The 56,942-nt window shown below is 71.2% G+C and carries 53 protein-coding genes, 2 tRNA genes and 1 riboswitch (2 of these 56 cut by a window edge); of the genes, 42 read left to right on the forward strand and 13 right to left on the reverse strand.

Annotated features, from left to right (window positions below; all coding sequences use genetic code 11):
- Both P3T35_RS08825 and P3T35_RS08830 read right to left on the reverse strand, forming a co-directional pair.
- A protein-coding gene (locus tag P3T35_RS08825) for a CGNR zinc finger domain-containing protein (RefSeq protein WP_101383757.1) crosses the window boundary here: on the reverse strand, positions 1-61 show its start. It extends 527 nt beyond the left edge of the window; only the first 61 of its 588 coding nucleotides appear in the window; the start codon lies at positions 59-61; the stop codon falls past the left edge of the window.
- Positions 62-421: 360 nt separating this feature from the next.
- On the reverse strand, positions 422-835 hold the full coding sequence (locus P3T35_RS08830; protein ID WP_030056266.1) for an SsgA family sporulation/cell division regulator: 414 nt from the start codon (positions 833-835) through the stop codon (positions 422-424).
- A gap of 371 nt (positions 836-1,206) precedes the next feature.
- On the opposite strand from P3T35_RS08830, the gene P3T35_RS08835 reads away from it, so the two are divergent.
- Positions 1,207-1,278: transfer RNA gene (locus P3T35_RS08835), tRNA-Val, on the forward strand.
- 234 nt (positions 1,279-1,512) lie between these two features.
- Positions 1,513-1,584 (forward strand) — tRNA-Val (locus tag P3T35_RS08840).
- Between the two features lie 89 nt (positions 1,585-1,673).
- On the opposite strand, the gene P3T35_RS08845 is transcribed toward P3T35_RS08840, so the two are convergent.
- Positions 1,674-2,393, reverse strand: a complete 720-nt coding sequence (locus P3T35_RS08845) for a 3'-5' exonuclease (protein ID WP_101385476.1) — start codon at positions 2,391-2,393, stop codon at positions 1,674-1,676.
- A gap of 291 nt (positions 2,394-2,684) precedes the next feature.
- Here P3T35_RS08845 and thrS point away from each other — a divergent pair, with 291 nt between their 5' ends.
- The gene (thrS, locus tag P3T35_RS08850; protein WP_101383758.1) at positions 2,685-4,664 is read left to right on the forward strand and encodes a threonine--tRNA ligase; all 1,980 of its coding nucleotides are present in this window, start codon (positions 2,685-2,687) and stop codon (positions 4,662-4,664) included.
- 94 nt (positions 4,665-4,758) lie between these two features.
- Positions 4,759-5,322, forward strand: coding sequence for an HIT domain-containing protein (locus tag P3T35_RS08855; protein WP_101383759.1), 564 nt, complete (start codon positions 4,759-4,761; stop codon positions 5,320-5,322).
- 63 nt (positions 5,323-5,385) lie between these two features.
- Here the strand turns inward: P3T35_RS08855 and P3T35_RS08860 are convergent, their stop codons facing one another.
- Positions 5,386-7,032 (reverse strand): hypothetical protein, encoded by a 1,647-nt coding sequence (locus P3T35_RS08860; RefSeq protein WP_101383760.1) that lies wholly within the window; start codon positions 7,030-7,032, stop codon positions 5,386-5,388.
- Between the two features lie 159 nt (positions 7,033-7,191).
- Here P3T35_RS08860 and P3T35_RS08865 point away from each other — a divergent pair, with 159 nt between their 5' ends.
- The 4 genes from P3T35_RS08865 to P3T35_RS08880 all read left to right on the forward strand — a co-directional run bounded on the left by P3T35_RS08865 (position 7,192) and on the right by P3T35_RS08880 (position 10,539).
- The gene (locus tag P3T35_RS08865; RefSeq protein WP_101383761.1) at positions 7,192-7,584 is read left to right on the forward strand and encodes a DUF393 domain-containing protein; all 393 of its coding nucleotides are present in this window, start codon (positions 7,192-7,194) and stop codon (positions 7,582-7,584) included.
- Positions 7,585-7,753: 169 nt separating this feature from the next.
- A complete protein-coding gene (gene pgsA / locus P3T35_RS08870) occupies positions 7,754-8,401 on the forward strand; it encodes a phosphatidylinositol phosphate synthase (protein WP_101385477.1) in 648 nt (215 codons plus the stop codon).
- A gap of 39 nt (positions 8,402-8,440) precedes the next feature.
- Entirely contained in the window at positions 8,441-9,379 is a 939-nt protein-coding gene (locus P3T35_RS08875) for a phosphatidylinositol mannoside acyltransferase (protein WP_101385478.1), read from the forward strand.
- On the forward strand, positions 9,376-10,539 hold the full coding sequence (locus P3T35_RS08880; RefSeq protein WP_101383762.1) for a glycosyltransferase family 4 protein: 1,164 nt from the start codon (positions 9,376-9,378) through the stop codon (positions 10,537-10,539). The genes P3T35_RS08875 and P3T35_RS08880 overlap by 4 nt, the downstream gene beginning before the upstream one ends.
- Positions 10,540-10,609: 70 nt before the next feature.
- On the opposite strand, the gene P3T35_RS08885 is transcribed toward P3T35_RS08880, so the two are convergent.
- Positions 10,610-11,530 carry a hypothetical protein gene (locus P3T35_RS08885; RefSeq protein ID WP_101383763.1) on the reverse strand — a complete coding sequence of 307 codons (921 nt, stop codon included), beginning with the start codon at positions 11,528-11,530 and terminating at the stop codon, positions 10,610-10,612.
- Positions 11,531-11,662: 132 nt separating this feature from the next.
- On the opposite strand from P3T35_RS08885, the gene P3T35_RS08890 reads away from it, so the two are divergent.
- The 12 genes from P3T35_RS08890 to P3T35_RS08945 all read left to right on the forward strand — a co-directional run bounded on the left by P3T35_RS08890 (position 11,663) and on the right by P3T35_RS08945 (position 24,051).
- Positions 11,663-12,208, forward strand: coding sequence for a hypothetical protein (locus P3T35_RS08890; protein ID WP_101385479.1), 546 nt, complete (start codon positions 11,663-11,665; stop codon positions 12,206-12,208).
- A gap of 130 nt (positions 12,209-12,338) precedes the next feature.
- Positions 12,339-13,253 carry a pyridoxal 5'-phosphate synthase lyase subunit PdxS gene (gene pdxS, locus P3T35_RS08895; protein ID WP_101383764.1) on the forward strand — a complete coding sequence of 305 codons (915 nt, stop codon included), beginning with the start codon at positions 12,339-12,341 and terminating at the stop codon, positions 13,251-13,253.
- A gap of 95 nt (positions 13,254-13,348) precedes the next feature.
- Positions 13,349-13,975 (forward strand): pyridoxal 5'-phosphate synthase glutaminase subunit PdxT, encoded by a 627-nt coding sequence (gene pdxT, locus P3T35_RS08900; protein ID WP_101383765.1) that lies wholly within the window; start codon positions 13,349-13,351, stop codon positions 13,973-13,975.
- A gap of 79 nt (positions 13,976-14,054) precedes the next feature.
- Positions 14,055-14,819: a YebC/PmpR family DNA-binding transcriptional regulator gene (locus P3T35_RS08905; RefSeq protein ID WP_101383766.1), complete on the forward strand. Its 765-nt coding sequence runs from the start codon at positions 14,055-14,057 to the stop codon at positions 14,817-14,819.
- 118 nt (positions 14,820-14,937) lie between these two features.
- The gene (gene ruvC, locus P3T35_RS08910) at positions 14,938-15,486 is read left to right on the forward strand and encodes a crossover junction endodeoxyribonuclease RuvC (RefSeq protein ID WP_101383767.1); all 549 of its coding nucleotides are present in this window, start codon (positions 14,938-14,940) and stop codon (positions 15,484-15,486) included.
- Entirely contained in the window at positions 15,483-16,097 is a 615-nt protein-coding gene (gene ruvA, locus P3T35_RS08915) for a Holliday junction branch migration protein RuvA (protein WP_101383768.1), read from the forward strand. The genes ruvC and ruvA overlap by 4 nt, the downstream gene beginning before the upstream one ends.
- 49 nt (positions 16,098-16,146) lie before the next feature.
- The gene (gene ruvB, locus P3T35_RS08920; protein ID WP_101383769.1) at positions 16,147-17,250 is read left to right on the forward strand and encodes a Holliday junction branch migration DNA helicase RuvB; all 1,104 of its coding nucleotides are present in this window, start codon (positions 16,147-16,149) and stop codon (positions 17,248-17,250) included.
- A 161-nt stretch (positions 17,251-17,411) separates the two neighbouring features.
- On the forward strand, positions 17,412-17,831 hold the full coding sequence (gene yajC, locus P3T35_RS08925; RefSeq protein WP_101383770.1) for a preprotein translocase subunit YajC: 420 nt from the start codon (positions 17,412-17,414) through the stop codon (positions 17,829-17,831).
- A 219-nt stretch (positions 17,832-18,050) separates the two neighbouring features.
- Positions 18,051-19,763, forward strand: coding sequence for a protein translocase subunit SecD (secD, locus tag P3T35_RS08930; RefSeq protein WP_101385480.1), 1,713 nt, complete (start codon positions 18,051-18,053; stop codon positions 19,761-19,763).
- Between the two features lie 4 nt (positions 19,764-19,767).
- Complete coding sequence (gene secF, locus P3T35_RS08935; protein WP_101383771.1) at positions 19,768-20,895, forward strand: protein translocase subunit SecF; 1,128 nt, start codon at positions 19,768-19,770, stop codon at positions 20,893-20,895.
- A 19-nt stretch (positions 20,896-20,914) separates the two neighbouring features.
- Entirely contained in the window at positions 20,915-21,463 is a 549-nt protein-coding gene (locus P3T35_RS08940; RefSeq protein ID WP_101383772.1) for an adenine phosphoribosyltransferase, read from the forward strand.
- Positions 21,464-21,597: 134 nt separating this feature from the next.
- Positions 21,598-24,051, forward strand: coding sequence for a bifunctional (p)ppGpp synthetase/guanosine-3',5'-bis(diphosphate) 3'-pyrophosphohydrolase (locus P3T35_RS08945; RefSeq protein WP_280704921.1), 2,454 nt, complete (start codon positions 21,598-21,600; stop codon positions 24,049-24,051).
- 82 nt (positions 24,052-24,133) lie between these two features.
- Here P3T35_RS08945 and P3T35_RS08950 read toward each other — a convergent pair whose 3' ends face one another.
- Complete coding sequence (locus P3T35_RS08950; RefSeq protein WP_101383773.1) at positions 24,134-25,363, reverse strand: DUF349 domain-containing protein; 1,230 nt, start codon at positions 25,361-25,363, stop codon at positions 24,134-24,136.
- A gap of 225 nt (positions 25,364-25,588) precedes the next feature.
- Positions 25,589-26,365, reverse strand: a complete 777-nt coding sequence (locus P3T35_RS08955) for a peptidylprolyl isomerase (protein ID WP_101383774.1) — start codon at positions 26,363-26,365, stop codon at positions 25,589-25,591.
- A 296-nt stretch (positions 26,366-26,661) separates the two neighbouring features.
- Between P3T35_RS08955 and P3T35_RS08960 the strand changes: the two genes are divergently transcribed.
- From P3T35_RS08960 to rpsD, 7 genes are all read left to right on the forward strand, one after another.
- Positions 26,662-27,369 carry an MBL fold metallo-hydrolase gene (locus tag P3T35_RS08960; protein WP_101383775.1) on the forward strand — a complete coding sequence of 236 codons (708 nt, stop codon included), beginning with the start codon at positions 26,662-26,664 and terminating at the stop codon, positions 27,367-27,369.
- Between the two features lie 11 nt (positions 27,370-27,380).
- Positions 27,381-28,643 (forward strand): histidine--tRNA ligase, encoded by a 1,263-nt coding sequence (gene hisS, locus P3T35_RS08965; RefSeq protein ID WP_101383776.1) that lies wholly within the window; start codon positions 27,381-27,383, stop codon positions 28,641-28,643.
- The gene (aspS, locus tag P3T35_RS08970; RefSeq protein ID WP_101383777.1) at positions 28,640-30,430 is read left to right on the forward strand and encodes an aspartate--tRNA ligase; all 1,791 of its coding nucleotides are present in this window, start codon (positions 28,640-28,642) and stop codon (positions 30,428-30,430) included. Before hisS ends, aspS begins: the two co-directional genes overlap by 4 nt.
- Positions 30,431-30,583: 153 nt before the next feature.
- Positions 30,584-31,150, forward strand: a complete 567-nt coding sequence (locus P3T35_RS08975; protein ID WP_101383778.1) for a Uma2 family endonuclease — start codon at positions 30,584-30,586, stop codon at positions 31,148-31,150.
- 78 nt (positions 31,151-31,228) lie between these two features.
- Positions 31,229-32,044: a polyphosphate kinase 2 gene (gene ppk2 / locus P3T35_RS08980; protein ID WP_101383779.1), complete on the forward strand. Its 816-nt coding sequence runs from the start codon at positions 31,229-31,231 to the stop codon at positions 32,042-32,044.
- A 43-nt stretch (positions 32,045-32,087) separates the two neighbouring features.
- Positions 32,088-33,437 (forward strand): replication-associated recombination protein A, encoded by a 1,350-nt coding sequence (locus P3T35_RS08985; RefSeq protein WP_101383780.1) that lies wholly within the window; start codon positions 32,088-32,090, stop codon positions 33,435-33,437.
- 311 nt (positions 33,438-33,748) lie between these two features.
- Positions 33,749-34,363 carry a 30S ribosomal protein S4 gene (gene rpsD, locus P3T35_RS08990; protein ID WP_101383781.1) on the forward strand — a complete coding sequence of 205 codons (615 nt, stop codon included), beginning with the start codon at positions 33,749-33,751 and terminating at the stop codon, positions 34,361-34,363.
- 150 nt (positions 34,364-34,513) lie between these two features.
- On the opposite strand, the gene P3T35_RS08995 is transcribed toward rpsD, so the two are convergent.
- Positions 34,514-36,673 (reverse strand): regulator, encoded by a 2,160-nt coding sequence (locus P3T35_RS08995; protein ID WP_180356742.1) that lies wholly within the window; start codon positions 36,671-36,673, stop codon positions 34,514-34,516.
- A 198-nt stretch (positions 36,674-36,871) separates the two neighbouring features.
- Here P3T35_RS08995 and P3T35_RS09000 point away from each other — a divergent pair, with 198 nt between their 5' ends.
- The 6 genes from P3T35_RS09000 to P3T35_RS09025 all read left to right on the forward strand — a co-directional run bounded on the left by P3T35_RS09000 (position 36,872) and on the right by P3T35_RS09025 (position 44,132).
- Positions 36,872-37,348: a DUF948 domain-containing protein gene (locus P3T35_RS09000; protein WP_101383782.1), complete on the forward strand. Its 477-nt coding sequence runs from the start codon at positions 36,872-36,874 to the stop codon at positions 37,346-37,348.
- A gap of 6 nt (positions 37,349-37,354) precedes the next feature.
- Positions 37,355-37,765: a DUF6167 family protein gene (locus P3T35_RS09005; protein ID WP_180356743.1), complete on the forward strand. Its 411-nt coding sequence runs from the start codon at positions 37,355-37,357 to the stop codon at positions 37,763-37,765.
- Between the two features lie 15 nt (positions 37,766-37,780).
- On the forward strand, positions 37,781-40,450 hold the full coding sequence (gene alaS, locus P3T35_RS09010; protein WP_101383784.1) for an alanine--tRNA ligase: 2,670 nt from the start codon (positions 37,781-37,783) through the stop codon (positions 40,448-40,450).
- Positions 40,450-40,929: a Holliday junction resolvase RuvX gene (gene ruvX / locus P3T35_RS09015; protein ID WP_101383785.1), complete on the forward strand. Its 480-nt coding sequence runs from the start codon at positions 40,450-40,452 to the stop codon at positions 40,927-40,929. The genes alaS and ruvX overlap by 1 nt, the downstream gene beginning before the upstream one ends.
- A gap of 355 nt (positions 40,930-41,284) precedes the next feature.
- Complete coding sequence (mltG, locus tag P3T35_RS09020) at positions 41,285-43,273, forward strand: endolytic transglycosylase MltG (RefSeq protein ID WP_101383786.1); 1,989 nt, start codon at positions 41,285-41,287, stop codon at positions 43,271-43,273.
- A gap of 28 nt (positions 43,274-43,301) precedes the next feature.
- Positions 43,302-44,132: a shikimate dehydrogenase gene (locus P3T35_RS09025; RefSeq protein ID WP_101383787.1), complete on the forward strand. Its 831-nt coding sequence runs from the start codon at positions 43,302-43,304 to the stop codon at positions 44,130-44,132.
- 11 nt (positions 44,133-44,143) lie between these two features.
- On the opposite strand, the gene P3T35_RS09030 is transcribed toward P3T35_RS09025, so the two are convergent.
- Positions 44,144-44,395, reverse strand: coding sequence for a hypothetical protein (locus P3T35_RS09030; RefSeq protein WP_101383788.1), 252 nt, complete (start codon positions 44,393-44,395; stop codon positions 44,144-44,146).
- A gap of 17 nt (positions 44,396-44,412) precedes the next feature.
- Positions 44,413-44,477: riboswitch (guanidine-III (ykkC-III) riboswitch) on the reverse strand.
- Positions 44,478-44,732: 255 nt separating this feature from the next.
- On the opposite strand from P3T35_RS09030, the gene aroC reads away from it, so the two are divergent.
- From aroC to P3T35_RS09060, 6 genes are all read left to right on the forward strand, one after another.
- A complete protein-coding gene (aroC, locus tag P3T35_RS09035; protein WP_101383789.1) occupies positions 44,733-45,917 on the forward strand; it encodes a chorismate synthase in 1,185 nt (394 codons plus the stop codon).
- Positions 45,914-46,426: a shikimate kinase gene (locus P3T35_RS09040; protein ID WP_101383790.1), complete on the forward strand. Its 513-nt coding sequence runs from the start codon at positions 45,914-45,916 to the stop codon at positions 46,424-46,426. Before aroC ends, P3T35_RS09040 begins: the two co-directional genes overlap by 4 nt.
- 2 nt (positions 46,427-46,428) lie before the next feature.
- A complete protein-coding gene (aroB, locus tag P3T35_RS09045; protein WP_101383791.1) occupies positions 46,429-47,517 on the forward strand; it encodes a 3-dehydroquinate synthase in 1,089 nt (362 codons plus the stop codon).
- Entirely contained in the window at positions 47,514-47,969 is a 456-nt protein-coding gene (gene aroQ, locus P3T35_RS09050; RefSeq protein ID WP_101383792.1) for a type II 3-dehydroquinate dehydratase, read from the forward strand. Before aroB ends, aroQ begins: the two co-directional genes overlap by 4 nt.
- A gap of 726 nt (positions 47,970-48,695) precedes the next feature.
- Positions 48,696-49,598 carry an AAA family ATPase gene (locus tag P3T35_RS09055; RefSeq protein ID WP_101383793.1) on the forward strand — a complete coding sequence of 301 codons (903 nt, stop codon included), beginning with the start codon at positions 48,696-48,698 and terminating at the stop codon, positions 49,596-49,598.
- Positions 49,599-49,632: 34 nt separating this feature from the next.
- A complete protein-coding gene (locus P3T35_RS09060; RefSeq protein ID WP_101383794.1) occupies positions 49,633-50,439 on the forward strand; it encodes a zinc finger domain-containing protein in 807 nt (268 codons plus the stop codon).
- 130 nt (positions 50,440-50,569) lie between these two features.
- On the opposite strand, the gene P3T35_RS09065 is transcribed toward P3T35_RS09060, so the two are convergent.
- The 3 genes from P3T35_RS09065 to P3T35_RS09075 all read right to left on the reverse strand — a co-directional run bounded on the left by P3T35_RS09065 (position 50,570) and on the right by P3T35_RS09075 (position 53,530).
- Positions 50,570-51,991 (reverse strand): sugar porter family MFS transporter, encoded by a 1,422-nt coding sequence (locus tag P3T35_RS09065; RefSeq protein ID WP_101383795.1) that lies wholly within the window; start codon positions 51,989-51,991, stop codon positions 50,570-50,572.
- A gap of 331 nt (positions 51,992-52,322) precedes the next feature.
- Complete coding sequence (locus P3T35_RS09070; RefSeq protein ID WP_180356745.1) at positions 52,323-52,484, reverse strand: hypothetical protein; 162 nt, start codon at positions 52,482-52,484, stop codon at positions 52,323-52,325.
- Positions 52,485-52,630: 146 nt separating this feature from the next.
- Complete coding sequence (locus P3T35_RS09075; protein ID WP_101383797.1) at positions 52,631-53,530, reverse strand: LysR family transcriptional regulator ArgP; 900 nt, start codon at positions 53,528-53,530, stop codon at positions 52,631-52,633.
- A 67-nt stretch (positions 53,531-53,597) separates the two neighbouring features.
- Here P3T35_RS09075 and P3T35_RS09080 point away from each other — a divergent pair, with 67 nt between their 5' ends.
- Complete coding sequence (locus P3T35_RS09080) at positions 53,598-54,209, forward strand: LysE/ArgO family amino acid transporter (RefSeq protein WP_101383798.1); 612 nt, start codon at positions 53,598-53,600, stop codon at positions 54,207-54,209.
- A 98-nt stretch (positions 54,210-54,307) separates the two neighbouring features.
- Positions 54,308-55,654 carry a radical SAM protein gene (locus tag P3T35_RS09085; RefSeq protein ID WP_101383799.1) on the forward strand — a complete coding sequence of 449 codons (1,347 nt, stop codon included), beginning with the start codon at positions 54,308-54,310 and terminating at the stop codon, positions 55,652-55,654.
- Positions 55,655-55,690: 36 nt separating this feature from the next.
- On the opposite strand, the gene P3T35_RS09090 is transcribed toward P3T35_RS09085, so the two are convergent.
- Positions 55,691-56,149 (reverse strand): Lrp/AsnC family transcriptional regulator, encoded by a 459-nt coding sequence (locus P3T35_RS09090; protein ID WP_101383800.1) that lies wholly within the window; start codon positions 56,147-56,149, stop codon positions 55,691-55,693.
- A gap of 167 nt (positions 56,150-56,316) precedes the next feature.
- On the opposite strand from P3T35_RS09090, the gene P3T35_RS09095 reads away from it, so the two are divergent.
- Positions 56,317-56,942: the 5' portion of an AzlC family ABC transporter permease gene (locus tag P3T35_RS09095; RefSeq protein ID WP_280705160.1), read on the forward strand. Its footprint extends 19 nt past the window's final position; only the first 626 of its 645 coding nucleotides appear in the window; it begins with the start codon at positions 56,317-56,319; the stop codon falls past the right edge of the window.

Here is a 56,942-nt window from a genome sequence, read left to right on the forward strand (position 1 = left end):
CGGTGTTCAGCAACTCGACGAGGATGCCGAGGGCGCACTCGGTGTCATGGGTGATCAGCACGTGGGAACTCCTCGCGTGCACCGGGGGGCGGTCGGACCCGCCCACTGGGGGTACCGCCCGGCCGAAGACTGGGGGGCGGTCATCACCGCGGAACAATACCGGGCTGCGCCCCGCAGACGCCGGAAGGCGCCCGGAGCCGCCGCCACCGCTGCGCCACAGTGGGCGGGCGGGGCGTGGCACCGGGCGCCGGTTGCCTGGTGAGGCCGGTGGAGCGATTGGCTCAGCGCACACCGCGGTCGGTACGTGCGGGTGTGGTGCACGCACGGGCTGCGTCGGTGTGCGCGGTCGAGTCGATGGCCGTGCCCCCGAGTAGGACGGCCATCGACTGGTATCGAGCGGGCCCAGGGATGCCCTCGGGCGTCAGCTCTCAGCGAGGATGTGCGACAGCTCCCGGTCCAGATCGAAGTGGCGATGTTCGGTGCCGGGCGGCACGGCGGCGTCGGTGCGCTTGAGGAACGATTCAAGCGCCCGGGCGGGTGCTTCCAGCAGGGCTTCTCCCTCGGGAGAGCTCAGCGCGATGCAGACGACCCCTTGCCCGTGGCTACGGGACGGCCACACCCGGACGTCTCCGGTCCCGGTGGGTCGGTGCAGCCCCTCCGCGAGGAGGTCGCGGGCGAACACCCACTCCACGGTCTCGTCGGCACCGGTGTGGAAGGTGGCGTGCACGGCATAGGGGTCGGCGGTGTCGTAGCGCAGGCCCGCGGGGACGGGCAGTGAGGACTCGCTCGACACGATGAGGCGCAGGTGCAGCTCGCAGCTGACCGTGGTGTTCATAAGCGCCATGGCCTTTCGCTCAGTGTGCGCTCGGGGAATCGCACGTCGGCGAACGGACCATCCCACCTCCGGCGGCGATGTAAACCCGTCTGTCCCGATTCGGGGCCCGCCCGTAACTCGTCCGGCGCATTGTCCAAAGCCCCGGAACGGCCGGACAAAGCCGGGAACGGCCGGGCAATGCCTCCGGAACGGCGGACCGGGCCGATATCGGGGGTGACGCATCGTGTTGCCGGACGCTCCGGGGCAGTGATCGACGATCATGGCCGGGCGGTGAGCTGTGCAGGTCGGGCTGGTGGCGGGTCGCCCGGGAGGAGGAGCGGAGAGCTGGTTCGGAGCACCCCTCGGGATGCGGTAATGTTTTCTCTGCACCCGGGCGATTAGCTCAGCGGGAGAGCACTTCGTTCACACCGAAGGGGTCACTGGTTCGATCCCAGTATCGCCCACCGGATTGCACAGCAAGGCGTAGGACCCTGGTATTTCGACCAGGGTCCTACGCTTTTTCCGGTTCCGCACAAGGGCACTTTTGAGAGGTGCCGTCCGCATCACCGGCTCCGGTTCGAACTGAGTAGCCGTCACCGGGCCGCGCCGACAAGGATGCTGTCGGGGCGTCGGGCCGCCCAAGATCAACCGGTTTGCGGGAGGCCTCGGGGAAGGTGCTATTGTTCTTCTCGTTGCCCGGGCGATTAGCTCAGCGGGAGAGCACTTCGTTCACACCGAAGGGGTCACTGGTTCGATCCCAGTATCGCCCACCGGACAACATCGGGCCCAACTGCCAAAGCAGTTGGGCCCGATGTGTTTGATGACGGCCGGTCAGCCGGCCGGACTCAGGCGGCCGGACTCAGGCGGCCGGGCGCAGCGGCCAGGAGCGGTCCACCTGCTCATGGGCGCCGGACCGGTCGAACCAGTCCTGCAGCCCGCGGGCCTGCGCCGCGTGCCAGACGGTCTGCCGCAGGTGCAGCTCGGCGGGGGAGAACCGGCCGAGCGCGGTGCGGTGCCGCTCGCCCAGCGCCCGGACCAGTTGCAGGGCGGCCCAGGCGTCCGCGCCCGCGTCATGCGCGCCCTCCAGCACCACCCCGTAGTGCGCGCACAGGTCGGTGAGGGTGCGGCGGCCCCGGCGGTAGCGGTCGACGTGCTTGTCCAGCACCCGCGGGTCGACCACCAGCAGCTCGGCGCCGGCCAGTCGCGCGGCCAGCGTGCTCTGCTGGTGGCGCCGCAACTCCCGGTCGAGCAGCGTCAGATCGTAGGGCGCGTTCATCACCACCAGCGGCACACCGGCCCGGGCCTGGGCGGCCAGCGCGCCCGCTATCTCCGCTATCACCTGCTGCGGCGGGCGCCCGTGCGCCCGCACCTGATCGTCGGTGATGCCGTGCACCGCCCGGGCGCCGTCGGGGATCGGGACTCCCGGATCGGCCAGCCAGGTCAGCCGCTCGACCGGGGCGCCGGGCGCGGACTGCAGCAGCAGGGCGGCGGAGACGATCCGGTCCCGCTCCACGTCCACGCCGGTGGTCTCGGTGTCGAAGGAGGCGAGCGGACCTTCGTACCACTCTGAGTTCTGCATGATGACCACCCCTCACATCCCCTGGGAGTAGCCCCGGATGCTCCCGCGTGCACCGCTGACGGTCCGTCGGTTCGCGGTGCGGGTTCCCAGCAGGTGATACCCCGGGGCAGTACCGGCTCAATCCCGCGTTGACCAGCCTGTTCGGGAAGTCGACCCCGGTGCCCGGCCCGCGTCGGGCAGCCCGGCGGGGGACCGTGGGGCAGGGTGCACGGTGGGACCGGTCGGATCGGTACCATCGGGGGCAAGCAGCAGCAGCTGCGGCCATCAGATCCAGCACGTCAGGAGAGACCGGTGACGGACGTCCGGGTAATCATCAACCGCGAACCCGATCGGGAAGAGCGCGTGGTGACCACGGGCACTACCGCCGCCGAGCTGTTCGCCGACAACCGCAGCGTGATCGCCGCCCGGGTGGCCGGGGCCCTCAAGGACCTCAGCTACCAGCTCCAGGACGGCGACGAGGTCGAGCCGGTCGAGATCGCCAGCCCGGACGGCCTGAACATCCTGCGCCACTCGACCGCCCATGTGATGGCCCAGGCCGTGCAGGAGATCTTCCCGGAGGCCAAGCTCGGCATCGGTCCGCCGATCAAGGACGGCTTCTACTACGACTTCGACGTCGAGAAGCCGTTCCACCCCGATGACCTGAAGGCCATCGAGAAGCGGATGCAGGAGATCATCAAGAAGGGCCAGAAGTTCTCCCGCCGCGTCGTCACCGACGAGGCGGCCCGCGAGGAGCTGGCCAAGGAGCCGTACAAGCTGGAGCTGATCGGCCTCAAGGGCTCCGCGGCCACCGCCGGCGAGGGTGCCGACGTCGAGGTGGGCAGCGGCGAGCTGACCATCTACGACAACCTGGACGCCAAGACCGGCGACACCTGCTGGGGCGACCTCTGCCGCGGCCCGCACCTGCCCAGCACCCGGATGATCCCGGCGTTCAAGATCATGCGCTCGGCGGGCGCCTATTGGCGCGGCAGCGAGAAGAACCCGATGCTGCAGCGCATCTACGGCACCGCCTGGCCGACCAAGGACGAGCTGAAGGCCCACCTGGAGTTCCTGGAGGAGGCCGCCAAGCGCGACCACCGCAAGCTGGGCACCGAGCTCGACCTCTTCTCCATCCCCGAGGAGATCGGCTCCGGTCTGGCCGTCTTCCACCCCAAGGGCGGCGTGATGCGCCGGGCCATGGAGGACTACTCGCGCAAGCGGCACGAGGAGGCGGGCTACGAGTTCGTCTACACCCCGCACGCGACCAAGGGCACCCTGTTCGAGCTCTCCGGTCACCTGGACTGGTACGCCGACGGCATGTACCCGCCCATGCAGCTCGACGGCGAGAACGACTACTACCTCAAGCCGATGAACTGCCCGATGCACAACCTGATCTTCCGCTCGCGCGGTCGGTCGTACCGCGAACTGCCGCTGCGGCTCTTCGAGTTCGGCACGGTCTACCGGTACGAGAAGTCGGGTGTGGTGCACGGCCTGACCCGTGCCCGCGGCTTCACCCAGGACGACGCGCACATCTACTGCACCAAGGAGCAGATGGCCGGCGAGCTGGACTCGCTGCTCACCTTCGTGCTGGACCTGCTGCGCGACTACGGCCTGACCGACTTCTACCTGGAGCTCTCCACCAAGGACCCGGAGAAGTTCATCGGCAGCGACGAGGAGTGGGAAGAGGCCACCGAGACGCTGCGCAAGGCGGCCGAGAAGCAGAACCTCGAGCTCGTGCTGGACGAGGCCGGTGCCGCGTTCTACGGCCCGAAGATCTCGGTGCAGGCGCGGGACGCGATCGGCCGCACCTGGCAGATGTCCACCATCCAGGTCGACTTCCAGCTGCCGCAGCGCTTCGACCTGGAGTTCCAGGGCGCGGACGGCAACCGCCAGCGTCCGGTGATGATCCACCGCGCGCTGTTCGGCTCGATCGAGCGGTTCTTCGCCGTGCTGCTGGAGCACTACGCGGGTGCGATGCCGCCGTGGCTGGCCCCGGTCACCGTGGTCGGCATCCCGATCACCGACGAGCACGTGCCGTACCTCCAGGAGGTCGCGGCGGAGCTGAAGAAGCACGGCATCCGGGTCGAGGTGGACGCCTCGGACGACCGGATGCAGAAGAAGATCAGGAACGCCCAGAAGGCCAAGGTCCCGTTCATGCTGATCGCGGGCAACGACGACGTCGAGGCCGGCGCGGTGAGCTTCCGCTACCGCAACGGTGAGCAGAAGAACGGCGTGCCGACGGCCGAGGCCGTCGCGGAGATCGTGGACGCGGTGCAGCGCCGGATCCAGGTCTGAACGGTCCAGTACCGAGTCGAGTACTGAGGTGCGGGGCCGGGCTTCCTTTCCGGGAGTCCGGCCCATGCCTGTCTGTCCGGTGCTCCGGACGAATATGCTGATCAGCATGACGAGTGAGCCGGTACTGCAGCAGGGAGTCGGGGAGCCGGACGGCTTCCGGCGTTTGTGGACCCCCCATCGGATGGCGTACATCCAGGGCGAGAACAAGCCGACCGGGCCCGCCCCGGACGACGGCTGCCCGTTCTGCACGATCCCCTCGCTGAGCGACGAGGACGGGCTGATCATCACCCGCGGCCAGCACGTCTTCGCGGTGCTCAACCTGTACCCGTACAACGGCGGCCACCTGATGGTGGTCCCGTACCGGCACGTGGCCGACTACACCGAGCTGACCGACGAGGAGACCGTCGAGCTGGCGGCGCTCACCAAGCAGGCGATGACCGCGCTGCGGGCGGCCTCGGGTGCCCACGGGTTCAACATCGGCATGAACCAGGGCGGGGCGGCCGGCGCCGGGATCGCCGCGCACCTGCACCAGCACGTGGTGCCGCGCTGGGGCGGGGACACCAACTTCATGCCGGTGGTCGGCCACACCAAGGTGCTGCCGCAGCTGCTCGCCGACACCCGCAAGATGCTGGCCGAGGCCTGGCCGCAGCAGGCCTGAGACGCCGAGCCGAAGGGCCAGCTCCGAGGAGCGGGCCCTTCGGCTTGCCCACCTGGCGGACCGTCACCAGGCGTTGTACTCATCCGACTTGAACGGACGGGCGCCCTGCATCTCGGCCTTGACGATCAGGCCGCGGTTGGTGAAGCGGTCGACGTTGATGTCGTGGTCCGCCAGGAACTCCATGGTGGCGGTCTGCACCGCGCTGACCACGGGACTGGCGATCCGCATCGAGTCGTCGGCCATGAACCGGTTGTCCCAGGCCGTGCCGACCCACGCGGTGCGCAGGCCGAACGGCTCCGGGAGCTTCAAGGTGCCGCCGAGCCAGTTGAGCAGCCCGGGGGCCCACAGGAACGGCGCCCGCAGCGCTTGGCGGACCACCTCGATGTTGTCCACCAGCGGGAGTTGGACGGTGCGTTCCTCCCAGAACTTGCCGGGCTTGGGCACCGACTTCTCCCTCGCCTTGGGCTTGTCGCCGAACGGGCCCTTGAGCGGACCCAGGGTGTGTCCGGCGACCGAGACGCGCAGGGTGTTGGCGAGCACGGTGACGGTGACAGTGACGCTGACCACCAACTGGCCGTTGTTGAGCACGAACTGGGTGCCGAGGTAGTGGCGCAGCCCGGCCTTGCCGAAGTCCTGCTGGTTGGCGATGGTGACCACGGCGTGGTCGCGCATCCGGGGGCCGTCCATGTCGGGGCCGCCTGGGCGGCTGATCTCGTCGGCGCCCGCTCCGATGGACTGGATCACCCACTGCTCCACCGAGGCGCCCGGCACGGCGCCGTTGGCGACATGGCTGCGCCCCATGGTGCCGTTGATCCGGTCGGTGATCTTCTTGACCAGGTCCCAGGTGTGGAAGGTGCGGAACTCCTCGAAGCCCTCGGCGGGCTTGAGGTCCTCGACCATCTCCCAGGAGCCCCAGCGGCGGCCGAGGCCGAGTATGCCCTTGACCCCGGCGTAGTGCAGGACGTTGGTGTCCTGCTCCATCATCAGCTGGGTGAGGCCCTGCTTGAGCGCGGTGGCCTTCTTGTCGTTCTCGCTCTTGGGGACGGCGGTGGGTAGCACGGCAGCACTGAGGTTGCCGTCGAGCACGTCGGCCCAGCGGGCCCGCAGGTCCTTGACCGACCTGATCACGATCTGCTTGGCGATGAACCAGCCGGCGATCGGGGCGAGCATGACGATGCGGGTGTAGAGCCCCCAGAACCCGTTGAACGGCGGCTTCCAGGCGAGGAACAGGGTGAGTGCGGCCGGGATCAGCCAGATCAGCGGGCCGAACACCTTGTCCCACTTGCCGTTCTGGGTCCGCCGGCGCAGCTCGTAGCAGGCCAGCCAGATCACCGTGCCGGGCAGGAAGAGCAGGCCGAAGACCAGCGTGACCAGCATCAGCTGCTTGTCCCGGGCGGCGCGCAACTCCTCGGCGGCGAGGCAGTGTTCGACCACCATCCGGGGCTCGGTGCCGAACGCGGGCACCAGTGCCTTGCGCTTGGCACCGAGGGTGCGCGTGATGATGGCCTTGCTCCAGGCCTCGCCGAGATTCGGCCGGAAGAGGTCGTGCCAGCCGGTCTTCCTGCTGACGCCCTCCACCTTTTCGATGAACTCGTCCAGCTCGGTGTCGCGGTAGGCAACCGACGAGAGCGCCTGGGTGACCGCGCTCTGCGGCCCGGCGCCGTCCGTAAGGGGTATCTGTGCCCCCGGAGTCATGTCGAGCTTTGCCATGGCAGCCTCCCCTCCCTCCGTGTCAGCGGCAGGTTACCGTGCTCGTGGGCCCTTGCGGCGATGATCGTCTGAAGTACCGTCACCTGGCGGTGACGGTTTCCGCCAGGATTCATTCCCCGGGGCGACCGGCTTCGATCCAGGTGGGAAGGGATCAGTCAGATGAGCTTTTCGGAACCGGTGTTGGTCTTCGACGGGGACTGCGCGTTCTGCAGCACCTGTGAGCGGGCCGCCGATCGGTGGCTGCGCGGATCGCGGGCCGGTGGGTGGATGGCCGAGCCGTTCCAGTTCGCCGATCTGGCCGCGCTGGGGGTGACCGAGGAGCGGGCGGTCCGCGAGGTGTTGTGGATCACTCCGGCGGGGGATGTGTACGGCGGCGCGCAGGCGGTGGCGAAGCTGCTGCTGCGCGCCGGGGGCGGCTGGGCCTACCTGGGCGGGGTGCTCCGGTTGGCGCCGGTGCGGCCGGTGGCGGCGGTGGTCTACCGCTGGGTGGCGGCCAACCGGCACCGGATGCCGGGCGGTACCCCGGCCTGTGCGCTGCCGCGCCGCGGTTGAGGCGCACGCGCGGTCGCCCCGCCGATCATGACCGGGGCGGCCCAGCGGTGTCGTCGGGCTGGATACCATGGGTCACGCCGGGTGGGCTGATCCGCCCGGCCGCCCGGCGCGCCGCTGACGGCCGCCGGTGCTCGAACTCGGTAGTGAGATCGGAGCGGTCGGGAAGGCCATGCTCAACAAATACGCGCGTGCCTTCTTCACACGTGTTCTGACCCCGTTCGCCGCGCTGCTGCTGCGCTGGGGGGTGAGCCCGGACGCGGTGACCCTGATCGGCACGGCCGGGTCGGTGGCGGGCGCGCTGGTGTTCTTCCCGCGCGGGGAGTTCTTCTGGGGCACGGTCACCGTCACCCTGTTCATCTTCTCGGACCTGGTGGACGGGAACATGGCCCGGCAGGCGGGCACCTCCAACAAGTGGGGGGCGTTCCTGGACTCGACGCTGGACCGGGTGGCGGACGCGGCGATCTTCGGCGGCCTGGCGCTCTGGTACTCGGGTTCGGGCAACAACAACCTGCTGTGCGCGGTGGCGGTGTTCTGCCTGGCGAGCGGGCAGGTGGTCTCGTACACCAAGGCACGGGCCGAGAGCCTGGGGTTGCCGTGTGACGTGTCGGGGCTGGTGGAGCGGGCCGAGCGGCTGGTGATCAGCCTGGTGGCGGCCGGTTTCGCGGGCCTGCACAAGTTCGGGGTGCCGTACATCGAGTGGCTGCTGCCGATCGCGCTCTGGCTGGTCGCGGCGGGCAGCCTGGTGACGGTGCTGCAGCGGATGCTGACGGTGCGGCGGGAGGCCTTCGAGGCGGCCGCAGCTGGTCGGGAGGGCTGACGGGTGGCCGAGGTGTCCAAGGCGGAGCGGGCCCCGCAGCTGCGGGAGCGGTTGGTCGACGGTGGGTTCGCGGCGGGCTGGGCGGTGCTGAAGGTGCTGCCCGAGCCGCTGGTGAAGCGGCTGGGCGACGGGCTGGCGGACTTCACCTGGCGGCGGCAGGGCAAGGGGGTGCGGCAGCTGGAGGCGAACCTGGCCCGGGTCCGGCCGCAGGCCTCGCTCCTGGAGCTGCGGGAGCTGTCCCGGGCCGGCATGCGGTCCTACCTGCGCTACTGGATGGAGGCGTTCCGGCTGCCGGCCTGGAACGACCGCAAGATCGCCGACAGCGTGCGGGTGGATGGCATCGAGCACCTGGTCACTGCGATGGAGGCGAACCGGGGGGCGGTCCTGGCGCTGCCGCACATGGCCAACTGGGATCTGGCCGGCGTCTGGGTGGTGCGGCACCTCGGCTACAAGTTCACCACCGTGGCGGAGCGGCTGAAGCCGGAGTCGCTGTTCCACCGGTTCATGGCCTACCGCGAGGGCCTGGGCATGGAGGTGCTGGCGCTGACCGGCAGCGACATGTCGGTGATCGCGACGCTGGCGAAGCGGCTGCGGGCGGGCAAGCTGGTCTGCCTGATCGGCGACCGGGACCTGTCGGAGGCCGGCCTGCCGGTGCGCTTCTTCGGTGAGGCCGCCCGGATGCCCGCCGGCCCGGCGGCGCTGGCGCAGCGGACCGGGGCGGCGCTGCTGCCGGTCTCACTCTGGTACGAGGGCCCGGTGATGCGGGCCCGGATCCACCCGCCGATCGAGGTGCCGCAGGGCGCGGACCGCCAGGCGCAGAAGGCCGAGATGACGCAGGCGATGGCCGACATCTGGGCCGCCGAGATCGCCGCGCACCCGCAGGACTGGCACATGCTGCAGAAGTTCTGGGTGGCCGACCTGCCGCGCCGGCCCAAGCCGTCCGCGGCGCCCGAGGCGGCGGGGGAGGCCGCGTCGTGAGGATCGGGATCGTCTGCCCGTACGACTGGGACGTGCCCGGCGGGGTGCAGTTCCACATCCGCGATCTGGCCGAGCACCTGATCGAGTTGGGGCACAAGGTCTCGGTGCTGGCGCCGGCGGAGGACGACTCGCGGTTGCCGTCCTACGTGGTGTCGGCCGGCCGGGCGGTGGCGGTGCCGTACAACGGGTCGGTGGCCCGGCTGAGCTTCGGGATCATCTCGGCGACCCGGGTGCGGCGCTGGCTGCGCGACGGCGAGTTCGACATCCTGCACGTGCACGAGCCGGCTTCGCCGAGCCTGTCGATGCTGGCGGGCTGGGCGGCGACCGGCCCGATGGTGGCGACCTTCCACACCTCCAACCCGCGCTCCCGGGTGATGATCGCGGCCTCGCCGATCCTGCAGCCGATCTTCGAGAAGATCAACGCCCGGGTCGCGGTCAGCGAGTACGCCCGGCGCACCTTGGTCGAGCACCTGGGCGGTGACGCGGTGGTGATCCCGAACGGGGTGGACGTCGAGTTCTTCGCCGAGGCCCAGCCGGAGCCGCGCTGGCAGTCCGGCCGGACCATCGGGTTCATCGGGCGGATCAACGAGCCGCGCAAGGGCCTGCCGGTGCTGCTGTCGGCGCTGCCGGAGATCCTGGCGGCGCATCCGGACGTGCGGCTGCTGGTGGCCGGCAAGGGCGACGAGGCGGAGGCCGCCGCCTCGCTGGCACCCGAGGTGCGGGACCGGGTGGAGTTCCTCGGCATGGTGAGCGACGAGGAGAAGGCCCGGCTGCTGCGCAGCGTGGACCTGTACGTGGCGCCGAACACCGGCGGCGAGAGCTTCGGGATCATCCTGGTGGAGGCGATGTCGGCGGCGGCCGCGGTGCTGGCCAGCGATCTGGACGCGTTCGCGCAGGTGCTGGACGGCGGGCGGGCCGGGGAGCTGTTCCCGGTGGGCGACGCGGCGGCGCTGGCCCGGGCGGCGGTGCGGCTGCTGGACGATCCGGTCCGGCTCGCCGAGCTGCGGACGGCGGCCTCGGAGCATGTGACGCGGTTCGACTGGTCGGTCGTGGGGGCGGACATCCTGGCGGTCTACGAGACGGTGGCGGACGGGATGGCCGGCACCGTGGGCGCCGCGCCGAAGGTGCGCGAGGACGACCGCAGTTCGCGCTTCACGTGAACCGGACGCAGCGGCCCGGCCCGGGATTGCCTAATCCCGGGCCGGGCCGCTGGCGTTGCGTCGAGTCAGGTCAGGCCAGGTGGACCACCTTGTGCATGCCGAGGAAGGCGTGCGGCACACCGGTCTTGTCGTCGGGGACGAAGCAGAGCAGCACGTAGTCGCCGGGCGGCAGCTTGTCGGGGTGCACCACCGCGTCGTGATCGGGGGAGATGGCGCCCATGCCGACCGGCGGGCCGGTGAACGGCGCGGGCGGGTTCTGGCCGCTGGCGATGGCGTTGAAGTACGCCTGGATCTGGTCGTCGGTGGTGCCGGGGACGACCGGCTGGATCTCCATCTCGTGCAGCTCGGTGGCGGCGTTGTGGACGAAGAACGCGCCGCCTGCGCTGTCGACGTTCTCGGTCTGGAACCGCGGGCCGTCCGGGGTGTCCTTCTGGATGACGATCTCGTGCGGGAAGTGCGGGATGTGGAAGCCCGCGTCCTCGCAGAGGTCGATCTCCTTGACCGGCGGCGGCGTGGTCGGGTGGGCCAGGAAGGCCGTGAAGTCGAGCAGGTAGATCGGGCCGGGCTTGATGTCCTCGGTGACGATCATCGGAATGCTGGGCGTGGTCAGCGCGCCGCCGAGCGCCTCGGCCTCGTTGGTGACCGCGGTGATCCCGGCGGCGGCGGTGGGCCCGTCGTGGCTGACGGCGTTGGCGAGGTCCTTGAGGACCTGGTCGATGGTGACGCCGGCGTGCGGGCGGAAGATCTGCAGCTGGCGGCCGTTCGGATCGTCGGTGGCGACCCGGAAGGTGACGGTGCCGCCGGGATGCTCGTCGGGTGCCTCGACGACTCCGGAGGTGCTGAGTTTGACGTTGACGACGAACCCCTTGTGGCCGGGTGCGTCGGCGTGTGCGGCGACGGCGCCGCCGAGCGCGGTGGCGAAGGCGAGCGCGGCGACGGCGGCACTCCGCACGCCACTGATCGCGCCGCGGCGGAGCAGAGCGGTGCTCATGCGGATCCTCTCTTCTTCTCTGTGACCCCTCTCACAGATCATCAGATTGACGGATCATCAGCCAGGCGCCATCCGGGCGAACCGCCCCGGATGGCGTAGCGGCGTGTGGGCGGCCGGGTAGCGTGGCCCCTCGTGACTGACTGGATCTGGGCCGGTGTGGCCGTGGTGCTGTTCGCCGTCTATCTGAGCTGGACGGCCGGGCGGCTGGACCGCCTGCACACGCGGCTGGACACCGCCCGGGCGGCGCTGGACGCCCAGCTGCTGCGCCGGGCCTCGGTGGCGCAGGAGCTGGCCACCTCCTCGCTGCTCGACCCGGCCGCCTCGATCCTGCTCTACGAGGCCTCGCACGCGGCCCGGCAGGCCGATGAGGAGCACCGCGAGGTGGCGGAGAGCGAGCTCAGCCAGGCGCTGCGCGCGGTCTTCGGCGAGCCGGTCCAGGTGGCGGAGCTGCGCGCGGTGCCGGGCGGCGAGGAGGTGCTGCGCGATCTGACCTCGGCGATCCGCCGGGTGCCGATGGCCAGGCGGTTCCACAACGACGCGGTGCGGGCGGCCCGTGCCCTGCGCACGCACCGGATCGTCCGCTACTTCCGGCTGGCCGGCCGGGCACCGTTCCCGATGGCCTTCGAGATGGACGACGAGGCCCCCGCGGCCCTGGTGCCGCAAGGTTCGCCCGCGTAGTGTCGGTCACTACCGGCCTCTTTGTAAGGTTGCAGAGGTGCGGCCTGGACTGGGTGGCACATCAACACGCCGAGTGAACCGCCTACCATAGGGCGATAGCACACCGGTTCGTCTTCGAGTGAGGTCTTACGTGTCCACCAGCACTCCCGCTTCCGCCGACCAGCCGCAGATCGGTACCGCCCGGGTCAAGCGCGGCATGGCCGAGCAGCTCAAGGGCGGTGTGATCATGGACGTGGTCAACGCCGAGCAGGCCAAGATCGCGGAGGATGCCGGTGCCGTCGCCGTCATGGCGCTGGAGCGGGTCCCCGCCGACATCCGCAAGGACGGCGGCGTGGCCCGGATGTCCGACCCGGACATGATCGAGGGCATCATCAACGCCGTCTCGATCCCGGTCATGGCCAAGTCCCGCATCGGCCACTTCGTCGAGGCCCAGGTCCTGCAGGCGCTCGGCGTCGACTACATCGACGAGTCCGAGGTCCTCACCCCGGCCGACGAGGTCAACCACTCCGACAAGTGGGCCTTCACCACCCCGTTCGTCTGCGGTGCCACCAACCTCGGTGAGGCGCTGCGCCGGATCGCCGAGGGCGCGGCCATGATCCGCTCCAAGGGCGAGGCCGGCACCGGCAACGTGGTCGAGGCCGTTCGCCACATGCGCCAGATCAACGCCGACATCCGCCGCCTCACCACCCTGGACGAGAACGAGCTCTACGTCGCGGCCAAGAACCTGCAGGCCCCGTACGAGCTGGTCAAGGAGGTCGCGCAGCTGGGCAAGCTCCCGGTCGTGCTGTTCTCCGCCGGTGGCGTGGCCACCCCGGCCGACGCCGCGCTGATGATGCAGCTGGGCGCCGAGGGCGTCTTCGTCGGCTCGGGCATCTTCAAGTCCGGCGACCCGGCCAAGCGCGCCGCCGCCGTCGTCAAGGCCACCACCTTCTTCGACGACCCGAAGATCATCGCGGACGTCTCCCGCGGTCTGGGTGAGGCCATGGTCGGCATCAACTGCGACACCCTGCCGGAGACCGAGCGCTACGCCAACCGCGGCTGGTAACCAGCCCGCGCTCCGTCGGCCCGTCGCGCGCACCCACGGCGCGACGGGCCGCCCTGCTTTCCCTCAGCCCTACTGAGTAGAAGAGGTAGTCACCCTTGTCCACCAGCATCCCCACCATCGGCGTCCTGGCCCTGCAGGGCGACGTCCGCGAGCACCAGATAGCGCTCGCCGAGGCTGACGCGCTGGCCCGCCCGGTCCGCCGGGCCGAGGAGCTGGCCGAGGTCGACGGCCTGGTGATCCCCGGTGGCGAGTCCACCACCATGTCCAACCTGGCGCTGGCCTTCGACCTGATGGAGCCGCTGCGGGCCCGGGTGGCGGCGGGCATGCCGGTCTACGGCTCCTGCGCGGGCATGATCATGCTGGCCGACAAGATCCTGGACGGCCGGGACGACCAGCAGACCGTCGGCGGCATCGACATGGTGGTGCGCCGCAACGCGTTCGGTCGGCAGAACGAGTCCTTCGAGTCGGAGATCGCCTTCCAGGGCTTCGAGGACGAGCCGGTGCACGGCGTCTTCATCCGCGCCCCCTGGGTGGAGTCGGTCGGCGCGAGCGTCGAGGTGCTGGCCGAGCTGCCGGCCGCCGACGGTGCCGAGTCCCGCATCGTGGCGGTGCGCCAGGGCAACCTGCTGGCTACCTCCTTCCACCCGGAGCTGACGGGTGATCACCGGGTGCACGCGCTCTTCGTGCGGATGGTCGAGGAAGCGGTCCGCGCCCGGGCCTGACCGGTGCCGGTAGCGCTGCCCCGACACCGGTAAGATCTCCCCTGTTTCATTTCCCGTTGGCGACGTAAAGGAGCTGGTGATGTCCGGCCACTCTAAGTGGGCTACCACCAAGCACAAGAAGGCCGTGATCGACGCCAAGCGCGGCAAGCTCTTCGCCAAGATGATCAAGAACATCGAGGTGGCGGCGAAGACCGGCGGGCCCGACCCGTCCGGCAACCCGACGCTCTACGACGCCATCCAGAAGGCCAAGAAGAGCTCCGTCCCGATCGACAACATCAACCGCGCCGTCAAGCGCGGTGGCGGTCTCGAGGCCGGCGGCGCCGACTACTCCACGATCATGTACGAGGGTTACGGCCCGAACGGCGTCGCGGTGCTGATCGAGTGCCTCACCGACAACCGCAACCGCGCCGCCTCCGACGTGCGCGTCGCGATGACCCGCAACGGCGGCTCGATGGCGGACCCGGGCTCGGTCTCCTACCTGTTCTCCCGCAAGGGCCAGGTGATCGTCCCCAAGGCCGACGGCGTGGACGAGGACAAGGTGCTCGAGGTCGTGCTCGAGGCCGGTCTGGACGTCGAGGAGGTCAACGACCTCGGCGACACCCTGGAGGTGCTCTCCGAGGCCTCCGACCTGGTCGCGGTCCGCTCCGCGCTGGTCGACGCCGGTCTGGACTACGACTCGGCCGAGGCCAACTTCGTGCCCAGCATGCAGGTCGAGCTGGACATCGACGGGGCCCGCAAGATCCTCAAGCTGATCGACGCCCTCGAGGACAGCGACGACGTGCAGAACGTCTTCGCCAACTTCGACATCCCGGACGAGGTCGGCGCGCAGCTCGACGCCGAGTGACGAGCTGACGGTCCTTCCGGCCCGGTGGTCCCCGACGGACCGCCGGGCCGGTGTCGTTGTGCGGCCTGTCAGTGCCGTTCGTTAGGGTCTGAGCAGGCATGAACTGAAGGGCGGGAGTGTGCGGGTACTGGGCGTGGACCCGGGGCTGACCAGGTGCGGGGTCGGGGTGGTCGAGGGCGCGCCGGGCCGCCCGCTGCGGATGCTGGGGGTGGGCGTGGTGCGCACCCCCGCCGAGGACGAGGTGCCGCGCCGGCTGCTCGCCATCGAAGACGGCCTGGAGCGCTGGCTCGATGAGCACCGCCCCGACCTGGTCGCCATCGAGCGGGTCTTCGCCCAGCACAATGTGAGCACCGTGATGGGCACCGCGCAGGCCAGCGCGGTCGCCATGCTGTGCGCCACCCGGCGCGGGCTGCCGGTGGTGCTGCACACGCCCAGCGAGGTCAAGGCCGCCGTCACCGGGTCGGGCCGGGCCGACAAGGCCCAGGTCACCGCCATGGTCACCAGGCTGCTGCGGCTCGCCGAACCGCCCAAGCCCGCCGACGCGGCGGACGCGCTGGCGCTGGCGATCTGCCATATCTGGCGCGGCAGTGCCAACGGCCGGATAGCCGCGGCCCTGGCCAACCGCACCACCCCTCCCACCAACGTTCGCAAGGAGTACCGCCCGTGATCGCGTTCGTCCAGGGCCCGGTGGCGGCCCTCACGCCCGGGCTGGCCGTGGTGGAGGTCGGCGGGGTCGGCATGGCGGTGCAGTGCACCCCGACCACCCTCGCCACCCTGCGCCTCGGCGAGCCGGCCCGGCTCGCCACCTCGCTGGTGGTCCGGGAGGACTCGCTCACCCTCTACGGCTTCGCCGACGACGACGAGCGGGCCACCTTCGAGGTGCTGCAGGCCGCCCCCGGGGTCGGCCCGCGACTGGCGCAGGCGATGCTCGGGGTGCACAGCCCCGAGGCGCTGCGGGTCGCGGTCGCGCAGGGCGACGAGCGTGCGCTGATCAAGGTGCCCGGGATCGGCAAGGCCAAGGCCGCCAAGCTGCTGCTGGAGTACAAGGACAAGCTGGGCGCCCCGCACGGCACCGTGCCCACCCAGCACGCCCCGGTCGCCGCCGCGCCCGCGCCGTGGAGCGAGCAGCTGCACGCCGCGCTGGTCGGCCTCGGCTACGCGCCGCGCGAGGCGGACGAGGCGGTGGCCGCGGTCACCCCGGAGGCCGAGGCCCAGCAGCGCACCGATGTCGGCGCCCTGTTGAAGTCCGCGCTGCGCAGCCTCAGCAAGGCCCGCTGAAAAAGCGATCTGAGCATTCGTCAATGTGTCGACATGGAGCCGCATTCCGATGACCCCGTATGACTCCGACCCCGCGGACCGCCTGGTGGGCGCCGTCGCCGATGACGCGGAGCAGGCGGTGGAGGCGGCGCTGCGCCCCAAGCTGCTCGACGAGTTCATCGGCCAGGAGCGGGTCCGTGAGCAGCTGTCGCTGGTGCTGCGGGCCGCCCGCAAGCGGGGCGCCGCTCCGGACCACGTGCTGCTCTCCGGCCCGCCCGGGCTCGGCAAGACCACCCTGTCGATGATCATCGCGGCCGAGCTGAACGCGCCGATCCGGATCACCTCCGGGCCGGCCATCCAGCACGCCGGCGACCTGGCGGCGATCCTCTCCTCGCTCACCGAGGGCGAAGTGCTCTTCCTCGACGAGATCCACCGGATGTCGCGGCCCGCCGAGGAGATGCTCTACATGGCGATGGAGGACTACCGGGTCGATGTGATCGTCGGCAAGGGCCCCGGCGCCACCGCGATCCCGCTGGAGCTGCCGCCGTTCACCCTGGTCGGCGCGACCACCCGGGCCGGCCTGCTGCCCCCGCCGCTGCGCGACCGGTTCGGCTTCACCGGCCACATGGAGTTCTACGCCCCCGCCGAGCTGCAGCAAGTGGTGCACCGCTCGGCCGCGCTGCTCGACGTGGAGATCGACCCGGCCGGTGCCGCCGAGATCGCCGGCCGCTCCCGGGGCACCCCGCGGATCGCCAACCGGCTGCTGCGCCGGGTGCGCGACTACGCCCAGGTCGAGCACGACGGGGTGGTCGACCAGCGGATCGCGGCCCGCGCGCTGCAGGTCTACGAGGTGGACGAGCGTGGTCTGGACCGGCTGGACCGGGCCGTGCTGGACGCGCTGCTGCGGTTGTTCGGCGGCGGGCCGGTCGGTCTGTCGACGCTCGCGGTCGCGGTGGGGGAGGAGGCGGAGACGGTCGAGGAAGTGGCCGAGCCGTTCCTGGTCCGCGAGGGCCTGCTGGCCCGGACCCCGCGCGGGCGGATCGCCACCGTCGCCGCCTGGCAGCACCTGGGCCTGACCCCGCCGGTCCAGCCGCTGGGGGGACGCGGCGCGGTACCGGGACAGCAGCAGTTCCTCGGGGAGGACCGAGCCGCCGGAGGCGGCACGCAGAACTGACCTTGTCACAGACTCGCCACCTTTGGCGGCAGGATGCGATGCTTGGCGTTGTCCGATCTCAGCGGGTCTCCTAGACTTCGCCGGACCGTCCCGCCTTGCCTGGCGGGCCGACCACGCCACTGGCCAGCCCATCGGCCGGGCAATAGAAGGACTTTTCTGCTGTGAGCCTCATCATCCTCGTCCTCCCGATCGCCGTGATGTTCCTGCTGTTCCGGTCGCAGAAGAAGCGCCAGCAGCAGTCCCAGCACATGCAGTCGAGCATGGAGCCGGGCGCCGCGGTCCGCACCATCGGTGGCATGTACGCCACCGTGAAGTCGATCGGTGACTCCACCGTCGAGCTGGAGATTGCCCCGGGTGTCTTCACCCACTTCGCCAAGAGCGCGGTTGCGGCGGTGATCGACGCCCAGGAGTACGACGAGATCATCAACGGCCGTCCCGCCGAGGACGAGGCCGCGGCGGCCGACGAGGCCGATGACACCGAGGCCGTCGCCGACGCGGTCGTCACGGACGAGGCCGCCGAGGAGGCTGCGGAGGAGAGCGTCAGCCTGGAGAAGGCCGGCGACCAGGCCGCAGCCAAGTAGCACCACCACCCCTCGCAGCACCGACGGGCTGCACCACTTCACGGTTGTCCGCGACCGGCTCCGCCCACCTGCCCGGATGGCAGGCGGGCGGCGCTGATCAGCGGCATGGGACAGGGAGAAACGAGCAAGGTGGCAACACCCAAGTCGCGTCCGCGCGACGGTTATCCGGGGCGGGCTCTGGCCCTCATCCTGGTGGTCACCGTCGCATTGGTCGCCCTCATGTTCGGGACGGGCCACAGGACGCCTCGCCTCGGGATCGATCTCGCCGGTGGCACCAGCATCACGCTGACCGCCAGCTCCAAGGACAAGAACGCGATCAACCAGTCCAACATGGACATCGCGGTCGGGATCATCCAGAAGCGGGTCAACGCCTTCGGTGTCTCCGAGGCTGAGGTGCAGACCCAGGGGAACAGCAACATCATTGTCAACATCCCCAAGGGCACCAACAGCCAGCAGGCCGCCGAGCAGGTCGGAACCACGGCCAAGCTCTACTTCCGCCCGGTGCTGGCGCTCGCGCCGACCGGTGTCCAGGTGCCGCCGGCCAGCCCCAGCGCCAACCCCTCGGGCAGCGCTTCCCCGAGCGGCAGCGCCTCGCCGAGCGCGAGTGGCAGTGCCAGCGCCTCCGCCAGCGGCAGCGCCTCCCCGAGCGCCAGCGCCACCAAGGCCGGCCGGGCCGTCTCCGACGCCCTGAAGGCCGCCGACCCGTCCGCTGCCGCTTCCGGCTCCGGCTCGGCCGCCCCGTCGGCCGCCGCCTCGGGCTCGGCCGCCGCCAGCGCTCCGGCCCAGCCGCCGGTGCCGACCACCCCGACCGAGGGCACCGTCCCGCCGGAGCTGCAGCAGCAGTTCGCCGCGCTCGACTGCTCGCAGGCGGGCCAGCGCCAGGACTACCAGACCGACGAGACCAAGAACGCGGTCGCCTGCTCCTACGACGCCGAGCAGAAGGTCTGGTACAAGTTCGCCCTCGGCCCGGTCGCGGTCAAGGGTGCCGACGTCTCCAAGGCCCAGGCCGGCTACGACACCCAGCGCGCCCAGGGTTGGGAGGTCCAGCTGACCTTCAACGACAAGGGCTCCAAGGACTTCGCCACCACCACCGGCACCCTGGCCGGCATGCAGGCGCCGGCCAACCAGTTCGCCATCGTGCTGGACGGCAAGGTCGTCTCGCACCCCTACGTGCAGCAGTCGATCACCGGCGGCAACGCGGTGATCTCCGGCTCCTTCACCCAGGAGCAGGCCAGCAGCCTGTCCAACGTGCTCAGCTACGGCGCGCTGCCGCTGGACTTCACCAAGAGCGACGTCACCACGGTCTCGGCCGCGCTCGGTGGCGACCAGCTGCACGCGGGCATGCTGGCCGGCGCGATCGGCCTGGCCCTGGTGGTGCTCTACTCGCTGGTCTACTACCGCGGCCTGGGCCTGGTCTCGATCGCCGGTCTGGTGGTCTCCGCCGTCCTGACCTACTCGATCATGACGCTGCTCGGTGCCAGCATCGGCTTCGCGCTCGACCTGCCGGCGGTCTGCGGTGCCATCGTGGCGATCGGTATCACAGCGGACTCGTTCATCGTCTACTTCGAACGGATCCGCGACGAGGTCCGCGAGGGCGCCCAGCTGCGCCCGGCCGTGCAGCGTGCCTGGCCGCGGGCCCGGCGCACCATCCTGGTCTCGGACTTCGTCTCGTTCCTGTGTGCCGCGGTGCTCTACGTCGTGTCGGTCGGCAAGGTCCAGGGCTTCGCGTTCACGCTGGGCCTGACCACCCTGCTGGACGTCGTGGTGATCTTCCTCTTCACCAAGCCGCTGATCACCCTGCTGGCCCGGCGGAAGTTCTTCGCCAACGGCCACCCGTGGTCCGGCCTCGACCCGAAGCGCCTGGGCGCCCGCCCGCCGCTGCGCAGCAGCCGTCGTCGCACCACCACCTCCGCCGCCGTCAAGGAGGCCTGACGCAATGTCACGCTTCAGCAACCTCGGCCACCGTCTCTACCAGGGCGAGGTCAGCTTCGACTTCGTCGGCCGCCGCAAGCTCTGGTACAGCATCTCCGGGGTCATCGCCCTGGTGGCGATCGTCGGACTGTCGACGGTCGGGCTGCACCTGGGCATCGAGTTCAAGGGCGGCTCGGTCTACACCGTCGCCAAGCCCGGCCTGACGGTCAGCCAGGCGCAGGACGACATCAACAAGATCATCGGTGACTCCACCTCGCAGGTGCAGTCCACCGGTGACGGCAAGATCAGGATCCAGGTCAGCGCCCAGGAGAAGGTGTCCTCGGACGCCGTCGTCAAGCAGCTCTCCAGCGACCTGGACGTGCCGGCCGCCAACATCGACGCCCAGGTGGTCGGCCCGAGCTGGGGCCACGAGATCTCCCAGAAGGCGCTGCTCGGCCTGGTGATCTTCATGGTCCTGGTCACCGCCTACCTGGCGATCGCATTCGAGTGGCGGATGGCGCTGGCCGCACTGGTCGCGCTGATCCACGACCTGGTGATCACCATCGGTGTCTACGCGGTGGTCGGCTTCGAGGTCAGCCCCGGTACCGTGATCGGCTTCCTCACCATCCTCGGTTACTCCCTCTACGACACGGTCGTCGTCTTCGACACCGTGAAGGAGAACACCAAGGACCTCGAGAAGCAGAACAGGCGCACCTACAGCGAGGCGGCCAACGCGGGCCTCAACCAGACCCTGGTCCGCTCGCTCAACACCACCGTGGTGGCCCTGCTGCCGGTGGCGGCGCTGCTCTTCATCGGTGGCGGCCTGCTCGGCGCCGGCACCCTGAACGACATCTCGCTGGCGCTGTTCATCGGCCTGTCGGCCGGTGCCTACTCCTCGATCTGCGTCGCCACCCCGCTGCTGGCGCAGCTCAAGGAGCAGACCCCGCAGATGCGGGCGCTGGCCAAGCGCGTCGCCCAGCGGCGCGCGGCCGACGCCAAGGCGGCCGCCGCGGCCGGCAGCACCGCCGATGCGGTGGAGGAGCAGGCCGACGAGGTGGTCGAGGACAGTGTCGCGGCGGCCGGTATGGTCGGTCAGCGTAACCAGCCGGTCAGCCGGGCCCGTGGCAAGGGCCGGCCGTCCGGCAAGCGCTGAATCGCGAAGAGGAACCTCTGTGACCGACACCGCCGCCCTGGCCGACCTGCTCAACAGCCGGATCAGGGACGTCCACGACTACCCGAAGCCCGGGGTGCTGTTCAAGGACATCGCCCCGCTGCTCGCCGACGCCGAGGCCTTCGGCGCGCTCACCCGGGCGCTGGCGGAGCGGGCCAAGGAGCTCGGGGCGACCAAGGTGGTGGGCCTGGAGGCGCGCGGCTTCGTGCTGGCCGCCCCGGCGGCCTTCGCCGCCGGGCTGGGCTTCGTGCCGATCCGCAAGAAGGGCAAGCTGCCCGGCGAGGTCTTCCAGAAGTCCTACGACCTGGAGTACGGCTCCGCCACCCTCGAAGTGCAGTGCGACGCCTTCGAGCCCGGCGAGCCGGTGCTGGTGGTGGACGACGTGCTCGCCACCGGCGGCACCATCGGCGCCTCGCTGGACCTGGTCCAGCAGGCCGGTGCCCGGCTGGTCGGCGTGGTGGTGCTGATGGAGCTCGGCTTCCTGGACGGGCGCGAGCGGCTCACCCCGCACCTGGGAGGCGCTCCGCTGGACACCCTGGTCACGGTCTGACACACCCGCGTGACCGAGAGCGGCGACCGCGACGAGCGGTCGCCGCTCTCGGCATGTCCGGGCTCGGCCGACCAAACATCGGCGCGGCGCGCTCGGTACCATGAAGGTTCATCCGGTCGTACCGAGGAGTGTCCTTGCCCGACGAGGTTGTGCCCACGGCCGCCGCGCCCACCAGTCAGCCGGCGGGTCAGAAGACCGCGCCGTCCGGCGCCACCCCGGCACGGCCGACGCCCCCTTCCGGGCTGGCCCGCGCGGTCGGACCCGCGCTGCGCCAGGCCTCCACCAGCGGCGGCATGCGCGCCCGGCTGGCCCGCTTCGGCGGCCAGCGCACCGCGACGCACAACCCCGTCCTCGAGCCCCTGTTCCGCACCATCCGGGCCAACGACCCCAAGGCCGACCCGGCCCTGCTGCGCGACATCGAGCGCGCCTACACGGTCGCCGAGCGCTGGCACCGCGGTCAGAAGCGCAAGAGCGGCGACCCGTACATCACGCATCCGCTGGCCGTCGCCACCATCCTGGCCGAGCTGGGCATGGACGCCGCCACCCTGATGGCCGGCCTGCTGCACGACACCGTCGAGGACACCGACTACGGTCTGGAGACGCTGCGCCAGGACTTCGGCGACTCGGTCGCGCTGCTGGTCGACGGCGTCACCAAGCTGGACAAGGTCAAGTTCGGCGAGGCGGCGCAAGCCGAAACGGTTCGCAAGATGGTCGTGGCGATGGCCAAGGACCCCCGGGTCCTGGTGATCAAGCTCGCCGACCGCCTGCACAACATGCGCACCATGCGCTACCTCAAGCGGGAGAAGCAGGAGAAGAAGGCCCGCGAGACCCTGGAGATCTACGCCCCGCTGGCGCACCGGCTGGGCATGAACACCATCAAGTGGGAGCTGGAGGACCTGGCCTTCGCCATCCTCTACCCCAAGATGTACGACGAGATCGTCCGGCTCGTCGCCGAGCGCGCCCCCAAGCGCGACGAGTACCTGGCCACCGTGATCGACCAGGTGCAGGGCGACCTGCGCGGTGCCCGGATCTCCGCCTCGGTCACCGGCCGGCCGAAGCACTACTACTCGGTCTACCAGAAGATGATCGTCCGCGGTCGCGACTTCGCCGAGATCTACGACCTGGTGGGCATCCGGGTCCTGGTCGACACGGTCCGCGACTGCTACGCGGCGCTCGGCACCATCCACGCGCGGTGGAACCCGGTCCCCGGCCGGTTCAAGGACTACATCGCGATGCCCAAGTTCAACATGTACCAGTCGCTGCACACCACGGTGATCGGTCCCGGGGGCAAGCCCGTCGAGCTGCAGATCCGCACCTTCGACATGCACCGCCGCGCCGAGTACGGCATCGCCGCGCACTGGAAGTACAAGCAGCGCGCGGTGGCCGGCGCCTCCAAGGTCCGCACCGACACCCCGAACCAGGTGCGCAAGGAGGACAAGGCCGGCGCGGTCAACGAGATGGCCTGGCTGCGCCAGCTGCTCGACTGGCAGAAGGAGACCGAGGACCCGAGCGAGTTCCTGGAGTCGCTGCGCTTCGACCTGTCCAACAACGAGGTCTTCGTCTTCACCCCCAAGGGCGACGTGATAGCCCTGCCCGCCGGGGCCACCCCGGTGGACTTCGCGTTCGCGGTGCACACCGAGGTCGGCTACCGCTGCATAGGGGCCAGGGTCAACGGCCGCCTGGTGCCGCTGGAATCCACCCTGGAGAACGGCGACGCCGTCGAGGTCTTCACCTCCAAGGCCGAGGGCGCCGGACCGTCCCGCGACTGGCTCACCTTCGTCAAGTCCCCCCGGGCCCGCAACAAGATCAAGGCCTGGTTCTCCAAGGAGCGCCGCGAGGAGGCGATCGAGCAGGGCAAGGAGTCCATCGCCCGGGCGATGCGCAAGCAGAACCTGCCGATCCAGCGGATCCTCACCGGCGACTCGCTGGTCACCCTGGCGCACGAGATGCGCTACCCGGACATCTCCTCGCTCTACGCGGCGATCGGCGAGGGCCATGTCTCCGCCCAGTCGATCGTGCAGAAGCTGGTCCAGGCGCTCGGCGGCGAGGAGGGCGCCACCGAGGAGTTCGCCGAGACCGCCACCGTGCCCAGCCACGACGGCCGGGCCCAGCGCCGCCGCCGGGCCAAGGGCGACCCCGGGATCATCGTCAAGGGCGTCGACGACGTCTGGGTCAAGCTGTCCCGCTGCTGCACCCCGGTGCCGGGCGACCCGATCGTCGGCTTCGTCACCCGCGGCAACGGCGTCTCGGTGCACCGCGCCGACTGCGTCAACGTGGACTCGCTGACCCAGCAGCCGGAGCGGATGATCGAGGTCGAGTGGGCGCCCACCCAGTCGTCGGTCTTCCTGGTGGCCATCCAGGTCGAGGCGCTGGACCGCTCCCGGCTGCTCTCCGACGTCACCCGGGTGCTCTCCGACCAGCACGTCAACATCCTGTCGGCGGCCGTGCAGACCTCCCGGGACCGGGTGGCGATGAGCCGCTTCACCTTCGAGATGGGCGACCCCAAGCACCTGGGGCACGTGCTCAAGGCGGTGCGCGGCGTCGAGGGCGTCTACGACGTCTACCGGGTCACCTCGGCCCGCAAGTAGCGACCGCACGAGCGACTGGTGACCGCATGACGAGAGGGGCCCCGCCGCGGCGGGGCCCCTCTCGTCAACCGCTGACGCGACGTCAGTCGCTGAACTCCTGCAGGCTCTTGAGCGCCTGGTCCAGCAGCGCCTGACGGCCCGCCAGCTCACCCTCCAGCTTGGCGACCTTGCCGGCGTTGCCCGCGGCGCGGGCCTTGTCCAGCTCGCCCTGCAGCTTGTCCACGGCCGCCTGCAGCAGGCTGGTCATGCCGGTGGCCCGCGCCCTGGCCTCCGGGTTGGAGCGCTGCCACTCGGCGTCCTCGGCCTCGCGGACGGCCCGCTCCACCACGTTCAGCCGGCCGTCCAGCTTCGGCTTGGCGTCGCGCGGCACATGGCCGATCGCCTCCCAGCGCTCGCTGACGTCACGCAGCGCCGTCTTGGCCGCCTTGAGGTCGGTGATCGGCAGGATCGCCTCCGCCTCGGCCGCCAGCGCCTCCTTGAGCTTCTGGTTGGCCGACTGCTCGGCGTCCCGCTCGGTGAACACCGCCGAGCGGGCCTGGAAGAAGACGTCCTGGGCGCCGCGGAACCGCGCCCACAGCTCGTCCTCGGCGTCCCGCTGGGCGCGCCCGGCAGCCTTCCACTGCGCCATCAGGTCGCGGTAGCGGGCCGCGGTGTCGCCCCAGTCGGTGGAGTCCGAGAGCGCCTCGGCCTCGGCGACCAGCCGCTCCTTGACCTGCCGGGCCTGCTCCCGCTCCGAGTCCAGCTGCGCGAAGTGCGCCTTGCGGTGCTTGGAGAAGACCGAGCGGGCGTGCGAGAAGCGGTGCCACAGCTCGTCGTCACTCTTGCGGTCCAGCCGGGGCAGGCCCTTCCAGGTGTCCACCAGGGCGCGCAGCCGGTCGCCGGCCTCGCGCCACTGGGTGGACTCGGCGAGTTGCTCGGCCTCGGCGACCAGCGCCTCCTTGGCCACCCGGGTCTCGTCGGCGGCCTTGGCCCGGGCCGCCTTGCGCTCCACCTGGCGGGACTCGATCTCGCCGGCCAGCGTGTCCAGCCGCTTGGCGAGCGCGTCCAGGTCACCGACCGCGTGGTGCTCGGCCACCTGGGAACGCAGGTGGTCCAGGGCGGTCAGGGCCTCCTTGGCGGCCAGGTCCGTCTTGCGGACCCGGTGCTCCAGCAGGCCGATCTCGGCGGACAGGCCCTGGTACTTGCGCTCGAAGTAGGCGAGAGCCTCCTCGGGGGAGCCTGCCTGCCAGGAGCCGACGACGCGTTCGCCCTCGGCCGTCCTGACGTAGACGGTCCCCTGCTCGTCGACACGGCCCCACGGGTCGCTGCTCACAGCGCCTCCTCCACATGACGTCCCGCCACCGCCTGGGGTGCGGGTCCGTCGTCCACAGTTGAATGTGCGGCGGACCGATGGTCCGCCGTTCCTGCCCGCCCTGAGTGCTTGCGGTGCTGCCGCGGGTGGCGGCAAGCGGGTCAGGGAACCCTATACAACAGCAACATAGGCGACCAGGCCCGGTGCTGTCCGCATCCGGGCCGGGTCGATTTCCCGCCGCCGGTCTCAGCTCTTGGTGGTGGTCACCGTGTTGAAGACCACGGTCTGGTTGGGCGAGCCGTCGCCCGGGCCGTTGGCGTCGTTCTCTCCGGCACCGGCGATCTTGTTCAGCAGGTCCAGGCCGCCGGTGATCTTGCCGAACGGGGTGTAGTTCGGCGGCAGCTGGGTGTCCTTGTAGACCAGGAAGAACTGGCTGCCGTTGGTGTTCGGGCCGGAGTTGGCCATCGCCACGGTGCCCGCCGGGTAGGTGGCGCCGGTCAGGTTCTCGTCGGTGAACTTGTAGCCCGGGCTGCCGGAGCCGCTCGCGGTCGGGTCGCCGCACTGCAGCACGTAGATGCCCTGGGTGGTGAGCCGGTGGCACTTGGTGTGGTCGAAGTAGTTCTGCCCGGCCAGGAAGACGAACGAGTTGACCGTGTGCGGGGCCTTGGACGCGTCCATGGTGAAGGTGACCGCGCCGCAGTTGGTGTCCAGGGAGGCGGTGTAGGTCGCCTTCTGGTCGATGTTCATGGTCGGCTCGGTCGACCACTGCTTGTTGTTCGGCGCGCCGGGCGCCGGGTTGGTGCAGCCCTTGACGGCGGCGGGCGCTGCGGAGGGCTTCTTCGGGTCCGACGAGAAGGCGCCGGAGGCCGCCAGGCTGGCGCCGGCGATCACCACCACGGCCACCGAGCCGGCGATGATGGCGTTGCGGCGCTTGGTCGCGGCCGCGGCCGCGGCCCGGCTCTCCTGCTGCCGCTCGTACTTCTCGCGGGCGAGCTGCCGCCGCCGCTGTTCGCTGGTGACCACCGAGCCGTCTCTCCTAGGGGATGCCGTGCTGCACGGGAAGTGTGGATGTGTCGGGCGGATCATCGCATCCACCAGCCGCCAAGTGTAGGGACCCGAAGGCTAAGAACCCCGTGAGAAGCGCGCAGCGCCGCCCACGAACCACCACCTCGGTGCCTTCGGAGCACCGCCTTCGCGGCGCGGCGCCAATCCGGTTCGCAACGGGCGCCTTACCGCCGGTAGGCTGCGGTGACGGAGTTTCCGCCCCCTAGCCCGCCCCCAGCCTCCGGCCGGGGGGACCCCACGACCTGAGGACAGCCGTGTTGATCGCCGGATTCCCCGCCGGAGCCTGGGGCACCAACTGCTACCTGGTGGCGCCCGCGGCGGGCGAGGAGTGCGTGATCGTCGACCCGGGGCACCAGGCGGCGGCCGGCGTCGAGGACATGATCCGCGAGTACCGGCTGAAGCCCGTCGCCGTGGTCCTCACCCACGGGCACATCGACCACGTGGCCTCGGTGGTCCCGGTCTGCGACGCCAAGGGCGTGCCGGCCTACATCCACCCCGACGACCGGTACATGCTCACCGATCCGGAGAAGGCGCTCGGCCGCTCCATCGGGATGCCGCTGATGGGCGAGCTGACCATCGGTGAGCCGGACGACCTGCGGCTGCTCGGCGACGGCACCGAACTGGAGCTGGCCGGGCTGAAGTTCACCGTCGACCATGCGCCCGGCCATACCAAGGGGTCGGTGACGTTCCGGACGCCCACGACCGTAGAGGTCCCGCCGGTCCTCTTCTCGGGCGACCTGCTGTTCGCCGGCTCCATCGGGCGCACGGACCTCCCGGGCGGCAGCCTGACCGACATCATGCGGTCGCTGGCCCGGGTCTGCCTGCCCCTCGACGACTCGACCGTGGTGCTGTCCGGCCACGGCGCCCAGACCACCATCGGCCGCGAGCGCGCCACCAACCCCTACCTCAGGCAGGCAGCGGAGGCGGCGCCGCCGTCCGCGGCCCCGCGACGAGGAATGTGACGGAAAAGACGTTGAGCACCTTCACCGCCCCCAAGGGCACCTACGACCTGCTGCCGCCCGAGTCGGCGACCTTCCTGGCGGTCCGTCAGGCGCTGGCTGCCCCGCTGCGCCGGGCCGGCTACGGCTACATCGAGACCCCGGTCTTCGAGGACCTGAAGCTCTTCTCCCGCGGCGTCGGCGAGTCCACCGACATCGTCACCAAGGAGATGTTCACCCTCACCAAGCGCGGCAAGGAGGAGCTGGCGCTGCGCCCCGAAGGCACCGCCTCGGTGGTCCGCGCGGTGCTCCAGGGCAACCTGCACAAGGCCGGCAACCTGCCGGTCAAGGCGTGGTACTCGGGCAACTTCTACCGTTACGAGCGCCCGCAGAAGGGCCGCTACCGGCAGTTCTCCCAGGTCGGGGCCGAGGCGCTGGGCGCCGAGGACCCGGCGCTGGACGCCGAGCTGATCATCCTGGCCGACGACGCGTTCAAGGCGCTGGGCCTGTCCGACTACCGGCTGCTGATCAACAGCCTGGGCGACAAGCAGTGCCGCCCGGTCTACCGGGCCGCGCTGCAGGAGTTCCTGCGCGGCCTCGACCTGGACGAGGACACCCGCAACCGCGCCGAGATCAACCCGCTGCGGGTGCTGGACGACAAGCGCGAGGCCGTGCAGGCCCAGCTGACCGGCGCCCCGCTGCTGCGCGACTTCCTGTGCGAGGACTGCAAGGCCTACGACGAGCAGGTCCGCTCGCTGCTGACCGCCGCCGGGGTGGCCTTCACCGACGACCCCAAGCTGGTCCGCGGCCTGGACTACTACACCCGCACCACCTTCGAGTTCGTGCACAACGGCCTCGGCGCGCAGTCCGCGATCGGTGGCGGCGGCCGCTATGACGGTCTGTCGGAGATGCTCGGCGGCCCGGCCCTGCCGTCGGTCGGCTGGGGCCTGGGAGTGGACCGGATCTACCTGGCCCTGGAGGCCGAGGGGATCACCCTGGACGTGCCCCCCGCCACCTCGGTCTACGCCGTGGCGCTCGGCGAGGAGGCCAAGAACCTGCTCTTCGCCAAGGTGACCGAGCTGCGCCGGGCCGGCGTCGCCACCGACCTGGCCTTCGGCGTCAAGGGCATCAAGAACGCCATGAAGTCCGCCGACCGCTCCGGCGCCCGGTTCGCCCTGATCGCGGGCGACCGCGACCTCGCCGAGGGCGTCGTGCAGTTGAAGGACCTGACCACCGGCGAGCAGACCGCCGTCGCACTCGAAGCACTCGTCACCACCCTGAAGGAGAAGCAGCTGTGATCCGCACGCACGACGCGGGCACCCTCCGCGCGGAGCACGCCGGAGCGACCGTCACCCTGGCCGGCTGGGTCGCCCGCCGCCGCGACCACGGCGGGGTGGCCTTCATCGACCTGCGCGATGCCTCCGGCACCGTGCAGGTCGTGGTCCGCGACCTCGACTCGGTGCACGGCCTGCGCGCCGAGTACTGCGTCAAGGTGGTCGGCGACGTCCGGGTCCGCCCCGAGGGCAACGAGAACCCGGAGATCCCGACCGGCGCCGTCGAGGTCGTGGTCAGCGAGATCGAGGTGCTCTCCGAGGCCGCGCCGCTGCCGTTCCAGGTCGCCGAGTACGAGCCGGGCACCGTCAACGAGGAGGTCCGGCTCCGCTACCGCTACCTGGACCTGCGCCGCGAGGGCCCGGCCAAGGCGCTGCGGCTGCGCTCCAAGGTCAACAACATCATCCGCCGGGTGATGGAGGAGAACGACTTCCTCGACATCGAGACGCCGTACCTCACCCGCTCCACCCCCGAGGGCGCCCGCGACTTCCTGGTCCCGGTCCGCCTGCAGCCCGGCTCCTGGTACGCGCTGCCGCAGTCGCCCCAGCTGTTCAAGCAGCTGCTGATGGTGGCCGGCATGGAGCGCTACTACCAGATCGCCCGCTGCTTCCGCGACGAGGACTTCCGCGCCGACCGGCAGCCGGAGTTCACCCAGCTGGACATCGAGGCCTCGTTCGTCGACCAGGAGGACATCCTGGCCCTCGGCGAGAAGATCGTCGGTTCCATCTGGCGCGAGGTGCACGGCTACGAGCTCCCCAACCCGCTGCCGCGCCTGAGCTACGCCGACGCGATGTCCCGCTACGGCTCCGACAAGCCGGACGTCCGGTTCGGCCAGGAACTCACCGACCTCACCGAGTACTTCAAGGGCACCTCGTTCCGGGTCTTCCAGGCTCCGTACGTCGGCGCCGTGGTGATGCCGGGCGGCGCCTCGCAGCCGCGCAAGCAGCTGGACGCCTGGCAGGACTGGGCCAAGGCGCGCGGCGCCAAGGGCCTGGCCTACGTGCTGATCGACGCCGAGACCGGCGAGCTGCGCGGCCCGGTCGCCAAGAACCTCTCCGAGGAGCACCTGGCCGGCCTGGCCGCCGCCGCGGGCGCCAAGAACGGTGACGCGATCTTCTTCGCGGCCGGCAAGCGCACCGCCTCCCAGGAGCTGCTGGGCGCTGCCCGCCTGGAGATCGGCCGCCGCTGCGACCTGATCGACGAGTCGCAGTGGGCCTTCCTCTGGGTGGTCGACTTCCCGATGTTCGAGCCGATCGAGGACGAGAAGGGCGAGTTCCAGGGCTGGCACGCGGTGCACCACCCGTTCACCGCGCCCACCGCCGAGTCGCTGGCCACCTTCGACACCGACCCGGGCAGCGCCCTGTCCAACGCCTACGACCTGGTGCTCAACGGTTCGGAGCTGGGCGGTGGTTCGATCCGCATCCACCAGCGCGAGGTGCAGAAGCGGGCGTTCGACGCGATCGGCCTCTCCGAGGAGGAGGCGGCCTCGCAGTTCGGCTTCCTGCTGGACGCCTTCAACTACGGCCCGCCGCCGCACGGCGGTGTCGCCTTCGGCCTGGACCGGATCGTCACGCTGCTCGGCGGCTACGACACCATCCGCGACGTCATCGCCTTCCCGAAGACGTCCACCGGCGGTGACCCGCTGACCGGCGCGCCGACCCCGATCACGGCCGCCCAGCGCAAGGAGGCCGGCGTCGACGCCCAGCCGAAGGCGGTCGCCGCCGAGGCCAAGGCGGCCGGCGCCGAGGGCTGATCCGCGTTCGCTCGATCCACTGCTGGTGATGACCCGTCCGACTGTGACGGGTCATCACCAGTTGTCGTTGTCCAGGTGGCACTGTGAGCCGGCACGCCTCGGGCCCCGTCCAAGGGACAACGCGGGCAGGTCCTCGGAGGAGGTGACGGCACCGTGAGCGTTGCGGCCGTCGAGCAGCACTGCGGGCCCTGGACGCTGGACGACGTCCTGGCACTGCCCGAGGACTCCCACCACCGGGTCGAGCTGGTCGGGGGGTCGTTGCTGATGAGCCCGAACCCCGGTGTTCCGCACCAGCGCACCAGTTCGCGCCTTTCGGCTCTTCTGGACGCCGCCATCAGCGCTGCCGGCGCCCCCTTCGAGGTGCTGGAGGCGGTCAACGTCGTCATCCCCGACGGCCTGCTCATCCCCGACCTGGTCATCGCCGATGCCGCTGCGGCCGGCAAGGCCGGAACCACGCTGAGTGCGCACGACGTCGCGGTGGCCATCGAGATCGCCTCGCCGTCCACCCGGGTCACCGACAAGCGGCTCAAGCCCTCGCTGTACGCCGCCGCCGGCATCCCCCACTACTGGCGGGTCGAGCTCGATCCCGCGCCGCGCCTCCACCTGGGGCGGCTGGAGCTCGGTGCCTACCGCGACCGCCTGGTCCAGGTCGGCGAGAGCACCGGCTTGGCCGACCCGTTCCCGCTGGACCTCGACCCCGCGAGGCTGCTGCGGGGCTGAGCGGGCAGCCAACAGGCGGGGGCCGATGATCCGCCTTAACCTGAGGGATCATCAGCACCGGTTCCCTGGAGACGCCACGTGAGCGAAGCCCCCGCCCAGCGGCCCCGCCTCCCCAGGAAGCTCTACGAGCGCGAACTGCTGCATCTCCAGGAGGAGTTGGTGAAGCTCCAGGAGTGGGTGCGGGCCGAGGGGGTGCGGCTGGTGGTGGTCTTCGAGGGGCGGGACGCGGCCGGCAAGGGCGGGGTGATCAAACGGGTCACCCAGTACCTCAACCCCCGGGTGGCCCGGATCGTGGCGCTACCCGCGCCGACCGAGCGGCAGCGCGGGCAGTGGTACTTCCAGCGGTACGTGGAGCAGTTGCCGGCCGCCGGGGAGATCGTGCTGCTCGACCGCAGCTGGTACAACCGTGCCGGCGTCGAACGGGTGATGGGCTTCTGCAGCGACGAGGAGTACTGGCAGTTCCTGCACCAGTGCCCGATCTTCGAGCTGATGCTCATCGAGGCCGGCATCGAGCTGCGCAAGTACTGGTTCTCGGTCAGCGACACCGAGCAGGAGCGCCGCTTCCACTCCCGACTGAACGACCCGATGCGCCGCTGGAAGCTCTCCCCGATGGACACCGAGTCGATCAACCACTGGGAGGACTACTCCCGGGCCAAGGACACCATGTTCATCCACACCGACACCCCCCGCTCACGCTGGTACGTGGTGGACAGCGACGACAAGCGGCGGGCCCGGATCAACATGATCTCCCACCTGCTCTCCACCCTGCCTTACCGCGACCTCACCAAGCCCCCCGTCGCCCTGCCGCCCCGCCCGGCCCCCACCGGCTACCAGCGCCCGCCCCGCGACCTGCAGACCTACGTTCCGGACCACGCCGCCGAGCTGGAGCGGTAGCCGAGCGCCCGGGCCTGTCGGCGGCGCGCATTAGGGTGGCGGGGTGGACGAACCGGACCTCTTCACCGCCGCCGCCGAGCAGCACCAGGCCGCCGAGCCGGGCCGGGCGCCGCTGGCCGTGCGGATGCGGCCGCAGACCCTGGACGAGGTGGCGGGCCAGCGCCAGCTGCTCAAGGACGGCTCACCGCTGCGGCGCCTGGTGGCCGGCGCCAAGGGCCCGGCGGCGACCAGCTCGGTGATCCTCTGGGGCCCGCCCGGCACCGGCAAGACCACCCTGGCGCATGTGATCAGCCAGGCCGTCGAGGGCCGGTTCGTCGAGCTCTCCGCGATCACCGCCGGGGTCAAGGAGGTCCGGGCGGTGATCGAGGGCGCCCGCCGGGCGGTCGGGATGAGCGGCAAGGAGACGGTGCTCTTCCTGGACGAGATCCACCGCTTCTCCAAGGCCCAGCAGGACTCGCTGCTGCCCGCCGTGGAGAACCGCTGGGTCACCCTGATCGCCGCCACCACCGAGAACCCCTACTTCTCGGTGATCTCCCCGCTGCTCTCCCGCTCGCTGCTGCTCACCCTTCAGTCGCTCACCGATGACGACATCCGGGCCCTGCTGCGCCGCGCGGTGGCCGACGAGCGCGGCCTCGACGGCTCGGTGGCGCTGGGGCAGGAGGCCGAGGACCACTTGGTGCGCCTGGCCGGCGGTGACGCCCGGCGGGCCCTGACCACGCTGGAGGCGGCGGCCGGCGCCGCGCTGGAGCAGGGCCTGGCCGAGATCACCCTCGCGGTCACCGAGACCGCCGTCAACCAGGCCGCGGTCCGCTACGACAAGGACGGCGACCAGCACTACGACGTGGCCAGCGCGCTGATCAAGTCGATCCGCGGCAGCGATGTGGACGCCACCCTGCACTACCTGGCCCGGATGGTCGAGGCGGGGGAGGACCCGCGGTTCATCGCCCGCCGGCTGATGATCTCGGCGAGTGAGGACATCGGTCTGGCCGACCCCACCGCGCTGCCCACCGCGGTGGCGGCCGCCCAGGCAGTGGCCATGATCGGCTTTCCGGAGGCCCGGATCATCCTGGCCCAGGCGGCCATCGCGCTGGCCCTGGCCCCCAAGTCCAACGCCGCCTACCTGGCCATCGACAGTGCCCTGGCCGATGTGCGGCAGGGCCTGGCGGGCCCGGTCCCGCCGCATCTGCGGGACGCGCACTACGGTGGCGCCGGCAAGCTCGGCCACGGCAAGGGCTACCAGTACCCGCACGACCTGCCCGGCTCGATCGCCGCCCAGCAGTACGCCCCCGACACGGTGCACGGCAAGGCCTACTACCACCCGACCAGGAACGGTGGCGAGGCCCGCTACGCGGACGTCGTGGAGTGGACCAGGGGCAAGCTGAAGGGGGAGTGACCGTCCGGTCCGACGGGTGATCGACCACCGGGTATACTCGCTCGAAGTGCCATGTCCCGGGTCCGGCGGCCATCGTGTCGACCGGCCGCACCAGCGGGGCAGTGGCCAGTGGCTCCGTCCGCGGGGCCACCAGGAGCGTCGCGCACCGTTTTCGGTGTCACGTACCACCCAGTGGTACGTGTGCAAGCACATTGTGCCCGGCCCCGGAGGCGGCTGACCATCCCCGGATGGTTTTCTCCGGGCCGCGAGAGGCGACCTCCGTCAACACCTGGTGACAGCCGTATTCACAGAACGAAAGAGGTTCCGGTTCCATGGCGAACCAGAAGCGCCCGAAGGTCAAGATCGCTCGCGCTCTTGGCGTTCCGCTGACCCCGAAGTCCGTCAAGTACTTCGAGGCCCGCCCGTACCCGCCCGGCCAGCACGGCCGTGGCCGCAAGCAGAACTCGGACTACAAGGTCCGTCTGCTCGAGAAGCAGCGTCTGCGCGCCCAGTACGACCTGAGCGAGAAGCAGATGGCCCGCGCCTTCGACCGTGCCCGCAAGGCCGAGGGCAAGACCGGTGAGGTCCTGGTTGCCGAGCTCGAGACCCGTCTCGACGCTCTGGTGCTGCGTTCGGGCATCGCCCGGACCATCTACCAGGCCCGCCAGATGGTCGTGCACGGCCACATCCAGGTCAACGGCAGCAAGGTCAACAAGCCGTCGTTCCAGATGAAGCCGGGCTACGTCGTCACGGTCAAGGACAAGTCCAAGGAGAAGGTCCCGTTCCAGGTCGCCCGTGAGGGTGGCTACGCGGGTGAGGGCCAGACCCCGAAGTACCTCGAGGTCAACCTCAAGGCCCTGGCCTTCCGCCTGGACCGCCTGCCGCAGCGTCGTGAGGTCCCCGTGATCTGCGACGAGCAGCTGGTCGTCGAGTACTACTCGCGTTGATCCGCGGGTAGCGCCCTTCGCGCCACGGACCCCTGTCGCCTTCGGACGGCGGGGGTCCGCCGCTTTTGTCGAGGCTTGGTGCCGGTGCGCTCTTGGTCGGGCTTGCTGCTGGTGCTTTGGCGCTCAGCCTTGGTGCCGGCGCCTCGGTGCTCAGGCCTGGTGCCGGCCCAGCCCGCTCACCCGGTCGAGCAGCACGCAGTCCGACTCGCTGTCGCCGTCGCCGTCCGGCTCGGTCGGCAGCTCCGCGGCCCGGTCCAGCGCCCGGTGCACCGCCTGCGCCAGCTCCAGCCGGGCACCGCGCTCGAACGCCGCGCCGAACTCCTGCTCGCTCAGCCCCGCCCGGGCCCGCCGCGCACACTCGTGGTGCGGGGCGTTGAAGTCCGCCGAACCGAACAGCGGCACCCCCACCGCCTGCCAGATCCGGTGCGCCGCGCCTTGCAGCACCCGGGCCTCCGCCAGCTCGCCGCGGTCCGCCTCCAGCAGCGCCAGCAGCTCCAGGCCGAGCACCAGCCCGACCAGGTCGCGGAAGCCGTAGTGCAGCCGGACGCTCTCCCGGGCGAAGGCCCGCGCCTGCCGGGCCTCGCCGACCAGCCACTGCGAGTAGGCCCGCGCATAGAGGCCGTAGGCGTAGGCCCACTGCTCGCCGTGCTCCTCGCAGATCTCCCGGACCCGGGCCATGTACTCCTCGCCCTCGGTCACCCGGCCCTGGAAGAGCTGCGCCAGGCCCAGTTCGAACATCGCCATCAGCACATTGCTGTTCAGCTCGCCGGCCGTCTCGTAATGCCGCAGCGCCTGCTCGAACAGCTCCGCGGCGCGGGCCGGTTCGTCGCCGATCAGCGCCGAGCAGCCGAGCCGGTGCAGCGCATAGGCCAGCGCCCGGTCGTCGCCGGTGGCCAGCGCCTGGCGGCGGCACTCCTGGAGTAGCGGCTCCGCGCGGGCCCGGTCGCCCTGCAGGGTGGCGGTGTAGCCGGTCACCCAGAGCGCCTTGGCCCGGGCCGCGGTGGGCGCCCGGTCCAGGGCCAGCGCCCGTTCCAGCCAGTGCCGGCCCTCGCCGAGGTGCCCGCAGCCCACCCAGAAGTACCAGAGGGTGCCGGCCAGCAGCAGCGCCACCTGCTCCTCGCCCGGCTCGCCCAGGCAGAACTCCAGCGCGGCCCGCAGGTTGCCGTGCGCCAGCGCGGTGCGCTCGGCGGTCTCCGCCTGGCGCGGCCCGAACCACTCCAGCTCGCCCCAGGAGGCCAGCCCCAGGTACCAGTCGCGGTGTCTGCGGCGCAGCCCGTACTCGGCGCCGCTGCCGCGCAGCCAGCCGGCGCCGTAGTCGCGCAGGGTGTCCAGCAGCCGGTAGCGGACCGCGCCCGCGTGCTCTTCGCGGAGCAGCACCGACTTGGCGACCAGTTCGTGGAGCAGGTCGGCCACCTCGTCGGCCTCGATCCCGTCGCCTGAGCAGATGTGCCCGGCCGCCTCCAGGTCGAAGGAGCCGGCGAAGACCGAGAGCCGGGCCCAGAGCAAACGTTCCTGCATGGTGCAGAGCTCATGGCTCCAACCGATCGCGGTGCGCAGCGCCCGGTGCCGCGGCAGCGCGCCGCGATCCCCGTCGGTCAGCAGCTCGAACCGGTCGTCCAGGCGCAGCGCGATCTGCCGCACCGAGAGCGAGCGCAGCCGGCCCGCCGCCAGCTCCAGCGCCAGCGGGATGCCGTCCAGGCGCCGGCAGAGCGCGCCCACCTCGGCCCGCTGCCGTTCGCCGCGCGGCTCGAAGCCGGGCAGCACCGCCGCCGCCCGGTCGCAGAACAGCCGCACCGCCGCCGGCAGCGCCCCCGGCGGCGCGGTCACCGGCAGCGGCACCACCGGCAGCAGGTGCTCGCCGCCGATCCGCAGCGCCTCCCGGCTGGTCGCCAGCACCCGCAGCCCCGGCAGTGCCCGCAGCAGCGTGCCCGCCAACTCCGCGCAGGCCGCCACCAGATGCTCGCAGCCGTCCAGCACCAGCAGCAGCCGCCGCCCGTCCAGCTGCTCCACCAGCACCTCCAGCGGCGGGCGGGCGGTGCCGTCGGTCAGCCCCAGCGCCTCCAGCACCGCGTGGCCCAGCAGCAGCGGATCCTGCAGCTCGCCGATCTCCACCAGATAGGCGTCCTCGGCCGCGGTGGCCGCCGCGCGCAGCGCCAGCCTGGTCTTGCCGACGCCGCCGGGACCGGTCACGGTGACCAGCCGTGGGCCGGTCAACAGCGCTGCCAGGGCGGCCAGTTCGGCGTGCCGTCCGATGAAGCTGGTCAGTTCCGCGGGCAGGTTCCCACGCCGCAGCGTGCTCTGCTGTGCCACCGGCCCTCCAAGTGTGCTGGGCCCGCCGTCCGGTGCCCCGGGCGGCCCAACGAGGTGACCGGCCGGTAGGTTACGCCGCCCGAGCTGGGCCCAAGGGGCCCCGCCGGCGCCCCTCACCTCAATAAACGAACACCGTCGGTCGGGAGTCGGGGCGCGGGCGCGATAGGGTTTCCATCTGAGGAGTGAAGGGAGCGCGCGGTGTCCGTCTCAGAGCTGGCCGGGCTGCTGGTGGCCGTCGGCTGGGTCGTCCTGGTGACGCTGCTGGCCGTGGTGCTGGTGCGCCTGTCCAAGGTGCTCCGCGAGGCCGCGGTGCTGGTCAGCGCCGTCACCGAGCAGGCGGTCCCGCTGCTGCACGACGCCGCCGACGCGGTGCACAGCGCCCAGGAGCAGCTCATCCGGGTCGACGACATCACCGCCAATGTGCAGGACGCCGCCGCCAACGCCAATGCGCTCTCCTCCACCGTCGCCGCCACCCTGGGTGGCCCGCTGGTGAAGATGGCCGCCTTCAGCTACGGCGTCCGCAAGGCCGTCAGCCGGCAGCAGGCCGGTCTGACGCTGCCTCAACAGGGCTCGGAGCGCGAGGAGTTGGCCCGGCTGATCCGCGCCGAGGTGAAGGCCGCCACGGCCCCCAAGCGCGGGCTGCTGAGCCGGGTCCGCCGAGCGGTGAAGGGCTGACACACCGTGGTACGACGCATCTTCTGGATGACGGTCGGCGCCGGCGCCGCCGTCTGGGCCATGAACAAGGCCAACGAGGCCGCCCACCGGCTCACCCCTGACAGCCTGTCGGGCACCGCCGCGCGCGGCGCCCTGCAGCTCGGCGACGCCGCCCGCCGGTTCGCCCAGGACGTGCGCGCCGGCATGGCCGAGCGCGAGGACCAGCTGCGGGCCGACCTCGGCCTGGAGGGCACCGCGGTGGTGGAGTCGCCGCGCCGAGCGGCCGAGAACACCCGCCGGCCGATCGCGGGCCGAGCTATCAAGGCGGCCCCAGGCTCGCCTGCGGCCGCCCTGCCTCCGTCGCGTACCACCCCCACCCCCCAGATCATCGCGTCAACGCCCCGCCAGCTGGAACAGCGCCGGGGCCAGCACCCTTAACCGGAAGGACCACTCATGGAGTCGGCAGAGATCCGCCGCCGCTGGCTGCGCTTCTTCGAGGAGCGCGGCCACACCGTCGTTCCCTCGGCGTCCCTGGTCGCCGACGACCCCACCCTGCTGCTGGTCAACGCCGGCATGGTGCCGTTCAAGCCGTACTTCCTGGGCGAGGTCAAGCCGCAGTTCTCGCGTGCCACCAGCGTGCAGAAGTGCGTGCGCACGCTGGACATCGAGGAGGTCGGCAAGACCACTCGGCACGGCTCCTTCTTCCAGATGTGCGGCAACTTCTCCTTCGGCGACTACTTCAAGGAAGGCGCCATCAAGTTCGCCTGGGAGCTGCTCACCAGCCCCGTGGCGGACGGCGGCTACGGCCTGGAGAAGGAGAAGCTCTGGATCACCGTCTACCAGGACGACGACGAGGCCGAGCTGATCTGGCGGGACGTCATCGGCGTGCCGTCGGAGCGCATCCAGCGCCTCGGCATGAAGGACAACTTCTGGTCGATGGGCGTGCCCGGCCCGTGCGGCCCGTGCTCCGAGATCAACTACGACCGCGGCCCGGCCTACGGCGAGGAGGGCGGCCCGGCGGTCAACGGCGAGCGCTACCTGGAGATCTGGAACCTGGTCTTCATGCAGTACGAGCGCGGCCACGGCGACGGCAAGGACGGCTTCGAGATCCTCGGCGACCTGCCGAGCAAGAACATCGACACCGGCCTCGGCCTGGAGCGCCTCGCCGCCATCCTGCAGGGCGTCGACAACCTCTTCGAGATCGACACCAGCCGGATGATCCTGGACCGGGCCGCCGAGCTGACCGGCCACACCTACGGCGACGACCACAAGGCGGACATCTCGCTGCGCGTGGTCACCGACCACATCCGCACCGCGCTGATGCTGGTCGGCGACGGCGTCACCCCCGGCAACGAGGGCCGCGGCTACGTGCTGCGCCGCATCCTGCGCCGCGCGATCCGCAACATGCGGCTGCTGGGCGCCACCGAGCCGGTGGCCAAGGAGCTCATCGACGTCGCCATCAAGGCGATGGCTCCGCAGTACCCGGAGCTGGAGGCCGAGCGCAAGCGCATCGAGACCGTCGTGGTCGCCGAGGAGGTCGCCTTCCTGCAGACCCTGCGCAGCGGCACCAACCTGCTGGACGCCGCGGTCACCGAGGCCAAGCAGGGCGGCCACGCCGCGCTCAGCGGCGAGCAGGCGTTCAAGCTGCACGACACCTACGGCTTCCCGATCGACCTGACCCTGGAGATGGCCGAGGAGCAGGGCCTGGCCGTCGACGAGGCCGGCTTCCGCCGCCTGATGCAGGAGCAGCGGGACCGCGCCAAGGCCGACGCCAAGGCCAAGAAGATGGGCCACGCCGACGTCGCCGCCTACCGCGAGGTGGCGGACCGGGCCGGCGCGTCCGTCTTCACCGGCTACGCCGCCACCGAGGGCGAGGCCACCGTGGTCGGCCTGCTGGTGAACGGCTCGCCGGCCCCGGCCGCGACCGAGGGCGACGAGGTCGAGCTGATCCTCGACCGCACCCCGTTCTACGCCGAGGGCGGTGGTCAGCTCGCCGACCACGGCCGGATCCGGCTGGACTCCGGCGCCGTCGTCGAGGTCCGCGACGTGCAGCAGCCGGTGCCGGGCGTGATCGTGCACTCCGGCGGGGTGCTCTTCGGCGAGGTGGTGCTCGGCGCCGCCGCGTACGCCACCATCGACGCCGACCGCCGCCGCGCCGTGTCGCGCGCCCACTCGGCCACCCACCTGACCCACCAGGCGCTGCGTGACGCGCTCGGCCCGACCGCCGCCCAGGCCGGCTCGGAGAACGCGCCCGGCCGCTTCCGCTTCGACTTCGGCTCGCCGTCCGCCGTGCCCGGCAGCGTGCTGACCGACGTCGAGCAGAAGATCAACGAGGTGCTGACCCGCGAACTCGACGTCACCGCCGAGGTGATGACGATGGACGAGGCGCGCAAGCAGGGCGCCATCGCGATGTTCGGCGAGAAGTACGGCGACCAGGTCCGGGTGGTCACCATCGGTGACTTCTCCAAGGAGCTCTGCGGTGGCACGCACGTCGGCAACACCGCCCAGCTGGGCCTGGTCAAGCTGCTCGGCGAGTCGTCGATCGGTTCCGGCGTGCGCCGGGTCGAGGCGCTGGTCGGCGTGGACGCCTACAAGTTCCTGGCTCGCGAGCACACCGTGGTCTCCCAGCTGACCGAGCTGGTCAAGGGCCGTCCGGAGGAGCTGCCGGAGAAGATCTCCGGGATGCTCGCCAAGCTCAAGGACGCCGAGAAGGAGATCGAGAAGTTCCGCGCCGAGAAGGTGCTGGCCGCCGCCGCGGGCCTGGCCGACGCGGCGGAGGACGTCCGGGGTGTGGCCCTGGTCGCCGCCCAGGTGGCCGACGGCACCGGTGCGGACGAGCTGCGCAAGCTGGTGCTCGACATCCGTGGCCGGCTGGGCTCGCGCCCGGCCGTGGTCGCCGCGTTCACCGTGGCGAACGACCGCCCGCTCACCGTCATCGCCACCAACGAGGACGCCCGGACCCGCGGCATCAAGGCCGGCGAGCTGGTCCGCACCGCGGCCAAGACGCTCGGCGGCGGCGGTGGCGGCAAGGACGACGTCGCCCAGGGCGGTGGCTCCAACCCGGCCGCCGTCGGCGAGGCGATCGCGGCCGTGCGGGCCCTGGTCGCGGAGCGCGCCAGCTGATGGAGGAGCAGGAGCGGGTCTTCCGGCGCGGGCGGCGGATCGCCGTCGACGTCGGTGACGCCCGGATCGGGGTCGCCAGCTGCGACCCGGACGGGCTGATCGCGACGCCGGTGGAGACGGTCCCCGCCGGGGGCCGCTCCCAGGCGCGCCTCCAGCAGATCGTCGAGGAGTACGACGCCCTGGAGGTGGTGGTCGGCCTGCCCCGCTCGCTGAGCGGCAAGGAGGGGCCGGCCGCCGCCAAGGTGCGCGGCTACGCGGGCCGGCTGGCGGCGCTGCTGGCGCCGGTGCCGGTGCGGCTGGTGGACGAGCGGATGACCACGGTCACCGCGGCCGCCGGCATGCGGGCCTCCGGGGTGAAGGCCAAGAAGGGCCGCTCGGCGATCGACCAGGCCGCCGCCGTGGTGATCCTGCAGGCCGCACTGGAGACCGAACGGGTGAGCGGTCGCCCGCCCGGTGAGAGTGTCGACCCGATCAGCTGATCATCGTGCCCTAAGGTGCTGGGTGAGGGGCCCGGCCGGACGCGTCCGGCCGGGCCCCTTTTCGCGCTTCACGGACAGTGAGTGGCAGCCCTGGGGATCGAGGAAGTTCACGTCCTTTCGATGGGCACACAATCCGTCCGCGCGACCCGACGGATGTCGATCACAACTGACACACGGCGCTCACATCGAATGATGGCCGCGCGCACGGAAATTCGGGTGACCAGTGCGGTACGGTAACGTCTCCCCTCAGGCGTTGCGCTAGCACGCCGGTTCGAGGTACTGCCGGGACGCCGTCCCGGACGGCCGGTCCGATCACCGATCAGAACCGTCCGTCTCCGTCGGCCTAAGGGAATCGATGACTGATCTGGGGCGGGGCTACGGCTCCCAGCCGTGGCACTCCGGGGATCCCGGTTACGGCGAGCAACCGCAGCAGCCGATCGCCCAGGACGGGGTGGCCTACCCGGGCCAGCAGGAGCAGCAGCAGCCGTACGGCCAGGGTGGCCAGTACCCCGTCCAGGGGGCCGACCCGTACGGGCAGCAGCAGGCCTATGTGCCGATGGATCCGTACGCGCACGCCCAGCAGCAACAGCAGTGGGCGCAGCAGCAGGGCGGCTACCAGCAGTACCAGCAGGTCCCCGGCTACCCCCAGCAGGCGGGCTACCCGCAGCAGACGGGGTATCCGGAGCAGGCGGGCTATCCCGAGCAGGCGGGTTATGCCGAGCAGGGCGGGATGCCGCACCAGGACGCCATGCCCCAGCAGGGCGGGATGCCGCACCGGGGTGCGATGCCCCAGCAGGGCGGGATGCCGCACCGGGGTGCGATGCCCCAGCAGGGTGGCATGCAGCAGGGCGGGCTGCCGCCGCAGGGTTCGTTCCCGCAGCAGCCGATGCCGCCCCAGCAGGGCGGCTACCCGCAGCAGCCGCACCCGCAGGGGATGCCCGGCCGGCAGACCATGCCCGGCCGGCAGCCCGGTCGGCCGGCCCAGCACCAGCAACTGCCTGACCAGCAGACCGCACCCGCGGGCCCGGGTCCGGACGGCATCGACTGGGAGGCCGAAGCCGCCGCCCTGGACAACCCGGCCGAGACCGACGACTACGCCGAAGACGAGTACGTCGACCAGTCCGCCGCGTACTCCGGCGGGGAGTACGCCGAGGACGAGTACGTCGACGGGGAGTTCGGGGAGCAGGACGGGGAGCGCTCGTCGTTCCTCGGCGAGCGGGACGACAGCGACGAGGACGCGGCCAAGCGCAAGGCGAAGGGCAAGAAGTCCGGCCGCCGCAACGGCGGTGCCTGCCTGCTGGTCGCCCTGGTGCTGCTCGGCGGTCTGGGCGGCGCCGGCTGGTGGGGTTACGGCTTCTACCAGAGCAACTTCGGCCCGCCGGCGGACTACGCGGGCGCCGGCACCGGAAACGTGCAGATCCAGATCCAGGACGGCGCCACCGCCTCCGACATGGCCCAGGTGCTGAAGAACGCGGGCGTGGTGAAGAGCGTCGGCGCGTTCACCGCGGCGTACAACCGGTCCGGCAAGATGCTGCAGCCCGGCTACTACATCATGAAGAGCCAGATGTCCGGCGACGCCGCCGTGGCGCAGATGGTCAGCGAGGCCGGCGGTGACTCCCTGATCATTCCGGAGGGCAAGACCGCCGCCGACACCTACAAGCTGATCGACAAGAAGCTGAAGCTCGCCGACGGCACCACCGCGGCCGCGACCAAGGCCAACCTGAACAACTTCGGCCTGCCGCAGTACGCCAACGGCAACATCGAGGGCTTCCTCTGGCCGACCCGCTACTCGGTCAGCCAGGGCATGAAGCCCGAGGACCTGCTGAAGCAGATGGTGACCAACGCGGTCAACGAGTACAACCAGCTGGGCCTGGACGCGGGCGCCCAGCAGGTCGGCCTGAAGAACGCCTACGAAGTGCTCACCGAGGCCAGCATCGTGCAGGCCGAGGGCAACAACACGGCCGACTTCGGCAAGATGGCCCGGGCCATGTACAACCGTCTGACCACCAGCGTCACCAACCACACCCTGGGGTTGGACACCACGCTGCAGTACTCGGTCGGCTCCAAGCAGCTCACCGACGCGCAGATCCGCGACGGCTCCAACAAGTACAACACCTACATCAACCCGGGCCTGCCGCCGACGCCGATCTCCAACCCCGGTGAGGACGCGCTCAAGGCGGTGCTCAACCCGCCGCAGGGCAACTGGGTGTACTGGATCGCGATGAGTTCGACCGACACCCGGTTCTCCGCCAACAAGGACGACTTCGCGAACAACGTGAAGCAGTACTGCGCCCAGAACAACATGGCCTTCGACGCGGTACACACCACCTGCAAGTCCAAGTAGCAAACGCCGGAACAGAAGTGGGCACACCGTGACCATCCGCCACCGCGCCGCCGTGCTCGGCTCGCCGATCGCGCACTCGCTCTCCCCGGTGCTGCACAACGCCGGCTACCGGGCGCTGGGGCTGGACGACTGGCGGTACGAGCGGTTCGAGGTGGACGAGGCGGGGCTGCCCGGGTTCGTGGCGGGGCTGGAGCCCGGGGGCTGGGCCGGGTTCTCGCTCACCATGCCGCTCAAGCGGGCGGTGATCCCGCTGCTGGACGAGGTGAGCGAGACCGCGCTGGTGGTGGACGCGGTGAACACCCTGGTGTTCGAGGCCGACGGGCGGCGCACCGGGGACAACACCGATGTGCCCGGACTGGTCGCGGCGCTGCGGGAGCGCGGCATCGAGAAGGTGGAGCGGGCCGCCGTGCTGGGCGCGGGCGCCACCGCCTCCTCGGCGCTGGCCGCGCTCGCCCAACTGACCGACGGCCCGCTGACCGTGTATCTGCGCTCGCCCGAACGGGCCCGGGAGATGCGGGAGTTGGGGGAGCGGATCGGGGTCGCGGTGGAGACCGCGGACTGGGCGGACGGCGCGGCGGCACTAGAGTCCCCGCTGACCGTGTCCACCACCCCGGTGGGCGCCACCGACGCCTTCGCCGAGCAGCTGACCGCCACCCCGGGCGCGCTCTTCGACGTGCTCTACCACCCGTGGCCGACCCCGCTGGCGGCGGCCTGCGCGGCCCGCGGCGGGACCGTGCTGGGCGGGCTCGACCTGCTGGTGCATCAGGCGGTGCTGCAGTTCGAGCGGTTCACCGGGGTGCCGGAGGGTCCGCTCGCGGCGATGCGGGCGGCCGGCGAGGCGGCGCTTGGGGAGCGCTGACGGCGCGGCGGTCAGTGCGTGGCGCGCGGCTCCCGGCCGCGCACCAAGGCCACCAGGCTGTGCGCGGAGACGATCGCCCAGACGCCCTCCAGCAGCAGGAACCCCCACTGCGAGGTGAGCGCGGCGAGAACGGCGAGGATCGCCGAGCCGCACAGGTTGAGCAGCAGATAGGGCTTGGAACGTGCGCTGATCCGGCCCCACTGGGCGAGCGCGAACGGGATCAGGATCAAGATCGACCCGAAGATCTGAACGGCCTGTTCCATACGGCATCCTCCTGACGGCTGCGTCGTCTTGTCAGTCCGGGTACGGCGCGTCTCGTCCGGTGGCCGCAGGTTGGCGGTCCACCTTCCATTTTGCCCGATGATTCGACGAACGCCAGGGGATTCGGCACGGACGCCCCGCTTTGATCACCGAATGAGCGCCGCGATCACGGAATGAACGCCGCGGTGTCCGTCACCTGGACAACGCGTCCGCCACCCGGACCTGCGCACTTCCGCGTTCGCGAACGTGAAAGGATCGGAGCCGGGGCTCGGAGCAGGAGCCCACAGGAGCCCGGCCGGGCGTAGGTCTCGGGCTCGGATCGCTGATGAAGGAGCACCCTTGGGTACGTTGCGCTGGCTGACGGCGGGAGAGTCGCACGGTCCCGCCCTGGTTGCCACCCTGGAGGGCCTGCCTGCCGGTGTGCCGGTGACCACCGCCGATGTGGCGGACGCGCTGGCTCGCCGCCGGCTCGGCTATGGTCGCGGCGCGCGGATGAAGTTCGAGCAGGACGAGGTGACCTTCCTCGGCGGCGTCCGGCACGGCCAGAGCCTGGGCAGCCCGGTCGCGATCATGGTCGGCAACACCGAGTGGCCCAAGTGGCAGCAGGTGATGGCCGCCGACCCGGTCGACCCCGAGGTGCTGGCCGGCCTGGCCCGCAACGAGGCGCTCACCCGCCCCCGCCCCGGCCACGCCGACCTGGCCGGCATGCAGAAGTACTCGCTCGACGAGGCCCGGCCGATCCTGGAGCGCGCCAGCGCTCGGGAGACGGCGGCCCGGGTGGCGCTCGGCACCGTCGCCCGCTCCTTCCTCAAGGAGGTCTGCGGCATCGAGATCGTCTCCCACGTGGTGGAGCTGGGCGCCGCCAAGGCCCCGGCCGGGGTGCTGCCGCTGCCCGCCGACGAGGCCCGGCTCGACGAGGACCCGGTGCGCTGCCTGGACGCCGACGCCTCCAAGCGGATGGTCGCCGAGATCGACCAGGCCCACAAGGACGGCGACACCCTCGGCGGTGTGGTCGAGGTGCTGGCGTACGGCGTGCCGGTGGGCCTCGGCTCGCACGTCCACTGGGACCGCCGACTGGACGCCAAGCTGGCGGCCGCGCTGATGGGCATTCAGGCGATCAAGGGCGTCGAGGTCGGCGACGGCTTCGAACTGGCCCGGATCCCCGGTTCCCAGGCGCACGACGAGATCATCCCGACCCCGGACGGCGTCAAGCGCGCCTCCGGCCGCTCGGGCGGCACCGAGGGCGGCCTGTCCACCGGTGAGCTGCTGCGGGTGCGCGCCGCGATGAAGCCGATCGCCACCGTGCCGCGCGCGCTGCGCACCGTCGATGTGCGCACCGGTGAGCCCGCCCAGGCGCACCACCAGCGCTCCGACGTCTGCGCGGTGCCGGCCGCCGGTATCGTCGCCGAGGCGATGGTGGCGCTGGTGCTGGCCGACGCGGTGCTGGAGAAGTTCGGCGGCGACCACGTCACCGAGACCCGCCGCAATGTGCGGGGCTACCTCGACAACCTGATCATCCGATGACCGGCGGTCCGGTTGTCGTCCTGGTCGGCCCGCCCGGCGCCGGGAAGAGCACGGTCGGCCGGCTGCTCGCCGACCACCTCGGCACGGGCTTCCGGGACACCGACGACGACATCGTCGCCACCGCGGGCAAGCCGATCGCCGACATCTTCGTCGACGACGGCGAGCCGCACTTCCGCGAGCTGGAAAAGGCCGCCGTCACCAGCGCCCTGACGGACCATCAGGGCGTGCTGGCGCTCGGCGGCGGGGCCGTGCTGGCCGAGCCCACCCGGGCCCTGCTCAAGGGCCGCCCGGTGGTGTACCTGGAGGTCGCGCTCGCCGACGCCGTGAAGCGGGTCGGCCTGGACGCGCCGCGCCCGCTGCTCGCGGTCAACCCGCGCCAGCAGTGGCGCGAACTGATGGAGCGCCGCCGACCGCTCTACCTGGAGGTCGCCGCCGCCGTGGTCACCACCGAAGGCCGTACCCCCGAGCAGGTCGCGGCAGCCGTGCTGGAATCCTTGGAGCTGAACTGAGCATGAGCGACACCGTCACCATCCACGTCGGCGGTTCGGCCGGCCACGACCCCTACGACGTGCTGATCGGCCATCAACTGCTGGGGGAGCTGCCCAGGTTGATCGGGCCGCAGGCCCGGCGGGTCGCAGTGATCTGCCCGGAGGCGCTGGCCGCCACCGGCGACGCGATCCGCGAGGACCTGGCCGCCGAGGGCTATGAGGCCATCACCCTCCAGGTGCCCAACGCCGAGGACGCCAAGAGCGCCGAAGTCGCCGCCTACTGCTGGTCGGTGCTCGGTCAGACCGGTTTCACCCGCAGCGACGTGATCGTCGGCCTGGGCGGTGGCGCCACCACCGACCTGGCCGGCTTCGTCGCCGCCACCTGGCTCCGCGGGGTGCGCTGGATCTCCATGCCCACCACGCTGCTCGGCATGGTGGACGCGGCCGTCGGCGGCAAGACCGGCATCAACATCGCCGAAGGCAAGAACATGGTCGGCGCGTTCCACCCGCCGGTGGGCGTGCTCGCCGACCTCGCCACCCTGGAGACCGTGCCCAAGCACGACTACGTCTCCGGCCTGGCCGAGGTCATCAAGTGCGGCTTCATCGCCGACCCGGTGATCCTCGACCTGGTCGAGTCCGACCCCGAGGCCGCCAAGACCCCTGCCGGGCCGCACACCGTGGAGCTGATCCGGCGAGCGGTCCAGGTCAAGGCCGACGTGGTCTCCGGCGACCTGAAGGAGGCCGGCCGGCGCGAGATCCTCAACTACGGCCACACCCTCGGCCACGCCATCGAGCGCAATGAGCGGTACAAGTGGCGGCACGGCGCCGCGATCTCGATCGGCATGGTGTTCGCCGCCGAACTCGGCCGCCTGGCCGGGCGGTTGGACGACGCGACCGCCGACCGCCACCGCACCGTGCTCGGCTCGGTCGGCCTGCCGCTCAGCTACCGGGCGGACGCCTGGCCGAAGTTGCTGGACGCCATGAAGGTCGACAAGAAGTCGCGCGGCGACCTGCTGCGCTTCATCGTGCTCGACGGCCTGGCCAAGACCTCGGTGCTGGAAGGGCCCGACCCGTCGCTGCTGGTCGCCGCCTACGCGGAGGTGTCGTCGTGACGCAGCCCTTCGGTCAGCGGGTGCTGGTCCTCAACGGCCCCAACCTCGGTCGGCTCGGCAGCCGCGAGCCCGACGTCTACGGGTCCACCTCCTACGCCGACCTGGTCGAGCGCTGCACCAAGCTGGGGCGCGAGCTCGGCTTCGAGGTGGAGGTCAAGGAGACCAACTCCGAGCAGCAGATGGTCGAATGGCTGCACTGGGCGGCCGACGAGAAGACCCCGGTGGTCCTCAACCCCGGTGCCTTCACGCACTACTCGTACGCGATGCGGGACGCCGCCGCGCAGCGGACCGCACCGCTGATCGAGGTGCACATCTCCAACCCGTACGCCCGCGAAGAGTTCCGGCACACCTCGGTGATCGCCGCGATCGCCTCCGGGACGATCGCCGGCTTCGGCATCGGCTCGTACGAGCTGGCGCTGCGGGCGCTGGCGGAGCAGCTGACGCAGCGTTGACGGGGGAGTCGGCGCAGCGTTGACGCCGAGGCGAGCTGCTCGGGCGGCGCGGCGGGGAGCGGTCGGTCGGCGTTGAGCTGGGCGGACGCGCGACCCTCCGGGCCGCCGAGGGCCGGTGACCGCCCGGAGGCGGACTGGGCTCGCCGCCGTGACGCCGTGTAGTCTCCCCAACGGGAGGTGCGTGTCGTGTCGCAGCAGTACGGCGGGGGAGTGCCCCCGCGCCCGGCGGGTCCGCCGCCGATGCCGCCGCGCCAGGATGCCGAACCCCAGCCGCCGGCCCCGAGCAACCCGCCGCAGCCGGCGCCCGCAGCCGCGGGTGACGAGGGGCCGCCTACGGTGCGCGACCTCCCGGTACTGCCCCTGGCGCCCGCCGGCGCGGCTGACGAGGGCCTGGCTCCCGTGCCTGCCGCCCCCGCGGTTCCCCCCGCCCCGCCCGTGGCCCCGACCGTGCCGCCGGTGGTCGGTGCACTGCCGTCGGACCCCAGGCAACTGACGGTGAGTCAGCCGCCGGTGCCGCCCCCGCCGAGCACTGCGCCGGCCACTCCCGCGAGCGCGCCCGAGAGCCCCGCCGCGGCGCCGCCGGCGGCCCGGGCGGCTGCTCCCGCTTCCGCCGTGCCCCAGGTTCCCGTTGCTGCTGCGGCCCCGGTGCCTGCTCCCGTTGCTGCTGCGGCCTCGGTGCCTGCTCCCGCTGTGCCCCAGCCACCGGCGGTTGCTCCCGCTTCCGCCGTGCCCCAGGCTCCCGTTGCTGCTCCGGCCCCGGCACCCGCCGCGCCCCAGGCTCCCGTTGCTGCGCCCGCCCCGGCCGCTGCCCCGGCACCCGCCCCCGCTGCGCCCCCCGCTGCGCTGGCCCGGGTCGCCGCCCCCGCGCCCGCCCGCGCCGCGGCCCCCGCAGCGGCGCTCGCCCCCGTGCCCGTCCGTGCCTTCGCGCCCGCCCACGCCGCCGCTCCTGCGCTCACCCCCGCCCGCCGCCCCACCGCGCCCAGCGTCGCGGTGCCACCGGGCAGCACCGGGCACTTCGTGATGCCCACCGGCGCCCCCGTGCAACTCCCGACGCACAGCCTGGCGCAGAGCGCGGGGCCACTCGCCGTGCTGCTGATCGGGCCGGCCGGCGCCGGCAAGACCACGGTGGCCCGGCACTGGGCCGAGCGCCGGGCCATGCCGACCGCGCACATCAGCCTGGACGACGTCCGTGAGTGGGTGCAGGCGGGCTTCGCCAACCCGCAGTCCGGCTGGAGCAGCGCCACCGAAGCCCAGTACCGGCTGGCCCGCCGCACCTGCGGCTTCGCCTGCCGCAACTACCTGGCCAACGGCATCTCGTGCATCATCGACGACGCGGTCTTCCCGGACCGGCCGGCGATCGGGCTCGGCGGCTGGAAGCGACACATCGGCCCCGGCATGATCCCGGTGGTGCTGCTGCCCAGCCTCGACACCGTGCTGGCCCGCAACGCCCGGCGCTCCGGCACCCGGCGGTTGAGCGACGAGCAGGTGGCGCTGATCCACGGCCGGATGGCGGGCTGGTTCAACTCCGGCCTGCCGATCATCGACAACTCCCAGCTGGACGTGACCGCCACGGCCGCCGCCCTGGACCGGGCGATCTCGGCCCGCCTGGCCGGCCAACCGGTTCGCTGACCGCCACACGTCGACCGAAAGAGCCCCGCCCGTCATGCCCGAAGGCCACATCCTGCACCGTCTCGCCGCCGAGAACCGGCGGTTGTTCGGCGGGCGCCCGGTCGACGTCTCCAGCCCGCAGGGGCGGTTCGCCGACGGCGCCAAGCTGCTCGACGGCCAGCCGTTGGAGCAGGCCGAGGCCGACGGCAAGCACCTCTTCCTCGGGTTCCCGGCCGGCTGGCTGCACATCCACCTGGGCCTGTACGGCGGCTTCACCTTCGGCGCGGCGCCGGCCCCGGAGCCGGTCGGCATGGTGCGGCTCCGGCTGGTGAACGACGACCACTACGCCGACCTGCGCGGCCCCACCACCTGCGAACTGCTCACCCCGGCCGAGAAGGACGCGGTGCACGCCCGGCTCGGCCCGGACCCGCTGCGCACCGACGCCGATCCGGAGCGGGCCTGGCAGCGGATCGCCCGCAGCCGCAGCACGATAGCCGCCCTGCTGATGGATCAGAAGATCCTCGCGGGCGTGGGCAACGTCTACCGCGCCGAGGTGCTGTTCCGGCACACCGTCAGTCCGTTCCGCGCGGGGCGCGACCTGACCCGCGCCGAGTGGGAGCTGATCTGGGGCGACTTGGTCGAGCTGATGCGGGAGGGCGCGGCGATCGGCCGGATCGACACCGTCCGCCCCGACCACACCCCCGAGGCGATGGGCCGCCCGCCCCGGGTCGACGACCACGGCGGCGAGGTCTACGTCTACCGCCGGGCCGGCCAGCCCTGCCTGGTCTGCGGCACCGAGGTGCGCACCGAGGCGCATGCGGCCCGCAACCTCTTCTGGTGCCCCAACTGCCAGCAGCGATAGCCAGACCCTGCCGGCAGCGATAACCAGAACCTGCCGGCAGCGCTAACCAGACCCTGCCGGCAGCGGTGAGCAGAACGACACAGCGCCCCGAGCCGTCCGGCCCGGGGCGCTGCTGTCACTCGGCGGGCGATCAGCCCATCTCCTCCAGCGACTTGCCCTTGGTCTCCCGCACGAACCGCAGCACGAACGGGATCGAGAGCACCGCGAAGACGGCGTAGATGATGTAGGTGCCCGACAGGTTCCAGTCCGAGAGCGTCGGGAAGGTCACCGTGATCAGCCAGTTGGCGACCCACTGCGCGGCCGCGGCAACCCCCAGCGCTGCGGCGCGCACCCGGTTGGGGAACATCTCGCCGAGCATCACCCAGACCACCACGCCCCAGGAGAGCGCGAAGAAGAACACGAAGGCGTGCGCCGCGATCAGTGCCAGCATGCCCTGACCGTGCGGCAGCGCGGAGTCGGCGCCGGTGCGGTACGAGAACGCCCACGCCTCCAGGGCGAGCGAGATCGCCATGCCCGCCGAGCCGATCACCGCCAGCGGCTTGCGCCCGATCCGGTCGACAAAGATCATCGCGACGACGGTGCCGACGATGTTGATGATCGAGGTGGTGAAGGAGTACAGGAACGACGAGCTCGGGTTGATCCCCACCGACTGCCACAGCGTCGAGGAGTAGTAGAAGGCGACGTTGATGCCGACCAGCTGCTGGAAGACCGACAGGCCGATGCCCACCCAGACGATCGGCAGCAGGCCGAAGCGCCCGCCGACCAGGTCCCGGAAGGTGGAGCGGTGCTCGCTGCGCATCGCGTGCTCGATCTCGGCGACCCGGGCGTCCAGGTCGCCGCCGGCGCCCTCGACCTCGGCGATGACGGCCTTGGCGCGGTCGATCCGGCCGGTGGAGATCAGGAACCGCGGTGACTCGGGGATGGCGAAGGAGAGCAGGCCGTAGAGCACGGCCGGGATCACCATCACCCCGAGCATCAGCTGCCAGGCCTCCAGGCCCAGGACATGGCCGCGCTGGTTGCCGCCGGCGGCCTGCAGGATGCCGTAGTTGGCGAGCTGCGAGACGGCGATGCCGATCACGATCGCGGCCTGCTGGAACGAGCCGAGCCGGCCGCGGTAGGCGGGCGGTGCCACCTCGGCGATGTAGGCGGGGCCGATCACCGAGGCCATGCCGATGCCGATGCCGCCCAGCACCCGCCAGAGGGCGAGGTCCCAGAGCGCGAACGGCACCGCGGAGCCGACCGCGCTCACGGTGAACAGCGCCGCGGCGATCTGCATCACCCGGATCCGGCCCAGCCGGTCGGCCATCCGGCCGGCCAGGGCGGCGCCGATCGCGCTGCCGATCAGCGCGACGGCGACCACCTGGGCGAGCTCGCCGGAGCCGACGCTGTACTTCTCGCGGATCGCGGCCACCGCACCGTTGATCACGGAGCTGTCGTAGCCGAACAGGAACCCGCCCATCGCGGCTGCCGCCGTGATGAAGATGACGTGTCCGAGGTGGTCCGATGCGGCGGGCCTGCCGGCCGACCGCACCGGAGCGCTGCTGGTGGTCACCTGAACTCCTTGTGCCTGACGAACATAAGGGTGCGCTTGTCGTTCAGGCAGTGAACGCAACAGGCAACACCGTTGTTCCTATCAACTGATCGAGGTGAGCATAGCTGGGAAAACCGGATGCTCTCGTCAGTTGGGCCTTCAAGAAGTGAATCTAATAGCCGATGCCTGGGCCGTCTACGGGGAACTCTCGAACCATTGCCCTCAGGAGCCCGACGTGGCCGCGGCCAGCGTGGTCGCCATCACCGGGCTGGTGAAGGTGCTCGTCGCGTTGCCCGTGGACGGGTGGTAGGAGCCCCACTTGAGGTAGTCGATGGTGCCGTCCGCCCTTGGCTCACTGGAGGGAGGGGAAGGAGGACGGCCCGACAGCGGTGTTCGGCTTCCACAGGACCTGGCCGGCCGCACTGCTGGGCGTGGCCGCGCCGCAGGAGATCGCCAGCGCGGCCGCGGCCACGGCTGCGGACGCTAGCGTGCGGTGGGTGGACAGCAGGGACAACTCGGCTCCTCGGGCGGTGGGTTGCGTGAAGGGGCCCAGCATGCCCGCGGTTCCCGTGCCCCGCCACTGCGGCGCGCACGAAAGGTCCCTTCGGGCAGTGGTGAACCCGCCCGCGCCGCCTCGGGGCTGGCTCCGCGCTGCGCCCGCTAGGGCAGGAGCGCCCGGGCCGCCTGCGCCGCGACCGCTGCGGCGACGGTGGCCAGGGCGGGCGAATCGAGGCGCCACTGCTGCCAGTAGAGCGGGACCTCGACCGTGCGGCCCGGCAGGAACTCCACGAGCGCGCCGCAGCCCAGCCGGGCAGTGGCGTGGCTGCGCGGGACCAGGCCCCAGCCGAGCCCGGCCGTGACCGCGTCCGTGAACCCCTCGCAGGACGGCACGAAGTGCCGCAGCGCGCTCGCCGGTTGACCGCCCGTCAACTCACGGACGAAGGCGTCCTGCAGATCGTCGCGGCGGTCGAAGACGACCACCGGTGCCAGGGGCAGCAGCCGCGCCGGGTCGCCGTCGAGCCAGCGGGCGGCGAACTCCGGTGTGGCGAGCGGAAGGTACTCCATCGCCCCGAGTCGGCGCACCGAGCAGCCCGCCACCGGGTCCGGCGAGGAGGTGACCGCCGCCATCACCTCGCCCGCGCGCAGCAGGGTGGTCGTGTGCGCCTCGTCCTCACGCCGCAGGTCGACGTGGATCCGGGCCTCCCGGGTGAGCGCGGCCAGCGCCGGCACGAACCAGGTGGCCAGCGAGTCGGCGTTGACCGCGATCGGCAGCCACGACGGGCCCGCCCCCTCGGCATCCATCCCCAGGGCGCTCCGGGCGTCGCCCTCCAGGCGGGCCAGCTGGCGGCCGAACCGCACCACGATCTGCCCGGACTCGGTCGGCCGTACCGGCTTGCTCCGGGTCAGCAGCACCCGCCCGGTGCGTTGCTCCAGCGCCTTGATCCGCTGACTCACGGCGGACGGCGTCACATGCAGCGCGGCCGCGGCGGCGTCGAAGGTGCCCTCGTCGACCACCGCGAGCAGGGTGCGGACCAGGTCATACGGCAGCTCGGTCTTCACAAGCGCTAATGATACGTAAAAATCTTTACCTGGCCTTAGGTGCTGGGTGCTCCCTACGGTGGCCCGCATGGGAAGCACACTCACCGCCGCAGCGGCCGGATTCGGGACCGGCATGTCACTCATCGTCGCCATCGGAGCGCAGAACGCCTTCGTGCTGCGCCAAGGCGTACGACGGGAGGCGGTGCTGCCGGTCGTCGCGATCTGCGCGGCGTCCGACGCGGTGCTGATCGCCTGCGGGGTGGGCGGACTCGGCGCCGTCGTCACGGTCTGGCCGGCGGCGCTGACGGCGGTGCGCGCGGTGGGCGCGGCCTTCCTGCTCTGCTACGCGCTGCTCGCCGCCCGCCGGGTGCTCCGCGCCGCCAGCCTGGACAGCGGCGGTCCGGCCGTCCACTCCCGTCGCCGCGCGGTGCTGAGCTGCCTGGCGATGACCTGGCTCAACCCGCACGTCTACCTCGACACCGTCCTGCTGCTCGGCGCGGTCGCCGCCGGCTACGGCGCGCACCGCTGGCAGTTCGCGATCGGCGCCGCGCTGGCCAGCCTCTGCTGGTTCGCCGCGCTGGGCTTCGGCGCCCGCCTGCTCGCCGGCTTCTTCCGCCGCGCGTCGTCCTGGCGGGTCCTGGACGGCGTGGTCGCGACGACGATGCTGCTCGCCGGCGTGTCCCTGGCGGTGGGAGCGTAGGACCAGAGGCGTAGCGTGGTTCGGGACCATGGGCCGAGGCGTCGCGGGGCACCTGGTCGGCAGGATGAACCAAGTTCCGTGAGTGGGGAGTTCAGCGCATGGAGATCCGCCTGGGGATCCCGGAGGAGCAGGGCCGCAGCCGTACCGAACTGGTCGAGGACCTGATGGAGCGCTACCCGGAGGTTCCCCGGGAGGCCGTCATCAAGGAGGACCTGCTGCGCGGCGGCATGGCCTTCGACGAGTCGGCGCTCAGCGGCAGTACGGACGGCGGCGGCTCGGGCGAGGTGAAGCCGAAGTCGTACTTCATCTTCTCCTTCGACCACCGCACCCTGCCCGAGCTGGGCGCGGCCGCGCTCAACCGGCCGCCCGAGGAGATCGTGCTCACCGGCGGGCCGTACGAGCTGCGCCGCACGGTGGTGTCGGTGCGGGTGAACCCGGACTCGCCCTACCGGGTGGGCGCGGGCGAGGACGGCACGCTCGGCCTCTACCTCGACGGCGCACGGATCGCTGACGTCGGCCTGCCCCCGATGCCGGACTACTACCGGCACACCCTGGCCAACGGCAAGTCGGTGATGGAGGTGGCCCCGACCATCCAGTGGGGCTACCTGATCTACCTGACGGTCTTCCGGGTCTGCCAGTACTTCGGCGCCAAGGAGGAGTGCCAGTACTGCGACATCAACCACAACTGGCGCCAGCACAAGGCGGCCGGCCGCCCCTACACCGGCGTCAAGCCGGTCGAAGAGGTGCTGGAGGCCCTGGAACTGATCGACCGCCACGACACCGGCCGCGCCTCGCAGGCGTACACCCTCACCGGCGGCGCGATCACCTCCCAGGTCGGCGGCCGCGACGAGGCCGACTTCTACGGCCAGTACGCCAAGGCGATCGAATCCCGCTTCCCCGGCCGCTGGATCGGCAAGGTGGTCGCGCAGGCGCTGCCGCGCGACGACGTCCAGCGGTTCCACGACTACGGGGTGCGGATCTACCACCCGAACTTCGAGGTGTGGGACAAGCGGCTGTTCGAGCTGTACTGCCCCGGCAAGGAGCGCTACGTCGGCCGGGCGGAGTGGCACCGCCGCATCCTCGACTCGGCCGAGGTGTTCGGCGCCTCCAATGTGATCCCCAACTTCGTCGCGGGCGTGGAGATGGCCCAGCCCTTCGGGTTCGCGACGGTCGACGAGGCGATCGCCTCCACCCGGGAGGGGCTGCGGTTCTTCATGTCCCACGGCATCGTCCCGCGCTTCACCACCTGGTGCCCCGAGCCCACCACCCCGCTGGGCAAGGCCAACCCGCATGGCGCGCCGCTGGAGTACCACATCCGCCTGCTGCAGACCTACCGGGCGACGCTGGCGGAGTTCGGCCTCTCCTCGCCGCCCGGCTACGGGCCGGCGGGGCCGGGGAAGGCGGTGTTCTCGGTGAGTTCGTTCATGGACTCGCTGCCGGGGTGACGGGTCTCGGTGGGCCGCTGCGTTCAGGGGCGGCGGTCAGTCGCTGCTCTTGACCTTCTTCATCGTCAGGTGGGATTCGACGCGCAGGATGCCGGGCAGGCCGGTGAGCTTGCTGGTGAGGAAGGCGTTGTAGGCGGCGTGGTCGGCGACGGCGACCCGGAGGCAGTAGTCGGGGCGGCCGAACATCCGGCGCAGCTCGGTGACTTCTTCGTAGGAGGCCAGCGTCTCCTCCAGCGTCTCGATGGTCTTGAGGTCGTTGGCATAGACCTCGACGTCCACCATGACCTCCAAGCCGCGGCCGACGGCCTCCGGGTTGATGACGGCGCGGTAGCCGCTGATGACCCCGGCGTCCTCCAGCCGCTTGAGCCGGCGCAGGCAGGGCGGCGGGGTCAGGCCGACCCGCTTGGCCAGTTCCACATTGGTCAGCCGCCCATCCTGGCGCAGGTGAAACAAAATGTCCCTGTCGATCGCGTCCAGGCTGATTTCATTGCTCACAGGCCCATATTACGGGAACAATCAGCAACCATATGTGGCGTAAATCCGTCTAAAATTTCAGTATGACCGCATACCCGGTAGCTGCATGCGATCCCTCTCGTCCGGCTCCTGCTCCACCGCCCCGACCGCGGTCCGAGGCCGTGGCAGCCCTGAAGGACTCCACCTCCGTGGGACTGGGCCTGCTGCCGCTCGGCCTCGCGCTCGGCGTGCTCATCACCCACGCCGGCCTGCCCTGGTGGTTCGCGAGCCTGTCCACCGCCGTCGTCTACGCCGGCTCGTTCGAGTTCCTCCTGGTCGGCCTGGTGCTGGCGGCGGCACCCCTGGCGACGGTCGCGCTGACCGCCCTGCTGGTCAACGTGCGCCACGTGTTCTACGCGCTGTCCTTCCCGCTCGACCGCGTCCGCGGGCGCCTGGCCAGGGGCTACAGCACCTTCGCCCTCACCGACGAGGCATACGCCCTGGCCACCGCCTCGCAGGCCCGTTCCTGGTCCGGCGCGCGCCTGCTGTGGCTGCAACTGTTCATGCAGGTGTACTGGGCCGGCGGCGCCGCCGTCGGCGCACTACTCGGCTCAGTGGTGCCCGACAGCGTCACCGGGCTGGGATTCGCTCTGACCGCGCTGTTCACCGTGCTGGCCCTCGACGCCGTCAAGGAGCAGCGCGGTGACCTGCCCACGCCCGTCCTCGCGCTGCTCAGCGCGCTGGCCGCCCGGCTGGTACTCCCCGGGCAGATGCTGCCGGTGGCCTTCGCCCTGTTCACCGCCGCTCTCCTGATCCGACACCTCGCCACCCGCCG

Origin of the sequence: Kitasatospora sp. GP30, from assembly GCF_029892145.1 — a bacterium.
In the GTDB taxonomy this organism is placed as follows: Bacteria; Actinomycetota; Actinomycetes; order Streptomycetales; family Streptomycetaceae; genus Kitasatospora; species Kitasatospora acidiphila.

Coding starts and splice junctions, on each gene's coding strand:
- P3T35_RS08830 (WP_030056266.1), bottom strand. CDS start 835: ATGAACACCACGGTCAGCTGCGAGCTGCACCTGCGCCTCATCGTGTCG.
- P3T35_RS08845 (WP_101385476.1), bottom strand. CDS start 2,393: ATGCAGAACTCAGAGTGGTACGAAGGTCCGCTCGCCTCCTTCGACACC.
- P3T35_RS08855 (WP_101383759.1), top strand. CDS start 4,759: ATGCTGATCAGCATGACGAGTGAGCCGGTACTGCAGCAGGGAGTCGGG.
- P3T35_RS08860 (WP_101383760.1), bottom strand. CDS start 7,032: ATGGCAAAGCTCGACATGACTCCGGGGGCACAGATACCCCTTACGGAC.
- P3T35_RS08865 (WP_101383761.1), top strand. CDS start 7,192: ATGAGCTTTTCGGAACCGGTGTTGGTCTTCGACGGGGACTGCGCGTTC.
- pgsA (WP_101385477.1), top strand. CDS start 7,754: ATGCTCAACAAATACGCGCGTGCCTTCTTCACACGTGTTCTGACCCCG.
- P3T35_RS08885 (WP_101383763.1), bottom strand. CDS start 11,530: ATGAGCACCGCTCTGCTCCGCCGCGGCGCGATCAGTGGCGTGCGGAGT.
- P3T35_RS08905 (WP_101383766.1), top strand. CDS start 14,055: ATGTCCGGCCACTCTAAGTGGGCTACCACCAAGCACAAGAAGGCCGTG.
- ruvB (WP_101383769.1), top strand. CDS start 16,147: ATGACCCCGTATGACTCCGACCCCGCGGACCGCCTGGTGGGCGCCGTC.
- secD (WP_101385480.1), top strand. CDS start 18,051: ATGTTCGGGACGGGCCACAGGACGCCTCGCCTCGGGATCGATCTCGCC.
- secF (WP_101383771.1), top strand. CDS start 19,768: ATGTCACGCTTCAGCAACCTCGGCCACCGTCTCTACCAGGGCGAGGTC.
- rpsD (WP_101383781.1), top strand. CDS start 33,749: ATGGCGAACCAGAAGCGCCCGAAGGTCAAGATCGCTCGCGCTCTTGGC.
- alaS (WP_101383784.1), top strand. CDS start 37,781: ATGGAGTCGGCAGAGATCCGCCGCCGCTGGCTGCGCTTCTTCGAGGAG.
- ruvX (WP_101383785.1), top strand. CDS start 40,450: ATGGAGGAGCAGGAGCGGGTCTTCCGGCGCGGGCGGCGGATCGCCGTC.
- mltG (WP_101383786.1), top strand. CDS start 41,285: ATGACTGATCTGGGGCGGGGCTACGGCTCCCAGCCGTGGCACTCCGGG.
- P3T35_RS09030 (WP_101383788.1), bottom strand. CDS start 44,395: ATGGAACAGGCCGTTCAGATCTTCGGGTCGATCTTGATCCTGATCCCG.
- P3T35_RS09040 (WP_101383790.1), top strand. CDS start 45,914: ATGACCGGCGGTCCGGTTGTCGTCCTGGTCGGCCCGCCCGGCGCCGGG.
- aroB (WP_101383791.1), top strand. CDS start 46,429: ATGAGCGACACCGTCACCATCCACGTCGGCGGTTCGGCCGGCCACGAC.
- P3T35_RS09060 (WP_101383794.1), top strand. CDS start 49,633: ATGCCCGAAGGCCACATCCTGCACCGTCTCGCCGCCGAGAACCGGCGG.
- P3T35_RS09080 (WP_101383798.1), top strand. CDS start 53,598: ATGGGAAGCACACTCACCGCCGCAGCGGCCGGATTCGGGACCGGCATG.
- P3T35_RS09085 (WP_101383799.1), top strand. CDS start 54,308: ATGGAGATCCGCCTGGGGATCCCGGAGGAGCAGGGCCGCAGCCGTACC.